This window comes from Curtobacterium sp. MCBD17_026, from assembly GCF_003234895.2.
In the GTDB taxonomy this organism is placed as follows: Bacteria; Actinomycetota; Actinomycetes; order Actinomycetales; family Microbacteriaceae; genus Curtobacterium; species Curtobacterium flaccumfaciens.
Genome location: NZ_CP126281.1, coordinates 1249175 through 1305907, shown reverse-complemented (window position 1 = coordinate 1305907; position 56733 = coordinate 1249175). Strand labels below are relative to the sequence as shown.

At 70.8% G+C, this 56733-nt stretch carries 51 protein-coding genes and 2 rRNA genes (2 of these 53 only partly in view); 17 read left to right on the top strand and 36 right to left on the bottom strand.

Annotation, left to right across the window (positions count from 1 at the left end):
• From DEI85_RS06220 to DEI85_RS06200, 5 genes are all read right to left on the bottom strand, one after another.
• A 23S ribosomal RNA gene (locus tag DEI85_RS06220) occupies nt 1-2049 on the bottom strand (it extends 1079 nt beyond the left edge of the window).
• A 431-nt stretch (nt 2050-2480) separates the two neighbouring features.
• Nucleotides 2481-4002, bottom strand: a 16S ribosomal RNA gene (locus tag DEI85_RS06215).
• Together the 16S and 23S rRNA genes form the textbook arrangement of a ribosomal RNA operon.
• Nucleotides 4003-4605: 603 nt before the next feature.
• A complete protein-coding gene (rlmN, locus tag DEI85_RS06210; protein WP_110862858.1) occupies nt 4606-5838 on the bottom strand; it encodes a dual-specificity RNA methyltransferase RlmN in 1233 nt (410 codons plus the stop codon).
• Between the two features lie 93 nt (nt 5839-5931).
• The gene (locus DEI85_RS06205) at nt 5932-6885 is read right to left on the bottom strand and encodes a C40 family peptidase (protein WP_110862857.1); all 954 of its coding nucleotides are present in this window, start codon (nt 6883-6885) and stop codon (nt 5932-5934) included.
• Between the two features lie 182 nt (nt 6886-7067).
• The gene (locus DEI85_RS06200; RefSeq protein WP_110862856.1) at nt 7068-7826 is read right to left on the bottom strand and encodes a pyridoxamine 5'-phosphate oxidase family protein; all 759 of its coding nucleotides are present in this window, start codon (nt 7824-7826) and stop codon (nt 7068-7070) included.
• A 21-nt stretch (nt 7827-7847) separates the two neighbouring features.
• Here DEI85_RS06200 and pdxR point away from each other — a divergent pair, with 21 nt between their 5' ends.
• Nucleotides 7848-9299, top strand: a complete 1452-nt coding sequence (pdxR, locus tag DEI85_RS06195) for a MocR-like pyridoxine biosynthesis transcription factor PdxR (RefSeq protein WP_146238635.1) — start codon at nt 7848-7850, stop codon at nt 9297-9299.
• A 9-nt stretch (nt 9300-9308) separates the two neighbouring features.
• On the opposite strand, the gene DEI85_RS06190 is transcribed toward pdxR, so the two are convergent.
• From DEI85_RS06190 to DEI85_RS06180, 3 genes are all read right to left on the bottom strand, one after another.
• Nucleotides 9309-9833, bottom strand: a complete 525-nt coding sequence (locus tag DEI85_RS06190) for a hypothetical protein (protein WP_110862854.1) — start codon at nt 9831-9833, stop codon at nt 9309-9311.
• Between the two features lie 76 nt (nt 9834-9909).
• Complete coding sequence (locus tag DEI85_RS06185) at nt 9910-10101, bottom strand: hypothetical protein (RefSeq protein ID WP_110862853.1); 192 nt, start codon at nt 10099-10101, stop codon at nt 9910-9912.
• A gap of 109 nt (nt 10102-10210) precedes the next feature.
• Nucleotides 10211-10972: an SDR family NAD(P)-dependent oxidoreductase gene (locus DEI85_RS06180; RefSeq protein ID WP_110862852.1), complete on the bottom strand. Its 762-nt coding sequence runs from the start codon at nt 10970-10972 to the stop codon at nt 10211-10213.
• Nucleotides 10973-11052: 80 nt separating this feature from the next.
• On the opposite strand from DEI85_RS06180, the gene DEI85_RS06175 reads away from it, so the two are divergent.
• Nucleotides 11053-12648, top strand: coding sequence for a D-apionate lactonase family protein (locus tag DEI85_RS06175; RefSeq protein ID WP_110862851.1), 1596 nt, complete (start codon nt 11053-11055; stop codon nt 12646-12648).
• Between the two features lie 32 nt (nt 12649-12680).
• Here the strand turns inward: DEI85_RS06175 and DEI85_RS06170 are convergent, their stop codons facing one another.
• Genes DEI85_RS06170 through DEI85_RS06145 form a run of 6 tightly spaced genes read right to left on the bottom strand, consistent with a single transcriptional unit; the run spans nt 12681 to nt 18929 of the window.
• Nucleotides 12681-13598, bottom strand: coding sequence for a phosphogluconate dehydrogenase C-terminal domain-containing protein (locus DEI85_RS06170; RefSeq protein WP_110862850.1), 918 nt, complete (start codon nt 13596-13598; stop codon nt 12681-12683).
• Nucleotides 13595-14440, bottom strand: coding sequence for a sugar phosphate isomerase/epimerase family protein (locus DEI85_RS06165; protein WP_111124421.1), 846 nt, complete (start codon nt 14438-14440; stop codon nt 13595-13597). Before DEI85_RS06165 ends, DEI85_RS06170 begins: the two co-directional genes overlap by 4 nt.
• The gene (locus tag DEI85_RS06160) at nt 14437-15258 is read right to left on the bottom strand and encodes a triose-phosphate isomerase family protein (protein ID WP_111124420.1); all 822 of its coding nucleotides are present in this window, start codon (nt 15256-15258) and stop codon (nt 14437-14439) included. The genes DEI85_RS06165 and DEI85_RS06160 overlap by 4 nt, the downstream gene beginning before the upstream one ends.
• Nucleotides 15258-15743, bottom strand: coding sequence for a ribose-5-phosphate isomerase (locus tag DEI85_RS06155; protein ID WP_111124419.1), 486 nt, complete (start codon nt 15741-15743; stop codon nt 15258-15260). Before DEI85_RS06155 ends, DEI85_RS06160 begins: the two co-directional genes overlap by 1 nt.
• Before the next feature lie 25 nt (nt 15744-15768).
• Nucleotides 15769-17514 carry a dihydroxyacetone kinase family protein gene (locus DEI85_RS06150; protein WP_111124418.1) on the bottom strand — a complete coding sequence of 582 codons (1746 nt, stop codon included), beginning with the start codon at nt 17512-17514 and terminating at the stop codon, nt 15769-15771.
• The gene (locus tag DEI85_RS06145) at nt 17511-18929 is read right to left on the bottom strand and encodes an MFS transporter (protein ID WP_111124417.1); all 1419 of its coding nucleotides are present in this window, start codon (nt 18927-18929) and stop codon (nt 17511-17513) included. Before DEI85_RS06145 ends, DEI85_RS06150 begins: the two co-directional genes overlap by 4 nt.
• 307 nt (nt 18930-19236) lie before the next feature.
• Here DEI85_RS06145 and DEI85_RS06140 point away from each other — a divergent pair, with 307 nt between their 5' ends.
• The 4 genes from DEI85_RS06140 to DEI85_RS06125 all read left to right on the top strand — a co-directional run bounded on the left by DEI85_RS06140 (nt 19237) and on the right by DEI85_RS06125 (nt 22120).
• Nucleotides 19237-19986 (top strand): FadR/GntR family transcriptional regulator, encoded by a 750-nt coding sequence (locus DEI85_RS06140; protein ID WP_111124416.1) that lies wholly within the window; start codon nt 19237-19239, stop codon nt 19984-19986.
• Between the two features lie 133 nt (nt 19987-20119).
• Nucleotides 20120-20818 carry a class I SAM-dependent methyltransferase gene (locus DEI85_RS06135; protein ID WP_111124415.1) on the top strand — a complete coding sequence of 233 codons (699 nt, stop codon included), beginning with the start codon at nt 20120-20122 and terminating at the stop codon, nt 20816-20818.
• Nucleotides 20819-20828: 10 nt separating this feature from the next.
• Nucleotides 20829-21638, top strand: a complete 810-nt coding sequence (locus tag DEI85_RS06130) for a DUF6807 domain-containing protein (protein ID WP_111124414.1) — start codon at nt 20829-20831, stop codon at nt 21636-21638.
• Complete coding sequence (locus DEI85_RS06125) at nt 21635-22120, top strand: tetratricopeptide repeat protein (RefSeq protein WP_110862841.1); 486 nt, start codon at nt 21635-21637, stop codon at nt 22118-22120. The genes DEI85_RS06130 and DEI85_RS06125 overlap by 4 nt, the downstream gene beginning before the upstream one ends.
• A 6-nt stretch (nt 22121-22126) precedes the next feature.
• On the opposite strand, the gene DEI85_RS06120 is transcribed toward DEI85_RS06125, so the two are convergent.
• Nucleotides 22127-23032 (bottom strand): AraC family transcriptional regulator, encoded by a 906-nt coding sequence (locus DEI85_RS06120; RefSeq protein WP_111124413.1) that lies wholly within the window; start codon nt 23030-23032, stop codon nt 22127-22129.
• A 110-nt stretch (nt 23033-23142) separates the two neighbouring features.
• On the opposite strand from DEI85_RS06120, the gene DEI85_RS06115 reads away from it, so the two are divergent.
• A complete protein-coding gene (locus DEI85_RS06115) occupies nt 23143-23940 on the top strand; it encodes an SDR family NAD(P)-dependent oxidoreductase (protein WP_111124412.1) in 798 nt (265 codons plus the stop codon).
• A gap of 363 nt (nt 23941-24303) precedes the next feature.
• Here the strand turns inward: DEI85_RS06115 and DEI85_RS06110 are convergent, their stop codons facing one another.
• Both DEI85_RS06110 and DEI85_RS06105 read right to left on the bottom strand, forming a co-directional pair.
• Nucleotides 24304-25716, bottom strand: coding sequence for a protein kinase domain-containing protein (locus tag DEI85_RS06110; protein WP_181436455.1), 1413 nt, complete (start codon nt 25714-25716; stop codon nt 24304-24306).
• A gap of 192 nt (nt 25717-25908) precedes the next feature.
• The gene (locus DEI85_RS06105) at nt 25909-27852 is read right to left on the bottom strand and encodes a glycoside hydrolase family 43 protein (RefSeq protein ID WP_111124411.1); all 1944 of its coding nucleotides are present in this window, start codon (nt 27850-27852) and stop codon (nt 25909-25911) included.
• A gap of 104 nt (nt 27853-27956) precedes the next feature.
• On the opposite strand from DEI85_RS06105, the gene DEI85_RS06100 reads away from it, so the two are divergent.
• On the top strand, nt 27957-28562 hold the full coding sequence (locus DEI85_RS06100) for a dihydrofolate reductase family protein (protein WP_110862837.1): 606 nt from the start codon (nt 27957-27959) through the stop codon (nt 28560-28562).
• Between the two features lie 12 nt (nt 28563-28574).
• Here DEI85_RS06100 and DEI85_RS06095 read toward each other — a convergent pair whose 3' ends face one another.
• From DEI85_RS06095 to DEI85_RS06085, 3 genes are all read right to left on the bottom strand, one after another.
• Nucleotides 28575-29069 (bottom strand): hypothetical protein, encoded by a 495-nt coding sequence (locus tag DEI85_RS06095; RefSeq protein WP_110862836.1) that lies wholly within the window; start codon nt 29067-29069, stop codon nt 28575-28577.
• Nucleotides 29070-29163: 94 nt separating this feature from the next.
• On the bottom strand, nt 29164-30027 hold the full coding sequence (locus tag DEI85_RS06090; RefSeq protein ID WP_110862835.1) for an ABC transporter permease: 864 nt from the start codon (nt 30025-30027) through the stop codon (nt 29164-29166).
• Nucleotides 30024-30956: an ABC transporter ATP-binding protein gene (locus tag DEI85_RS06085; RefSeq protein ID WP_071406056.1), complete on the bottom strand. Its 933-nt coding sequence runs from the start codon at nt 30954-30956 to the stop codon at nt 30024-30026. The genes DEI85_RS06090 and DEI85_RS06085 overlap by 4 nt, the downstream gene beginning before the upstream one ends.
• A gap of 269 nt (nt 30957-31225) precedes the next feature.
• Here DEI85_RS06085 and DEI85_RS06080 point away from each other — a divergent pair, with 269 nt between their 5' ends.
• Nucleotides 31226-31774 (top strand): ArsR/SmtB family transcription factor, encoded by a 549-nt coding sequence (locus tag DEI85_RS06080; protein WP_110862834.1) that lies wholly within the window; start codon nt 31226-31228, stop codon nt 31772-31774.
• The gene (locus DEI85_RS06075) at nt 31771-33000 is read left to right on the top strand and encodes an MFS transporter (protein ID WP_111124410.1); all 1230 of its coding nucleotides are present in this window, start codon (nt 31771-31773) and stop codon (nt 32998-33000) included. Before DEI85_RS06080 ends, DEI85_RS06075 begins: the two co-directional genes overlap by 4 nt.
• On the opposite strand, the gene DEI85_RS06070 is transcribed toward DEI85_RS06075, so the two are convergent.
• The 5 genes from DEI85_RS06070 to DEI85_RS06050 are packed head-to-tail and all read right to left on the bottom strand — an operon-like array spanning nt 33001 to nt 37484.
• Nucleotides 33001-33858, bottom strand: coding sequence for a hypothetical protein (locus tag DEI85_RS06070; protein WP_146249055.1), 858 nt, complete (start codon nt 33856-33858; stop codon nt 33001-33003).
• Nucleotides 33859-33885: 27 nt separating this feature from the next.
• Entirely contained in the window at nt 33886-35634 is a 1749-nt protein-coding gene (locus DEI85_RS06065) for an AMP-binding protein (protein ID WP_111124408.1), read from the bottom strand.
• Between the two features lie 19 nt (nt 35635-35653).
• Complete coding sequence (locus DEI85_RS06060) at nt 35654-36304, bottom strand: HAD family hydrolase (protein ID WP_110862831.1); 651 nt, start codon at nt 36302-36304, stop codon at nt 35654-35656.
• Nucleotides 36301-36972 carry an HAD-IA family hydrolase gene (locus DEI85_RS06055; RefSeq protein WP_110862830.1) on the bottom strand — a complete coding sequence of 224 codons (672 nt, stop codon included), beginning with the start codon at nt 36970-36972 and terminating at the stop codon, nt 36301-36303. Before DEI85_RS06055 ends, DEI85_RS06060 begins: the two co-directional genes overlap by 4 nt.
• Nucleotides 36969-37484, bottom strand: a complete 516-nt coding sequence (locus DEI85_RS06050; RefSeq protein ID WP_110862829.1) for a GNAT family N-acetyltransferase — start codon at nt 37482-37484, stop codon at nt 36969-36971. Before DEI85_RS06050 ends, DEI85_RS06055 begins: the two co-directional genes overlap by 4 nt.
• 198 nt (nt 37485-37682) lie before the next feature.
• Between DEI85_RS06050 and DEI85_RS06045 the strand changes: the two genes are divergently transcribed.
• Nucleotides 37683-38366 carry a hypothetical protein gene (locus DEI85_RS06045; protein WP_284183453.1) on the top strand — a complete coding sequence of 228 codons (684 nt, stop codon included), beginning with the start codon at nt 37683-37685 and terminating at the stop codon, nt 38364-38366.
• Nucleotides 38367-38865: 499 nt separating this feature from the next.
• Here the strand turns inward: DEI85_RS06045 and DEI85_RS06040 are convergent, their stop codons facing one another.
• The 4 genes from DEI85_RS06040 to DEI85_RS06025 form a co-directional block, all read right to left on the bottom strand.
• Nucleotides 38866-39087: a cold-shock protein gene (locus DEI85_RS06040; protein WP_309146757.1), complete on the bottom strand. Its 222-nt coding sequence runs from the start codon at nt 39085-39087 to the stop codon at nt 38866-38868.
• Between the two features lie 4 nt (nt 39088-39091).
• Nucleotides 39092-40201, bottom strand: a complete 1110-nt coding sequence (locus DEI85_RS06035) for a fatty acid desaturase family protein (RefSeq protein ID WP_110859361.1) — start codon at nt 40199-40201, stop codon at nt 39092-39094.
• A gap of 134 nt (nt 40202-40335) precedes the next feature.
• Nucleotides 40336-41379, bottom strand: a complete 1044-nt coding sequence (locus DEI85_RS06030; RefSeq protein ID WP_111123160.1) for a helix-turn-helix domain-containing protein — start codon at nt 41377-41379, stop codon at nt 40336-40338.
• A complete protein-coding gene (locus tag DEI85_RS06025) occupies nt 41373-41711 on the bottom strand; it encodes a hypothetical protein (protein WP_111123159.1) in 339 nt (112 codons plus the stop codon). The genes DEI85_RS06030 and DEI85_RS06025 overlap by 7 nt, the downstream gene beginning before the upstream one ends.
• A gap of 192 nt (nt 41712-41903) precedes the next feature.
• On the opposite strand from DEI85_RS06025, the gene DEI85_RS06020 reads away from it, so the two are divergent.
• The 4 genes from DEI85_RS06020 to DEI85_RS06005 all read left to right on the top strand — a co-directional run bounded on the left by DEI85_RS06020 (nt 41904) and on the right by DEI85_RS06005 (nt 45249).
• Complete coding sequence (locus tag DEI85_RS06020) at nt 41904-42692, top strand: helix-turn-helix transcriptional regulator (RefSeq protein WP_110859358.1); 789 nt, start codon at nt 41904-41906, stop codon at nt 42690-42692.
• Nucleotides 42685-43398 (top strand): GAF and ANTAR domain-containing protein, encoded by a 714-nt coding sequence (locus DEI85_RS06015; protein ID WP_110859357.1) that lies wholly within the window; start codon nt 42685-42687, stop codon nt 43396-43398. The genes DEI85_RS06020 and DEI85_RS06015 overlap by 8 nt, the downstream gene beginning before the upstream one ends.
• The gene (locus DEI85_RS06010; RefSeq protein WP_110859356.1) at nt 43395-44108 is read left to right on the top strand and encodes a GAF and ANTAR domain-containing protein; all 714 of its coding nucleotides are present in this window, start codon (nt 43395-43397) and stop codon (nt 44106-44108) included. Before DEI85_RS06015 ends, DEI85_RS06010 begins: the two co-directional genes overlap by 4 nt.
• Before the next feature lie 94 nt (nt 44109-44202).
• Entirely contained in the window at nt 44203-45249 is a 1047-nt protein-coding gene (locus tag DEI85_RS06005) for a LacI family DNA-binding transcriptional regulator (RefSeq protein ID WP_110859355.1), read from the top strand.
• A gap of 124 nt (nt 45250-45373) precedes the next feature.
• Here DEI85_RS06005 and DEI85_RS06000 read toward each other — a convergent pair whose 3' ends face one another.
• Genes DEI85_RS06000 through DEI85_RS05985 form a run of 4 tightly spaced genes read right to left on the bottom strand, consistent with a single transcriptional unit; the run spans nt 45374 to nt 51068 of the window.
• A complete protein-coding gene (locus DEI85_RS06000; RefSeq protein WP_111123158.1) occupies nt 45374-47845 on the bottom strand; it encodes a glycoside hydrolase family 31 protein in 2472 nt (823 codons plus the stop codon).
• A 10-nt stretch (nt 47846-47855) separates the two neighbouring features.
• On the bottom strand, nt 47856-48767 hold the full coding sequence (locus tag DEI85_RS05995; RefSeq protein WP_110859353.1) for a carbohydrate ABC transporter permease: 912 nt from the start codon (nt 48765-48767) through the stop codon (nt 47856-47858).
• A complete protein-coding gene (locus DEI85_RS05990; RefSeq protein WP_111123157.1) occupies nt 48764-49735 on the bottom strand; it encodes a carbohydrate ABC transporter permease in 972 nt (323 codons plus the stop codon). The genes DEI85_RS05995 and DEI85_RS05990 overlap by 4 nt, the downstream gene beginning before the upstream one ends.
• 25 nt (nt 49736-49760) lie before the next feature.
• The gene (locus DEI85_RS05985) at nt 49761-51068 is read right to left on the bottom strand and encodes an ABC transporter substrate-binding protein (protein ID WP_258376272.1); all 1308 of its coding nucleotides are present in this window, start codon (nt 51066-51068) and stop codon (nt 49761-49763) included.
• A gap of 290 nt (nt 51069-51358) precedes the next feature.
• Here DEI85_RS05985 and DEI85_RS05980 point away from each other — a divergent pair, with 290 nt between their 5' ends.
• Nucleotides 51359-53188, top strand: coding sequence for a BCCT family transporter (locus DEI85_RS05980; RefSeq protein ID WP_258376269.1), 1830 nt, complete (start codon nt 51359-51361; stop codon nt 53186-53188).
• 75 nt (nt 53189-53263) lie between these two features.
• On the opposite strand, the gene DEI85_RS05975 is transcribed toward DEI85_RS05980, so the two are convergent.
• The 3 genes from DEI85_RS05975 to DEI85_RS05965 are packed head-to-tail and all read right to left on the bottom strand — an operon-like array spanning nt 53264 to nt 56454.
• On the bottom strand, nt 53264-54418 hold the full coding sequence (locus DEI85_RS05975; protein WP_181436310.1) for a low temperature requirement protein A: 1155 nt from the start codon (nt 54416-54418) through the stop codon (nt 53264-53266).
• 10 nt (nt 54419-54428) lie between these two features.
• Nucleotides 54429-55112, bottom strand: a complete 684-nt coding sequence (locus tag DEI85_RS05970) for a response regulator transcription factor (RefSeq protein WP_111123154.1) — start codon at nt 55110-55112, stop codon at nt 54429-54431.
• 4 nt (nt 55113-55116) lie between these two features.
• Nucleotides 55117-56454, bottom strand: coding sequence for a sensor histidine kinase (locus DEI85_RS05965; RefSeq protein ID WP_181436309.1), 1338 nt, complete (start codon nt 56452-56454; stop codon nt 55117-55119).
• Between the two features lie 41 nt (nt 56455-56495).
• On the opposite strand from DEI85_RS05965, the gene DEI85_RS05960 reads away from it, so the two are divergent.
• Nucleotides 56496-56733, top strand: partial view of an NADPH-dependent F420 reductase gene (locus DEI85_RS05960; protein WP_258376268.1) — the 5' end (the start) only. It continues 521 nt past the right edge of the window; only the first 238 of its 759 coding nucleotides appear in the window; the start codon lies at nt 56496-56498; the stop codon falls past the right edge of the window.

The following is a 56733-nucleotide window of genomic DNA, read 5'->3' as shown; positions in this document are numbered from 1 at the left end:
AGTCCGTATACATCGTCTTGCGACTTCGCACGGACCTGTGTTTTTAGTAAACAGTCGCTTCCCACTGGTCTCTGCGGCCTTCAACGCTCACGGAGTAAATCCGGTCACGTGTCCGGCCCCCCTTCTCCCGAAGTTACGGGGGCATTTTGCCGAGTTCCTTAACCACGATTCTCTCGATCTCCTTGGTATTCTCTACCTGACCACCTGAGTCGGTTTCGGGTACGGGCGGCTGCAACCTCGCGTCGATGCTTTTCTCGGCAGCATAGGATCACTGATTTCCCCTTACGGGTACGCGTCGGATCTCAGGCACACAGACGACGGATTTGCCTATCGTCAGCCCTACATCCTTACACCAGGTTCACCTTACGGATACCATCGCCTGGCTCAGCTACCTTCCTGCGTCACACCTGTTCATACGCTAACCGCACCAGCATGGGGTCGAGCGTTAGACCGGCCACCATCACCCCGAAGGGATCCGGTTGTACCGGGTTAGGACTCTTAGCACCACTGGATTAGCTTGGGCGGTTGTTCGCCGGTACGGGAATATCAACCCGTTGTCCATCGACTACGCCTGTCGGCCTCGCCTTAGGTCCCGACTTACCCAGGGCGGATTAACCTGGCCCTGGAACCCTTGGTCTTTCGGAGGACGGGTTTCTCACCCGTCTTTCGCTACTCATGCCTGCATTCTCACTCGTGTAGCGTCCACGGCTGGATCACTCCGCCGCTTCACTCGCCACACGACGCTCTCCTACCACTCCGCACGACTGAACCACGAAGGCTTGTCTATAGTGCGAAATCTACAACTTCGGTGGTGTGCTTGAGCCCCGTTACATTGTCGGCGCGGAATCACTTGACCAGTGAGCTATTACGCACTCTTTCAAGGGTGGCTGCTTCTAAGCCAACCTCCTGGTTGTCTGTGCAACTCCACATCCTTTCCCACTTAGCACACGCTTAGGGACCTTAGTTGGTAGTCTGGGTTGTTTCCCTCTCGACGATGAAGCTTATCCCCCACCGTCTCACTGCTGCGCTCTCACTCACCGGCATTCGGAGTTTGGCTGACGTCAGTAACCTGTTGAGGCCCATCGGCCATCCAGTAGCTCTACCTCCGGCGAGAAACACGCAACGCTGCACCTAAATGCATTTCGGAGAGAACCAGCTATCACGAAGTTTGATTGGCCTTTCACCCCTATCCACAGCTCATCCCCTCCATTTTCAACTGAAGTGGGTTCGGTCCTCCACGACGTCTTACCGTCGCTTCAACCTGGCCATGGATAGATCACTTCGCTTCGGGTCTAGAACATGCGACTCAAACGCCCTATTCAGACTCGCTTTCGCTACGGCTGCCCCTCACGGGTTAACCTCGCCACATATCACTAACTCGCAGGCTCATTCTTCAAAAGGCACGCCGTCACCCCTACTAAGGAGGCTCCGACGGTTTGTAAGCAAACGGTTTCAGGTACTATTTCACTCCCCTCCCGGGGTACTTTTCACCTTTCCCTCACGGTACTTGTCCGCTATCGGTCATCTGGGAGTATTTAGGCTTATCAGGTGGTCCTGACAGATTCACACGGGATTTCTCGGGCCCCGTGCTACTTGGGATACACATCCGGCCATAACACCATTTCGTCTACGGGGCTGGCACCCACTACGGCCCGGCTTTCAAACCGGTTCGACTATGATGCGCTGTAACCGTCCCAGTCCGGCAGAACTGAGTGACGTGTCCCACAACCCCGACCATGCAACGCCCGCCGGCTATCACACATGATCGGTTTAGCCTCATCCGCTTTCGCTCGCCACTACTCACGGAATCACATGTTGTTTTCTCTTCCTGTGGGTACTGAGATGTTTCACTTCCCCACGTTCCCTCTACCCGCCCTATATATTCAGGCGGGAGTCACCAGGTCGCAAAACGCCTGGCGGGGTTTCCCCATTCGGAAATCCTCGGATCGAGGCTCGATTATCAGCTCCCCGAGGCTTATCGCAGATTTCTACGTCCTTCATCGGCTCCAGATGCCAAGGCATCCACCGTTTGCTCTTAGAAACTTGACCACAAAGATTAAAATTGCGATCCAACGTCACCACACCAACCCGAAGGCTGATCATGGATGACGCGAATCAAAGATGCTCGCGTCCACTGTGTAGTTCTCAACATACGATCGGCACCAGCACTCCCCCACCACAACGGTAGGTTCACCCTGGCCCGACGAAGGACCCGTAGGCCCAACCCCCACCAACACTCACGCGTCAGCAGGAAGCCTGGTCCCTCAGGACCCAACAACGTGCACCAGCCAGCAGCTCCACCTTCGACCCGTCCCAACCCTGCAAGCAGAGCGTACTGAGGTCGGAAGCATCACTCCCAACTGCACTGTCAATGTTCCACCCATGAGCTACCCGTCGGACACGTTCGGTCCGAATCAGGCGCCTGGACCAGCAACCAACCACCCATGATGGGCGACCAGCACTGACCAGATGCTCCTTAGAAAGGAGGTGATCCAGCCGCACCTTCCGGTACGGCTACCTTGTTACGACTTAGTCCTAATCACCGATCCCACCTTCGACGGCTCCTTCCACAAGGGTTAGGCCACCGGCTTCGGGTGTTACCGACTTTCATGACTTGACGGGCGGTGTGTACAAGGCCCGGGAACGTATTCACCGCAGCGTTGCTGATCTGCGATTACTAGCGACTCCGACTTCATGAGGTCGAGTTGCAGACCTCAATCCGAACTGAGACCGGCTTTTTGGGATTCGCTCCACCTTACGGTATCGCAGCCCTTTGTACCGGCCATTGTAGCATGCGTGAAGCCCAAGACATAAGGGGCATGATGATTTGACGTCATCCCCACCTTCCTCCGAGTTGACCCCGGCAGTCTCCTATGAGTCCCCGGCATAACCCGCTGGCAACATAGAACGAGGGTTGCGCTCGTTGCGGGACTTAACCCAACATCTCACGACACGAGCTGACGACAACCATGCACCACCTGTACACCGACCACAAGGGGGCGACCATCTCTGGCCGTTTCCGGTGTATGTCAAGCCTTGGTAAGGTTCTTCGCGTTGCATCGAATTAATCCGCATGCTCCGCCGCTTGTGCGGGCCCCCGTCAATTCCTTTGAGTTTTAGCCTTGCGGCCGTACTCCCCAGGCGGGGCGCTTAATGCGTTAGCTACGACACAGAAACCGTGGAAAGGTCCCTACATCTAGCGCCCAACGTTTACGGCATGGACTACCAGGGTATCTAATCCTGTTCGCTCCCCATGCTTTCGCTCCTCAGCGTCAGTTACGGCCCAGAGATCTGCCTTCGCCATCGGTGTTCCTCCTGATATCTGCGCATTCCACCGCTACACCAGGAATTCCAATCTCCCCTACCGCACTCTAGTCTGCCCGTACCCACTGCAAGCCCGAGGTTGAGCCTCGGGATTTCACAGCAGACGCGACAAACCGCCTACGAGCTCTTTACGCCCAATAATTCCGGACAACGCTTGCACCCTACGTATTACCGCGGCTGCTGGCACGTAGTTAGCCGGTGCTTTTTCTGCAGGTACCGTCACTTTCGCTTCTTCCCTACTAAAAGAGGTTTACAACCCGAAGGCCGTCATCCCTCACGCGGCGTTGCTGCATCAGGCTTTCGCCCATTGTGCAATATTCCCCACTGCTGCCTCCCGTAGGAGTCTGGGCCGTGTCTCAGTCCCAGTGTGGCCGGTCACCCTCTCAGGCCGGCTACCCGTCGTCGCCTTGGTGAGCCATTACCTCACCAACAAGCTGATAGGCCGCGAGTCCATCCCCAACCAAAAAATCTTTCCACCACCAGACCATGCGGCCAGTGATCATATCCAGTATTAGACGTCGTTTCCAACGCTTATCCCAGAGTCAGGGGCAGGTTACTCACGTGTTACTCACCCGTTCGCCACTAATCCACCCAGCAAGCTGGGCATCATCGTTCGACTTGCATGTGTTAAGCACGCCGCCAGCGTTCGTCCTGAGCCAGGATCAAACTCTCCGTAAAAAAATACAGACCCAACACCCGAAGGCATCAGACCGAGTTGATTCTGACTGTTGACTGTCTACTGACAATCTTCAATCCAAAAGGAATTGCTTCATGACCCGATCGGCAAACCGACCAGGCACGAGGTCAATCAATAAATTGGCATTGACAATGTGCACGCTGTTGAGTTCTCAAGGACCAGACGCACTCCCCGCTCGACCCGCAAAAGGTTCCGCCAGAGAGGCATTCGTCTTGTACAACATCCCGGGCACACAACCAGAGGTCGTGGTTCCGAGGAGTTGGTTGCCTGAGCGGGACCCCGTCCGGACTGCGCATCCAGGGCTTGCACCCTGTGACCGTCTCGGCCGTTCCGTTCTCCGCCTCAGCGGCAACGAGTGATTACTTTACACACGCCCCGGGGGCCCTGCCAACCGTCGTCCCTCCCGGGCGTGTCGCAGTCGGGTGAACGGCACGTGTCCCCCGGGTTTCCGGGGATCGACGGGGTGAGCGCGATCCCCGGGAACGACGGAAGGCACGGTGCGAACCCGCACCGTGCCTCCCGACTGAACGAACAGACGACCACCAGACCAACCGGACTGGACCGGTCCCGCTGATCCGACCGACCTACTCCGCCGCTGCCAACTGCCCGCACGCCCCGTCGATCTCCTTGCCGCGGGTGTCGCGCAGGGTCGTCGGGATGCCGGCGGCGTTGAGTCGGCGGACGAACTCGTCCTGCACGTGCACCTCGGACGAGGTCCACACGGAGCCCGGTGTCGGGTTGAGCGGGATCGGGTTGACGTGCACCCACCCCTTGCCGCGCTTGTTGAGCTTCTCGGCGAGCAGGTCGGCTCGCCAGGCGTGGTCGTTCATGTCCTTGATGAGCGCGTACTCGATCGAGACACGACGGCCCGTCTTGACGTAGTAGTTGTGGGCGGCGTCGATCGCCTCGTCGGCCTTCCAGCGCGAGTTGACCGGGATGAGCTCGTCGCGGAGCTCGTCGTCGGGGGCGTGCAGGGAGAGCGCGAAGGTGAGCGGGATCCCTTCGTCCGCGAGCTTGATCATCGCCGGCACCAGGCCGACGGTCGACACCGTGATGCCACGGGCACTCATGCCCAGACCGTTCGGCTGCGGTGCGACCATCAACCGCACGGCGTCCATCACCCGCTTGTAGTTCGCGAGCGGCTCCCCCATGCCCATGAACACGATGTTCGTCACGCGCTCGGCGTCGACGCGGTCCTGGCCGCCCTTGCGGGGATCGCCTCCGAGCTCACCGGCGGCGATCGCGGCGTTGGCCCGGACGATCTGCTCGATGATCTCGGCGGTGGACATGTTGCGGGTCAGCCCCGCCTGGCCGGTGGCGCAGAACGGGCAGTTCATGCCGCACCCGGCCTGGGACGAGACGCACAGGGTGATGCGGCCCGGGTAGCGCATGAGGACCGACTCGACCAGGGCGCCGTCGTGCAGCTTCCAGAGGAACTTGATCGTGTCGCCGTTGTCGGTCGCCAGCCGCCGGGTCTCGGTGAGGAGCGGCGGCAGCATCCCGGCGACGAGCTGCTCCCGCTGGGCGGCGGGCAGGTCGGTCATCTTCGCCGGGTCGGACGTGTAGTGCTGGAAGTAGTGGGTCGCGAGCTGCTTGGCGCGGAACCCGGGCAGGCCGAGTTCCTTCACGCGGGCCTCGCGTTCCTCGGCCGTCAGGTCGGCCAGGTGCACGGGCGGCTTGCCACGCTTCGGGGACGCGAACTGCAGGAGCGGGCGACCGTCGGTGTCGGTGGCCTGCTTCCAGCCCTCGGTGCGCGGGCGCACCTGCGGACGAGCAGACTGCTGCTGTTCGAACGGGGTGCGGGTGTCGGAAGCCATCACTCCAGGATACGGGAGGCCCGTGATCGGTGGGGACGCCCCGTCCGGGTGGTCCTGCTGGTCACCACCATGGCCACACCACAGCTGGTCGGGTCAGCCGCCGGCCGGCAGGACGCGCGCGAAGTGGTGCGCCGCCGAGTACATCGGGACGATGTCGACGACCTCGCCCGGGTGCGGTGCCTGCAGCACGAGCCCCTGGCCGAGGTACAGGCCGACGTGGTCCTCGTCGTCGTACACCACGAGATCGCCCGGCAACGCCTCGGACTCCGGGATCGTGGTGGCGACGGCGTCCTGCGTCGGCACGTAGTGCACGAGCTGGATCCCCACCGCCTGGTACGCGACCATCGTGAGCCCGGAGCAGTCGATGCCCTCGTGGCTCGCGCCGCCCTCGACGTACGGGTCCCCCATGTACTGCAGGGCGGTCTGCACGATCGTGGCCCGATCGCCCCCGGCCGAGAGTGCGGCGGACAACGCGGATTGCGCCTGCGCGGTCGTCACGCCGAAGCGGAGGTCGAGCGTCGGGTAGGACACGATCGTCGTCGTGGTGGTCATGCCGTCGGTGGAGACCACGGGGACCTGGACGTCGTGCGCCACCGTGAAGGTCTGGGCGTCCTGCGCCGTGGTCGTGCCGGAACGGGTGTCCGCAGGCAGGGTGTCGGCGTTCGCGGGCAGGGCGAGCGTCAGGCTCGAGGTCACCGCGATGGCGGGGGCGAGCAGGATCGCCGCGCGCTTCGCGTTCGCGGAACGGCGGATGTGCCGCGGGTCGACGGCGCGCTCGGCGCGCAGGGTGGCGGTCCGGCTCAGCACCGCGCTGCCGGCCGACGACGCGACGGAGGCGGGACGCGGCTGCATCCGCACGGTCAGGGCCGGCTTCGGGTGCTCGACGAAGGTGGAACGGGCGGCCGCGGGGCCGAGGGCCGAGCGGCGACCACGGGGACGGGACTGCTGCGTGTCCGGCGTCAGCGGCGCGGGGCCGACCGCGGGGTGCGCATGCGTTCGCGCGGGCTGACGGTCGTCGGCTGCTGCAGGCAGGGTGTGGCGTCCCATGTGTCCTTCCGGGTCGGGACCACTCGGCGGTCCGGAAAGTAACGTATTGGTCACGGCGGTGCTCGCGGCTGGGCAGCGCCGGAGTGTTCCTGCGGCTGGTCACAGGAACGAGCACCGCTCGCAGGCCACTCCGACGGCGCGCACGGGCGTTCCGGAGCCGGCCCGTAGCGGTGGACCCGGGCTCAGACCGGCGTGACCCGCATGACGGCGGCGATCCGGGCCTCCCGGTCGGCCGCCAGGCGGTCGAGGCGAGCCGACAGCGCGACGACCGATGCGTCCACCGGGCTGTCCCCCGAGATGTCCCCCGGGATCGGGACCCCGGCGCGGACCGCGAGTGGCAGGACGCCCGCCCAGACGGTGTGGTCCTCGCCGTCTGCCGGGTCCTCGCCGACACCGTGGGCTCGGACCTTGACGCTCGCGCGGTCGAGGGGCAGCTGGAGGACCTGGGTGGCGCGGACCTCCTTCGCGGTCATCTCGCGCACCTCGGCTCGGCGGCCCGGCATGAGGTGGTCGGCCACCTGCCAGAGGGCTTCGGTGCGGAGGTCGGTCGGCACCACGGTGGCGCGCCCGGCGATCATCGCGCTGCGGTAGTTCGCCGAGCTGTCGTTGGTCGAGCGTGCGAAGACGAGGCCGTCCAGGTGGGTGACGGTGGCGGCGACCGGGACGCCCTCGGCCCCGGCGTCGAGGAACAGACCGCCACCGGTCGAGCCGTGCAGCAGCAGGACGGGGCCGTCGCCGAGGTCCCCGACGGCGCAGAGGAACGGCAGGACGACGGGGTGGCCATCGCGGACGATGCCGACGTGGGCCAGGTGCGCCTCGGCGAGGATCGCGTGCAGGACCGCGGGGTCGTCGGACTGGCGGTCGCGCAGGCGGCGGACACGGAGCGAGGGGCCGTCGGCGGTCGGGTCCGTCGGGTTCGGCTGGGTGTTCGGGGTGGGCATGGGCTCACGCTAGGGTCACCAGTGGTCCGGCATGTGGACCAGATCGGGGCGATCACGGTGGACCAGTCGAGCAAGGTGTCCGGCGTGGTGGCACGGGTGCGCGGGATGGTGCACGACGGCACCCTGCGCGAAGGCGATCCGCTGCCGTCGACGCGGGCGCTCGCGGCGGAACTCGGGGTGGCCCGGGGCACCGTCGTCGCGGCGTACGAGCAGCTCGACGGCGAGGGGTACCTGCGGACGCGGCACGGTGCCCTCGCGCGGGTCGCGGCGGACCTGCACGGGCCGACGACGAGTGCGCCGTCGGCCGTCGGCACGGACACCGCCGGCTCTGGCGCGGTCAGCCTCGCGGCCGCTTCGCCGTCCGCTCCGCTCATCGACTGCCGTCCGGGCATCCCCGCCGTCACGGCCATCCCGCAGCGGGACTGGCAGGCAGCCTGGCGCGCAGCGGCGTCGGCCCCGCTCCGGAACGCGATCGCGGACCCGCTCGGCTCCCCCGACCTGCGGGCACAGGTCGTCGCCCAGCTCGGCCTGACCCGCGGGTTCACGGCGACGGTCGACCGGGTGCTCGTGACCGCGGGGACCTCGGAGGCGCTGTCGCTCGTCACCGAGGCGCTGCGGGGGCTGCTGGGTCGCGCTCCCGTCGTCGCCGTCGAGGACCCCGGCTACCGCACCGGACACCGTGCGATCACGAGCGCGGGCGGGTCCCTGGTGGGCGTCCCGGTCCGGGAGGACGGCCTCGACCTCGACGCGCTCGAGGCCGCCGGACCGGTCGACGCCGTCCTGGTCAGCCCGACGCACCAGTACCCGCTCGGGTCGGTGATGCCCGTCGCCCGGCGCCGGCGGCTGCTCACCTGGGCCGCCACCACCGGCACCGTGGTGGTGGAGGACGACTACGACTCGGAGTTCCGGCACCGCGGCGCGCCCGTGCCCGCGCTGGCCGCACTCGACGCGGAGGGCGTGGTGCTGCACGTCGGCGGCTTCTCGAAGACGCTCGACCCCCGGCTGCGCTGCGCGTACGTCGTGCTGCCGACGGTCGCGGCGACGGGTTCCCCGGTGACGGAGGCGGTGCTCGCCGCCCGTCGGGCACGTGGTGCGGTCGTCGCCGAGCCGGTGCAGGCCGCGCTCGTGCACATGCTGCGGACGGGTGCGCTGCGGCGGCACCTGGGTCGGGTGCGCCGCGACTACACGCACCGCCGGGCCCGGATCGCGGCTCGGCTCGGCGGCGTCGCCGGCCTGGAGGCCCGTGCTCTCAACGGCGGGCTGCACGCGGTGGTCACGTGGTCGGGTCCGACCACCGGGGCGCAGATCGCGCCTCGGCTGGCGGACGCCGGGGTGCTCGTCGCGACGCTCGAGGAGTACGGGCTCGCGCCGGGCAGCACGCCGCCGGGCATCGTGTTCGGCTACGGCGCCGTGACGCTGCCGGAGCTCGACCGCGCGCTCGACGCGCTGGTGGCAGCGGTCACGGGAAGCTGATCAGGGTCGTCAGCCGCCGTACTGGGCGGTGCCCACGACGTTCGACCCGGCCCCCCGGCACGCGGTGATCAGGGTTCGCCCGACGAGTTCCCACCCGGGAGTCATCTCGAGCGCCGGCCCGGACTCCGGTGCGGGGTGCGCGTCGAGGTACTCGTGCGCGTAGTCGATCGCGTCGTCGAGTTCCTCGTCGCTGCTCGACAGGTGCTCGTAGCCGAAGCGTTCGGCGGCGATCAGTGCCTGGTACTGCGCCTCGGAGAGATCGCCCTGGCTGTGCGCGACCGTCGCGTTCAGCGAGATCGTCGTCAGCGCGCTGATCTGGCCGCAGATCGCCGCAGCACTCCGGTCTTCTTCCATCGGGTCCGTCGCACCGCGCACGGGCTGGGCGTCCGAGGTCTCCGAGGTCGGCGTCGGGGTCGACGTCGACACCGCCGCGGTGCCCGCATCGGCCGAGCACCCGGCGAGCGAACCGGACACGAGGACCGCGCTCACGACGACCAGGGGCAGTGCGGACCGGAAGGAGACCATGAACGTCATCGTGGCAGCACCCTCGTGCTGCTCGCGTCGTCGTGTCCCGATCGAGACCTCGTCGAGACCGGATCGTGAGCTTGCGTCAGCGGGACTCAGCGGTGCCGTTCCCCCGTGCGTTCACGAGGTCGGCCAGGGACGGCTCACCGGCGTCGCCGGGCAGTGCGTGTCCGCGGCGGGCGGCCTTGCGGACCTGTCGGTAGGTGGTGAGGTGCAGGGGGTCCACACCGTCGGCGGACTCGTAGTTCGACGGGGCAGTGGTGGGCGATTCGGTCATCGCGACGGACGGTACGCGTGCCGGGAGCCGCGGAACCACCTGCTGCGTTCCGCGGCCAAATGTCGGGCGTGGGAGGGTCCGGCGGGGCGCACCGGGCCTCCGAGACGGGTCAGAGGCTCGTCATGCCGCCGTCGACGCGGAACTCCGCGCCGGTGGCGTAGGACGACTCCGCGCTGGCCAGGTAGACCATGATCCCGGTGACGTCGTCGGGGGTGCCCGGGCGGCCGAGGGGGGTGCGGGCGACGATCGCGGCTCGGGCCTCGGGGTCGCCGGAGATCGCCGAGACGAGGCCGGTCTCGGTGTAGCCAGGCACGACCGTGTTCACCCGGATGCCGTTCCCCGCGTAGGCCATCGCGGTCGCCCGGACGAGTGCGTGGATGCCGCCCTTGGTCGAGGAGTACGCCGCGAAGTCGGCGCCCTCACCGTTCAAGCCGGTTGGGGACCCGGTGGCGATGACCGACCCGCCGGTGCCGCTCGCGAGCATCGCCCGGACGGCGTGCTTGATCGTCAGGAACGTGCCGGTGAGGTTGACCGCGAGCGTGCGGTCCCAGGTCTCCAGCGACAGGTCCGCGACCTTCGCGTCGTGGCCGAACAGCTGCACCCCGGCGTTCGCGACCACGACGTCCGGGGTCGCACCACGGTCGGCCAGTTCGGCGAACCCCGCGGCCACGCTCGCCTCGTCGGCGATGTCCATCGTCAGGCCGATCGCGGTCGGACCGGCTGCGACGGCGGCACTGTTGGCCGCGTCGGCGTCCCGGTCGGCGTAGACGACCCTCGCCCCCTCGGCCACGAAGCGGTCGGCGATCGCGCGGCCGATGCCGGACCCCGCTCCCGTGACGAGTGCGGTCCGGCCGTCGAGTCGTGCGGTCATGTGGGACTCCGTCCTCGGAGCAGCGCTGCTCCGTCACCCCCATCATTGCCCAACCGGTTGACCGGTGCTAGGCATGCACCATGACTGCGACGTCGAACGACGAGATCGTGTCCGTCGGGCACTGGCGTCTGGCGCTGCGCGGAGCCGAACTCGCCGACGTCGCCTTCCGGGGCGTGCTCGTCCTGCGCGCCGTCCGGTTCGTCGTCCGCGACCACGACTGGCGCACCGCCGACGACACGGTGCTGACACGCGCGGTCGGTGGTGACGACAGGTGCATCCGCATCGAGACCAGCGCACGGTACGACGGCGTCGAGGTCGTCCGCACGGTCCTCGAGGTCACGCTCGACGACGACACCCTTCGGGTCTCCGCGCTCGGGACGGTCACGCGGGCCTTCCGCCGCAATCGCCTCGGGCTCGTCGTCCTGCACCCGCCGACCCTGGCGGGGCAGCCGCTCACGGTGCGGCATCCGTCCGGTGTCAGCACCGCGACGGCGTTCCCGTTCTGGATCGCGCCGCACCAGCCTGCCGTCGACGTCGCCGGGCTCGACTGGGCGGCGGGCCCGGTCGCGCTGGCGCTCGACCTGACCGGCGACGTGTTCGAGACCGAGGACCAGCGGAACTGGACCGACGCCTCGTTCAAGACGTACTCGACGCCGCTCGCCGAGCGGTTCCCGATCGCGATCACGCCTGGGAGGACGGTCCGGCAGGGGCTCACCCTGCGTGCGACGACGGTCGGTTCAGCAGGTGGTCCGGGCACCCGGTCGGGAGGCGCGGCCTCCCCCGCCCCGGACCTCGCAGCGCTCGACGGGCCGGGTCCCGGTGCCGTGGTCACGCCGCCGCCGACGCTCCAGCTGCTCGCGGGTTCGGCGCCGGTCGCTGCGCGCCCGGACGACGCCGACCTGCTCCGCGGGTTCCCAATCCTGGTCGAGCCGACCCTCGGGGCCCCGAACGTCGAGGCGGTGCTCGCCTCGGCCCGACGGGACGCGGGTGGCGCTCCCCTGGACGTCCGGTTCGTCACCGACGACCCGGTGCCGCTGCGCGCGGCGATCGACGCGGTGCTCGAGGGCGGGCCGGTGGCTCGCGTCGGCGCGTTCGACCCGGTGTCGCACGTGACGACGCCGGCGCTGCAGCGGGCGCTGCGCGAAGCGGTGGCAGCGGTCGGCACCCTGGAGGTCGTCGCCGGTACCCGTGCCCACTTCACCGAGCTGAACCGCTCGATCGCGGTGTTCTCGGGCTGGGACGGCCCCCTGACCTGCAGCGTGACGCCGCAGATGCACGACCGGTCGCCCGATCAGGTGACCGAGTCGATCCGGATGCAGCGCTGGGTGGTGCGCAGTGCCTCCAGGCTGGCCGCCGGCAGGGCGCTGCACGTCGGGCCGGTGACGCTGCGGCCACGGTGGAACGCGGTGGCGACGGCGCCGACCCGGGTCGTGACGGACGCGACCGTCGAGCACGGGTACGGGCCGGAGACCGTTCCGGACGCGACCGACCCGGCGCAGCACACGCCGGCCGCCGAGCGGTGGTTCGCCGACTCGGTGCGGGCGCTGACGGTGCCGGGCGTGGCCTCGATCACGCTGGCCGAGGCGTGGGGGCCGCGCGGGTTCGTGGCGGCCGACGGCACGGGGAACGCCCCGCCGGAAGGGGGTCGGCGGGGCGTTCCGGTCCGGGCGCGCTGACGGGTCGGCGCGGTGGGCGGTGGCGGTGCGGCTCAGCGCCGGACGGCGTCGATCTTGAGCATCTTCGCGATGACCGAGTCGAGCTCGCTGTCGTCGAAGACCTGCTTCCAGTCCTCCTTGATGAGCTTCTCGCGGCCGTAGCCCATCGCGATGTGGCAGGCATCGGAGAACGGGTTCGAGCCGCGCAGGCCGTTCGTCAGCGCGATCCAGGTGTGGCCGTAGAGCATGGCGCGGGCGGCCTCGCGGGGCACGCCGACACCGGTGACGGTCTCCTCGAGGGCGTCGTTGAGGAAGTCGCCGATCATGCAGGCGATCGTCTCGACCAGGGTCGGCTCGAGCACGGCCAGCTGCTTCACCGTGACCCAGTGCACCTGGATGACCGGGGCGTACATCGTGGTGATGACGGCCTCGGCGACGGCCTTGGCGCGGTCGCCCTCGTCGCCGAGCGACTCCGAGGCGTCGAAGGCCGCGATGACCTCCTGCGGGGCGGCGATGCCACCGAAGGTGTCGTCCCACTCGGCCTTGGTGGTGCGCTCGAGGAACACCGACGGGTGGCACGGGTGCGCCACGGCGTAGTGGATGTCCTCGCGCTTCGCCAGCAGACCGGCGTAGGCGGCCGCGGGGTCGAGCGTCAGGATCGACGCGCCGGGCTTCATGACGGGGACGAGCTGCTCCGAGATGGTGCCGAGCAGGACGTCCGGGACGGCGAGGACGACGACGTCGGCGGCCTTCGCGGCGTCGAGGCTGTCGGTGATCTCGCGGCCGAGGGCCCGGATGCGCTCCTGGCCGGCGGGCGAGGCCTCGCTGTAGAGGGTGGTGTACTCGCTCTTCGCGAAGTTGTTCGAGACGCGGGTGCCCATCTTGCCGCCGGCACCGATCACGGCGACGGTGACGTCGGCCGTGCCGGATCCGGCAGCGACGGTGTGGGGGGTGGTGACGGTGTCGGTCATGATTCCTTGCTCCTGATGTACTCGATGGTGTGTTCGGTCCACGCCGCTTCGATGCGGGTGGTGGTCTGTGCGGGGGTCTCCCCCGGCAGCGGTTCGGCGCCCGCGTGCTCGTCCTGCCACGGCAGCCAGAACTCGATGACGCGGTTGATCCCCCGGGTGTCGGGCTCGAGCGCGGCGCGGACGGCGTCGTGGTCGAGGATCCCGGTGCCGATCGGGACGCCGGTGTACTGGAAACCGACCCAGCCCGGTGAACGGGTGAAGGCGGAGTCCTTGACGTGCCAGTTCACGACGTGCGGGGCGGTCATCGCCACGACGTCCCTCGGGTGTTCGAGCCGGGCGACGGTGTTCGCCGGGTCGAGGCAGATGCCGAGGCTGTCGGAGCCGATCGCCCGGACGACGGCGACGAGGTCGGCGGTGGCGACGACCTCGTAGGTCTCCAGCGCGAGGGTCACGCCCGCGCGCTCGTAGGCGGGGAGCGCCTGCCGCAGACGTCGTTCGGTCTCGGCCGCGTCGGGCTGGTCGTCGCCGCTCGTCCACATGCTCCGCACGAGGGTCGCGCCGAGCTGCTGCGCGACGTGCAGGTACCGAGCGAGGTGCTCCGGCCGGGTGCCGCGGGTTCCGACCTCGAGCGTGAGACCGAGGTCGGCCGCCAGGGACCGGATCGAGGCCAGGCGCTCGTCGGTCGCGGTGTCGAGCGGCAGATGGTCGCAGATCTGGAACAGGTCGACGCCGTCGTGCGACGCGGCGTCGCGCAGGGCGTCGTCGAGGGACATCGGCGACGGGACGCGGTCGGACATGCGCCAGGAGTAGGCGTAGGTGGAGAGGCCGAGCAGGGAGGTCATGCCCGTGCTCCGTTCTGCATCGCGGCCAGCGCCTCGGCTTCGTCGAGGATCGTGCGGATCGCCTCGGGGTCGTGGGCGAAACGGCCGAGGAACAGGCCGCCGATGCGTCCGGCACCGCGGGTCAGCAGGCCCGGACCGGCACTGCCGCCGTAGATCGCGACGGAACCGGCGAGCTCCGGCCGGGTCGCCAGGTGCTGCTCGATGCCGGCCAGGACCGCGACGATGTGCTCGTCGGGCGCGGGCTGCGGGGCACCGATCGCCCACACCGGCTCGTAGGCGGCGATGAGCGGCCCGGCGAGGCCGTCGGCGGTCGCCGTCGCGGTGAAGCGGTCGAGCTGGGCGGTGACCTCGGCGATCGCGGCCGCGGGGTCGCCGTCGGCGGTGCGCTCGGTCTCGCCGATGCAGACGAGGGGGCGGAGGCCGTTGCGGAAGGCGGCGTGCACCTTGCCGGCGATGTCCTGGTCGGACTCGTGGAACAGGGAGCGGCGCTCGGCGTGCGCGATCTCGACCAGGTCGACGCCGATCTCGGCGAGTTCGGCGCCGGACACCTCACCGGTGAACGCGCCCTCGTCGGCCCAGGCGAGGTCCTGGGCGCCGAGCAGCACCGGGACGCCCGACTCGGTCAGGATCGCCCGGACGGGGACGAGCGACGGGAACGTCGGCACGACGAAGAGCTCGACCGCGCCGGACCGCACCGCCGGGTGGCTCCGGGCGATGTCGGCCACGGCGGCCGCCCACGCGAGCGTCCGGGCGTGCGAGAAGTACATCTTGAGCGACACCCCGATCGTCACGGGGGCGGTCGCCGTGGTCGCGGGCATCAGGCGTCGGTCCCGACCGGGGCAGAACCGTCGTAGGCGCAGATCGCGTCGACCTTCTCGGCACTCGCGCTCGTCTGGTCGAAGGTGTAGCCGAGCCACTCCTTCGCCATCCGGCGCGCGACCTCGACCCCGACGACGCGCTGACCCATGCAGAGGACCTGGGCGTCGTTCGACAGGATCGAGCGCTCGACCGAGAACGAGTCGTGCGCGGTCACGGCGCGGATGCCGGGGACCTTGTTCGCCGCGATCGCGACACCGAGCCCGGTGCCGCAGATCAGGATGGCGCGGTCGGCCTCGCCGTTCGCCACCAGACGAGCGGCGTCGACGGCGACGTGCGGGTAGGCGGTGTGGCCGTCGGCCTCCACGCCCACGTCGACGACGGAGGCCACGCGGGGGTCCTTCGCCAGGTCGGCCTTGATGGCCTCCTTGTAGTCGAAGCCGGCGTCGTCCGAACCGACGACGATGCGGAACTGCTGCTCACTCATGCGGGTGTGCCTTTCGGGGTGGGGGTCAGGCGGGGACGTCGATGGTCGCCAGGACCGCGGCGGTGATGAGGGCGAAGGAGATCGCGCCGGCGTCCGGGGTACCGACGGCGTCCTCGCCGTGGGTGCGGGCACGTCCCATCCGGGGCAACAGGTCCGCCGTGGCGTCCGCCGCGGTCTGTGCTGCGGCCGAGGCGGCCGACCAGGCGTCGACGATCCCGTCGCCCGCGGCGACCCGGGCCGAGAAGACCTGGTCGAACGGTACGAGTGCGTCGACCATCGTCTTGTCGCCGGGGACGGCCCCGAATGCCAGGACGGCTTCGGCGGCGGCGTGCACCGCGCTCTGGACGGTCGCGGGTGTCGAATGGGACTCGTCCCCGAGGACGCGACCCAGGGCCTCCAGGGCGGCGCCCCAGATCGCACCGGACGTCCCACCGGCCTTGTCGGACCAGGCATCTCCGGCGATCGCGAGGACCGAACCGGCGCCGGCGCCACGGGCCGCGGCGTCCTGTGCCGCACGGTCGGCGGCGGTGGAGCCGCGCTGCATGCCGATGCCGTGGTCGCCGTCACCGGCGACGGCGTCGATGCGGCCGAGCTCGTCGGCGTGGTCGTCGATGGTGGCGCGGATCGCGGCGATCGCCCTCGCGACGCGGGCGGCCGAGGCCTGGGACTCCTCGCTGCCCGGCGTCACGGGCACGACCACGCCGGCTTCGAGCACCTCGACCGGCACCGGCTGCTGCGGGACGGCGCCGCCCTTGCGGTACCCGGGGGCGTCGGCGGGGGCGGCCCAGAGCTGCTCGAGTTCGTCGTCGAGCCAGAACAGGGTCAGCGAGACGCCCGCCATGTCGAAGCTCGTGACGAGTTCGCCGACCTCGGGCTCCACGATGACGATGCCGGCGTCGGTGAGCTTCCGCTGGACGGCGCCGAAGACGACGAAGAGCTCCTCGTACTTGACCGAGCCGAGGCCGTTGAGGATCGGGACGACGCGGGGGGTGGCATCCTTCGTGGTGCCGTGTGTTGTGGTGCCGGTGCCGTCGGGTCGCTCGGTGAGCAGCTTGTCGACGAGCAGGTCGGCCAGGCCGTCCGCGGTGGGGACGTCGGCCTCGGCGATGCCGCGTTCGCCGTGGATGCCCATGCCGATGGCCATGCGCCCCGCGGGGACGGTGAAGAGCGGCTCGTCGGCGCCGGGCAGGGAGCAACCCGAGAACGCGACCCCGAAGCTGCGGGTGCGGTCGTTGGCCCGGGCCGCGATCGCGGTGACCGCGTCGAGGTCGTCGCCGCGTTCCGCGGCCGCGCCGGCCACCTTGAACACGCAGAGGTCCCCCGCGATGCCCCGGCGCTTGTGTGCCTGGTCGGCGGGCGCGGACGCGACGTCGTCGGTCACGCGGACCGTGCGGACGTCGATGCCCTGTGCCTCGAGTGCCCGTGCCGCGGCGTCGAAGTTGAGGACGTCACCCGCGTAGTTGCCGTAGCTCAGCAGCACGCCACCGCCGTGCTCGGACGCCTTCGCGACCGCGGTGACCTGCTGGGCACTCGGGCTGGCGAACAGGTTGCCCATCGCGGCACCGGCCGCCAGGCCGTGCCCGACGAGGCCGCCGAAGGCCGGGTAGTGGCCGGAGCCACCGCCGACGACGAGCGCGACGGTGCCCTCGGGGCTGGTGGTGGAGCGGGCGACACCGCCGTGCACCCTGCGGACCCGGGCGCGGTTGGCGGCGACGAAGCCGTCCACCATCTCGTCGGCGAAGTCCGCCGGGTCGTTGAACAGGCGGGTCATGCGCCGGCCTCCTTCGCGATGGCGGTCGGTCCGTCCGTGGCGGCGACCGCGGTGTCGGCTCCGGACGTCGCGGCGGCCGCTTCGTTGCGCTTCGTGTTCCGGCCGAGCACGAACATGAGCACGCTCGACAGCACCATGAAGAACCCGACGATGAACATCGGCACCTGGTACCCGCCGGTCCACTCGCTGACCGCACCGGTGATGTACGGGGCGGCGAACCCGCCGAGGTTGCCGACGGTGTTGATGAGGGCGACCCCCGCGGCCGCGGCGGCACCGGTCAGGAACTGCGTCGGGACCGTCCAGAAGTTCGGCAGGGCCGCGAAGATCGCACACGCGGTGATCGCGATGACGGCGACGGTCGCGGCCGAGCTGTTCATGTAGAGCGCGACCGGGATGCTCAGGCCACCGACAAGGGCCGGGACGGCGATGTGCCAGACCCGGACGCCACGACGGAAGGCGTCACGGGACCAGAAGTACAGGACCACCGCGGCCGGCACGTACGGGATGGCCGTGATGAGGCCCTTCTGGAACAGGTCGAACGTGGTGCCGAACTGCTCCTGGAAGCCGTCGATGATCGTCGGCAGGAAGAAGCTGAGCGCGTAGAGGCCGTAGATGAAGCCGAAGTACACCGCGGCGAGCATCCAGACGCGGCCGGAGCCGAAGGCCGCACGCAGGCCGCCCTTGCCGTGACCGTCGCCGCCGCCCTTCGCCGCGCTCTCGGCAGCGAGCGTCGTCTCCAGCCAGACCTTCTCGTCCTCGTCGAGCCACTTCGCCTGCGACGGCTTGTCCTTGAGCACGAAGAGGCACAGGACGCCGACGATGATCGCCGGGATCGAGACGCACAGGAACATGAAGCGCCATCCGGCCAGGCCGCCGAGGATCCCGTCGTGGGTCATCAGCCAGCCGGCGAGCGGGGAACCGATGACGCTCGTGAGCGGCTGCGCCAGGTAGAACAGCGCGAGCATCTTGCCGCGGTGACGAGCCGGGACCCAGGTCGACAGGAACAGGATCGCGCCGGGGAAGAAGCCGGCCTCGGCGATGCCGAGCAGGAAGCGCAGGCCGACGAGCTGCGGGTAGTTCTGCACCCACGTGAAGAGCAGGGACACGATGCCCCACGTGATCATGATGCGGGCGAGCCAGATCCGAGCGCCGAACCTGTGCAGCGCCAGGTTGGACGGCACCTCGAGCACGAGGTAGCCGATGAAGAACACACCGGACGCGAACCCGAACTGGGCGGCGGTCAGGCCGAGGTCGGCCTCCATGCCGTTGGGGGCGGCGAAGGAGATCGCGGTGCGGTCGAGGAAGTTGATGAAGAACATCAGTGCCACGAACGGCACGATGCGGATCGCGATCTTGCGGATGGCCGTCTTCTCGACGACCGAGGTGGGGATGCCTCGCGTGGCGGGGATGTCCACGATGACTCCTGCTCGGTGGGGGTGGTACGACTCCCGTCCTGGCGGCTGCGCCGGGATGGTCCTGGCGGCTGCGCCGGGATGGTCCTGGCGGCTGGGCCGGGACGGTCCTGGCGGCTGCGCCGGGACGCTCCGTGCTGCTGCGAGGATCGAGAGCGGGCGCATCGGTGCGCCTGGTCCAGTCTGCGTCGCGGTCGGTCAACTTGTCAACCGGTTGACCATTTCACGCGCGCTGCTGCTTCCTCCGCGACGCCGGTCGCCTCGGCGCCGCTCCTGCCGCAACCGGTTGACCGACCGGTACGCTCACTGCATGCCCGCGTTCAGCCCGGACGACCCCCTCAACATCCGACTCGAACTCGAGTCCGTGCCCGTCGGGTCCCCCGCCTCGGTGGTCGCCCGACAGCTCGTCTCGCTGCTCACCGCCGGCGAGCTGGCCCCCGGTTCACGGCTGCCCTCGGAGCGGATCCTGTCCGAGCGGCTCGGCGTCGGACGCTCGGCCGTCCGTGAGGCCCTCGCCGCCCTCGAGATCCTGGGCATCGTGCAGATCCGCCCCGGCTCGGGCACCTACCTGCGAGGAGGCACCTCGGACCTGCTCCCGACGACCCTGTCGTGGGGGCTCATGCTGGCGTCGAACCGCACCCGCGAGCTGCTCGAGATCCGGTCCTCGCTGGAGCGCACGGCCGCGATCCTCGCCGCGCAGCGCGCCACCGACGAGCAGATCACCGAGCTCGGCGAGTACCTGGTCCGGCAGGAGGAGACCCTCGACGACCCGCAGACCTTCATCGACGCCGACGTCCGGTTCCACGTCCTGCTGGCGCGGGCCTCGGGCAACGACGTGCTCGCCGACCTGCTGCAGAGCCTGCGCTCGATGCTGAGCGTCTGGGTCGCGCGGCGCGTGCAGACCCGGCAGGCGACCGAGGCCGCGTTCCACGAGCACCGCGCCGTCTTCGAGGCCTTGCGCGCCCGCGACGTGTCCGCCGTGCAGCGCGCGATGGACGCGCACATGGCCACGGCGAGCGCCCGCATCGAGCACGCCGAGCCACTGCCCGCCGACGAGTAGCGGGCGGCGCGGCGCGGCGCGCGCACGATCGGGGCGGACGGGAGGCCCGGGTCGCGCCCGCCCCGCAGGTTCGGTGTTGCCGGGTCGGCAACACCGCTTGGGTCCGGCCCGGCCGGTGCGCTGGAGTAGGTGCATGCACACCCACCACGACGGCTCCGCCGCCGGATCTGCCACCGATGCCATCGAGGCCACCGAGGCCACCGCCGCACCGTCCGCTCGGGAATGGTGGGAGGCCCGCTACGCCGAGCGCGACGGCATCTGGTCCGGCCGGGTGAACGCCGTGCTCGCCTCGGTGACGTGGGGGCTGCCGGTGGGGCGAGCGCTCGACCTCGGCTGCGGCGAGGGCGGCGACGTGGTGTGGCTCGCCGAGCAGGGGTGGGACGTGACGGGCATCGACCTGTCCGTGACGGCGCTCCAGCGTGGTTCGCGCGCTGCCGTCGCCGCAGGGGCGGAGGACCGGACGGCGTTCGTCGCCGCGGACCTCGACCGGTGGGACACCGCCGCACGGTTCGACCTGGTGACGGCGTCGTTCCTGCAGTCGTGGCCGGTGGAGATCCCCCGAGCCGACATCCTGCGTCGGGCCGCCGGCTTCGTCGACGCCGGTGGGCACCTGCTCGTCACTGCACACGCCGCTCCCCCGCACGACGACCTGCCGCCCGAGCTGCGGGAGTACCGGTTCCCCTCGCCGGCCGACGACCTCGCCGCCCTGCAGCTCGACGACCGGTGGGACGTCCTGGTCGCCGAGGTCCGGCCGCGCACCGCGACGACGCCTGACGGGGACCCGCACGAGGTCCTCGACAGCGTCGTGCTCGCCCGACTGACGCGCGGGTAGCGTCGGTGGTGTGAGCACCGACGACGGCATCCGCGCACTCGTGGTGCACGATGTCGAGGTCGCCGTCGAACGCAACGGCGCCGGCACGATCGCCACGTCGTCCCCTCGGCCGTACCTGCACCCGGTCCGGACCCTCGGTGGCACCGTCGTCAGCGCGCACCACCCCGGCGACCACGACTGGCACTGCGGCGTCGGCGTCGCGATCCCCGACGTCGACGGCGTGAACTGCTGGGGCGGCCGGACCTACGTCCAGGGGCTCGGCTACGTGTGGCGCGACGACCACGGCTCGGTGGAGGTCGTGCACGCCGAGCAGCACGACACGACGTCCACCGAGGAACTCGTCTGGCGGGGCCCGAACCGCACGGTGGTCCTGCGCGAGGACCGCACCCTGCGCTGGCGCGCGGTCGAATCCGGGTGGGAGCTGTCCTGGTCGTCGTCGTTCCGCGCCCCCGGTGACTCCGCCGTGCACCTCGGTGGGCCGGGCAGCAACGGCCGGACCGGAGCGGGCTACGGCGGCTTCTTCTGGCGGTTCCCCGAGTGCACGGGGGTCGTCGTCCGGACCGCCGACGCCGAGGGCGAGACCGCCGCGCACGGCTCGATCGCACCCTGGATCACCTGGTCGGCGGTGTTCGACGGCGGGCCGGCGACGATCCGGATCGAGGCCGTCGACCACCACGACCCCTGGTTCGTCCGCGCCGAGGATTACCCCGCGATCGGCTCGGCCCTGGCGTGGGACACCCCCGCCGTCGTGCAGCCCGGCGCACCGCTGGTCCGCTCGTTCCGCGCGACGATCAGCGACGGCGGTACGCTCGCCGGATGAGCACCGGGGACTGGGAGTCACGCGTCGCGGCGCTGTGGGACGACGACACGATCGACGACCAGCAGCGGATCGAGCGGATGCGCGACCTCGCCGCCGACGCTCCGCATCCCGCACTCGGCGCGTTCGAGCTCGGCGGCGCCTTCGACTCGGGCGGACACGAGGGCGATGCCGACGTGCAGTACGCCGCCGCGACCGCAGCCGGCCTGGACTCCGTCGACCCGGACCGCGCCGCCAGGATGGTCGTCCAGCACGCCTCGACGCTGCGGAACCTCGGCCGGATCGACGCGGCCATCGCGATGCTCCGCGACGCGCCGGGACACCCCGCCACCGGAGCGGCACCGAGGGTGTTCCTCGCGCTCGCACTGCACAGCGCGGGCCGCTCCGCCGAGGCACTGCGCGTCGCGATCGAGGCCGTCGAGCCGACGCTCCCCCGGTACCACCGGTCCGTCCGTGCCTACGCGGCGGCCCTCACCGAGGACTGACGCGCCTCAGGCGATCGCGACCTCACCCCGCGCGAGCAGTTCACGGGCCCGACCGGCGTCGGCAGCCGGTGGCCGGCCGTGCAGGGCGCGGTAGTCGCGCGAGAAGTGCGAGGCGCTCCGGTACCCCACCGCCGCCGCAGCCTGGGCGGCGGTGTCACCGAGCACGATCATCCGCCGCCGGGCCTCTCCGAGCCGCAGCCGCCGCAGGTACTGCACAGGGCTCATGCCGGTGACCTGCCGGAAGCGTGCGAACAGTGTCGACTCGCTCGTCCGGACCGCCGCGGCCAGGCCCGCCACCGACCACGGGTCCGCCAACCGGTCGGTGAGCAGGGCGGTGGCCGCTGCGACGAAGTCGCCGTCCCGGTTGCCGATCGCGGCCAGGATGCGCGGTGCCTGGTCCGTCTGCAGCAGGCGGAGCACGACCTCGCGGGTGACGAGCGGGGCGAGGACGGCCATGTCCTCCGGAGCATCGAGCAGTCCGACGAGTCGGGAGAACGCGTCCGCCAGGGCCGGGGTCCAGCTGCCGAGTCGGGCTGGCGGCGCCTCGTCCTGGTGGGGGCGGGACATCGCCCTCGCGACCTCGGCCACCACCGCGGGGTAGAGCTGCCAGACGACCGCGACGAACCCCGCGGGCGGTTCGACCTCGACCACCCCGGCGATCACCGGCAGGTCGACGGGCGTGATGATGAAGCGGTCGCGACCCCAGAGCTGGTCGTCGTCGCCGACGATCGAGCGCTTCCGTCCGGCGAGGACCATCGACACCGACGGCGCGTAGCGCTGGTACCCGAGGTCGGTCGGACGGTCGACCCTCGCCAGGCGCAGTCCAAGCCGTGCGGCGCGCTCCGTGTCGTCGAGGTGGGCGAGGACGCTCTGCAGGGCACGGTCCAGCCGGTCCGAGGTGACGTCGTCCATGTGCCCATTCTGTCGAGCCATCCGACGCGAGGGGTGCCCGTGCAGGATCCGGCAAGCACTCCGGAGTCCTGGGCAATCACCGCCGGGTCCGTCGGACCGAGCATCGGAGCATGCAGACCAACGAAGCACTCCTCGACTCTCTGACCACGGACGCCCGACTGGCCGGCCGCACCGCGCTGGTGACCGGCGCCTCGAGCGGCATCGGCGAAGCCGTCGCCCGTGTCCTCGCCGCTTCGGGCGCCAACGTCGGCGTCGCTGGCCGGGACCCGGGGCGCACCCAGGCCGTCGTGGACACCATCATCGCGGCTGGTGGAAGCGCGGTCGCCGTCGTCGGCGACCTGGGCGCCCGCCCCGATGTCGTCCGCGACTTCGCCGCCCGCGCCACCGAGGCCCTCGGCGGCCGGGTCGACGTCCTCGTCAACAACGCCGGCGTCTACCCGGTCGGACCGACCGCACTACTCCCTGACGAGGACGCCGAGGCGCTCTGGGCCACGAACGTCCGCGCGCCGCACGTGCTGGTCGGAGCGCTGGCTCCTGCGATGGTCGAGCGCGGCTCGGGCATCATCGTGAACATCGGCTCGTGGATGTCCCGCGTCGGCGTCCCGTTCACGGCGCTCTACCCGGCGACGAAGGCCGCCGTCGAGCAGCTGACCCGTGCCTGGGCAGCCGAGTTCGGACCGCACGGCGTCCGGGTGTCGACCGTGTCGCCCGGGGCCACCGTGACGCCGGGGAACGCCGACTCGCACGACGTCCTCGCGCAGATGACGGCGGGCACCCCTGCCGGAGCACCCGTCCGCCCCGTCGACGTCGCGTTCGCCGTGCGCTGGGTGGCCTCCGACGAGGCGAGCTTCGTGCACGGCGGCACGATCGACGTGGACGGCGGCCTCGCCGCGACCCGCCTCGGCTGAGCCCGCCCCGTACGAGCGGGCGAAACACCCGGGTCGGCACGCGGAGGCACCCCGGCATTCCGCCCGCTCGGCACCGCCAGCCCACGCGAGCAAACCCCCACCACCACGAACGGGCGAAACACCCGCGTCGGCACGCGGAGGCACCCCGGCATTCCGCCCGCTCGGTAGGGGTCGGTCAGTCGGGCACCGGATCCCCGAGCGGTCACGACACACCGCTGGCAGGTGGTCGAGTGGCCAGGGACCGTCGCGCGGGAGCGCGCCAGGCGACCGGTCGTGACCGCTCGGCGGACGGCGTGCGCGCGGCGGTGGTCGCGACCACCGCACGGACGGGAGGCGCGGTGCGGGCTGGCACCGGGCCTCCCGTCAGGCGGTGTGGTCGCCGACCACCCGCGGGACCGGCAGCGAGTCGCTGGTCGTGCGGAGGGACTCCTGGCGGATCTCGAGCTGCGTGACGGCGAGCGCCGCCAGGTCGCGGAGGTTGGCGAGGTCGTCCTCGGTCGCCTGCCGCGGGCGGGTGTCGAGCACGGCGAGGGTCCCGATCGGCGCGCCGTCGTGCTTGACGAGCGGGACGCTGACGTAGAAGCGGATGCCGAGCGGGCCGGTGACCAGGGGGCTGTTGCGCATCTCGGGGTGCGCGGAGCCGTCCGGGATCACGACGGGGACGGGCACCGGCGCGAAGCCGTTGCGGAAGCTGATGCTCCGCGCCGCCTCGTCGACACCCTCGGCGATGTACGACTGGGACCACTCGCGGTCCTCGTCGAGCACCTCGACCAGGGCGATCGGGGCGTCGAAGAGCCGGGCCGCCATCGCCGTGGTGCGCTGCAGCGACTCGTCGGGCAGGGTGTCGAGGGTCGCCGGGCGGTCGGTCTCGGGGCGGGTCGGCACGGGGGCCGTCTCGTCCGTCGGCTCGACGACGTGGTCGGCCGTGGCGGTCTCGGCGATCACGACGTCGCGGAGCATCATGACCAGCTCGGCCCCGAGGGGGCGGGCCGCGGGGTCCTGCGCGGTCATCGCACTGAGCAGGTGCTTCCAGTGCTCGGGCAGGGGCTCGGGCACCACGGGGTCGCGGGAGAGCCGGGCGACGGCGGACTCGACGAGCGAGCCCGGGAACTCGCGGCGGCGGGTGAAGCACTGCAGCAGCACGAGGCCGAGCGAGTAGACGTCGCTCGGCGGGCCCACCTCGCCCCCGCGCGCCTGCTCCGGGCTGAGGTACGCGGCGGTGCCGGTGGTCACGCCGTCGGCGGTCAGGCGTTCGACGCCGGCGGCGAGCGCGATGCCGAAGTCGGTCAGGCGAGCGCGGGCGCGGTCGGAACCGTTGCCGTAGTCGACGAGCAGGATGTTCGACGGCTTGATGTCGCGGTGCACGACGCCGTGAGCGTGGATGTAGTCGAGGGCCTCGGCCATGTCGTAGCCGATCTCGGCGATGTGCCGGGAGGCGAGCGGGCCGACGGCGAGGCGCTCCTCGAGGTCCTGCCCCACAACGAGCGACATCACGATGTAGCGCTGCTGCGTGCCGTCCTGCCCGGTGACGACACCGGCGTCGAGCAGGCTGACGAGGTTGTGGTGCTCGAGCGACGCCAGCACGCCGAGTTCGGCCTCTTGCCGGGCGATGTCGACGATGCCCGCGTGGAAGAGCTTGATCGCGACCGGGCGGTGCAGGCTCTCGTCCACACCCCGGTAGACGACGGACATGCCGCCCTGGCCGATCGCCTGCTCCAAGCGGTACCGACCGTCGAGCAGCGGCGCGCTCGCGTCGTGTTCCTCCGTCGGGATCATCCAACCCTCGTTCTCGGCTCCGGCACCAACGATGCATCTTCGCATCCCGACGGGTATCTCGTTCACCGGCGACGTTCTCCGGCTGAACGCGCGCCGTGCGGCGTGCAAGACACCGGTGTTCGCAGGTCGAACACGCGCGGACCGCGGTTCGACCTGCGAACACCGGTGTCTTCAGCGCAGCCACGCGCGCCCTCAGCGACGCGTCGCGACCGTGCTCACGCGGAGGTCCTCGAAGGTGCTGGTGAAGCCGGAGCCTCCGAGTGAGATGAGCCCGACGCGGGGCGTACCGCCGAGGTCCGCCGTCCAGGTCCCGCCTCGGACGAAGTGCCGCCCGTCCAGACTGGTGTACGCCGTGTACCGGTCCTCACCCCGGACCTCGCGGTGGACGATCCGGAGCGTGGTGGTGTCCCCGACCGGACCGACGACCATGTTCCCGTAGCTCGGCGCTCCGGCCGGTTGCCCGGACACCTGCTTGCCGAACTCGGTCTGGCGCGTGTTGAAGATCGAGTTCGAGGTGAGCCGGACGTAGTTGCCGTCGTCGCCCCAGACGATCAGGCCGCCCTGCACGTAGTTCAGGCCGTCGCCGGTCGTCGGGGTGTCCACACCGACCGTGGTCTGGAGCACGTAGTCCCCACGGGGCGCCGGTTCGGACAGCACCGATGCGAGCGGCGTCGCAGGCGGGTGGATGTCGGCGTCCTGCGTCTGCCAGCGGAACGTGCCGTCGGCGACGGTCCACGTGGACGGGGCCGGCTCACGCGTCCAGGCGAGCCGGGCAGGCAGCGCTCCGGGCTCCGCTCCCGGCTGCGCGGCACCGTCGAACGAGGTCGACAGCGCGCGGATCGTCCGACCGGGCACGTCGACCGGGGCGGTGGACGCCCGGTACGTCGGTCGTTGGCCCGGCTGCGCCACCGGCCCCGGCTGCACCGTGTCGGACGGGCCGGCACCACCGCGGACGACCGGCCAGCCGCCCTGCCAGTCGAGCGGGTCGATCAGCGCCGGCCGCTTCGTGTAGGTCGGCTGCCCCGCGTAGTACGGGTCGTTGCGGTCGGCCGCGTGGTAGATGATCCAGTCCTGGCCGGCGAAGTCGGTGACCACGGTGTTGTGGCCGGTCCCGACCCACCGGTTGCCGTTCTGCGCGAGCAGGGGCGTGCCACCGACCCGGGTGCTCGTGATCGCCACACCGTCGCGGTCCGTGAACGGTCCGAGCGGGCTGCGTGACCGGGCGACGAAGACGCCGTAGCCGGTCAGGGCGCCGTTGCAGCAGTTCGTGGCGGAGCCCATGAAGTACCACCAGCCGCCGTGCCGCATCAGGTACGCGCCTTCGTAGCGGTTGTCGATGGCGATCTGCCGCTCGGTCGACGGGTCGGAGCGCAGGCCGTCCGCGCTGAGCCGCCGGACGTTCACGCCGCCGAAGTAGCTGCCGAAGTACAGGTAGGTCGTGCCGCCGTCCGTGATGACCTCGGGGTCGAACGCCCACCGCGCTCCGTCCCCGTTCGGTGCGGTCTGCGGTGCCACGACGGGGCCGCCGGAGTCCTTCCACGGACCCGTCGGGCTCGAGCTCGTCGCCACCCCGACCGCGGAGCCGCCGCCGGTCGGCCCCGTCGCCGACGGGGTGTCCGAAGCCGCGTAGTACAGGTACCAGGTGCCCGCCCGGCCACGGTCGCCGGCGCGGTACACGACGTCCGGCGCCCAGATCCCGTTCGCGTCGCCCACCCAGTCGGGCTTCGTCGGGAACGCGTCGTTCACGTACGTCCAGTGGGTCAGGTCGGTCGACCGGTAGGTGGGCACCGCGTGCTGCACGAGGGACCCGTCCGGGTTCTGCTCCGTCGCGGTGAGCGCGTCGGTGGTGCAGTACAGGTACCAGTTGCGGTCGCGTCCGGCTCCGTGGATCACGGTCGGGTCCGCGCAGCTCGCCGCCGTCTGCCCGTCGGGCAGGCTGAGCGCGACCGGGTTCTGGTGGCTGGGCGCGGCACGGCCCTGCCGGCTGGCGGCACTCGACGCCACGGTCGTGGTGGTGGTCGCCCGGGTGGTTCCGCCCGGCACCGCGGACGCATCCGCTGGTCCGGCCTGGAGGCCCGTGGTCGCGACGCCGAGGAACGTCACGACGGCGAGGAGTGCGGTGGACGATCGGCGCATGCCTGACCTGCTCTCGTCGTTGAGGGAGGTACTGCTGGAGGGACTGCGGGTGTCGACGGGCGACGTCCGCGAGCGTACGCTCGGCTCGACGAAGGAGTCATGCCATGCCCGCGAGGTTCGTCTACTGGATCAACGCCTCGGTCGACGGTTTCGTCGAACGCGCACCCGGCGAGCACGACGGCCTGGAAGGACCCGACTGGATGCGGATCGACGAGCCGCTGCACCGCGAGTTCAACGCCCGGGCGGCGGCCATGACCCTGTCCGTCGAGGGACGGGTCGTGCGCGACATGATGGACCCGTTCTGGCCCGACGCCCGGCACGACGAGTCGATGCCGCAGTACCTGCGCGAGTACGGCGAGATCTGGACCGCGCAGCCGAAGGTCCTGGTGTCCCGCACCCGGACCACCGCCGACCACGACACCCGGGTCATCGGTGGCGACGGCGACGCGATCGCCGAGCTGGCCGCGATCCGCGCCGCCGGCGAAGGCGACATCGGTGTGGGTGGGCCGAGCATCGCGAGTCAACTGCTCGATGCCGGGCTGCTCGACGAGGTCATGCTCTTCACGCACCCGTCGGTGCTCGGTGCCGGCCGGCCGCTGTTCGATCCGCCGCTCTCGGGGCACCGGCCGCTCGTGCAGCTCGACCTGCTCGAGCAGCAGCGGTACGACAACGGCGTCACCCTGCACCGGTACGACGTCCGGCGGTCCTGAGCGCTCGCTCGGTCAGTCCTCGGCGGGCTCTGCGCCGATCACGCGGACGTTCCAGGCGCTGTCCCGGTCGCTGTCGAACCCGTTGAAGGAGATGCTGTCGACGTCGGCACGCCAGGTTCGCCGCAGGTCGATGCGTTGCTCTCCGTCGCCGCAGGGCATCGACTCGGTGATGTGGTTCCGCGACGTGCTCCCGGAGACGACCATGACGGAACCGCTCATGTGCCCGTCACCGAAGCACGAGAACTCGAGGTGGTCGACCGTTTCCGGGTGCGCGAACGTGATCGTGATGCCACGGTCGATCTCGTCGTCATTCCCCGTCGCGCTCTGCCCGGCGGATTCCGGGGCGTACATCGCACCGAGGTCCCGGTCCGAGTCCGAGTCGGTGGCCATCTGCCGCTTCTCCCAGGCGTGCAGCGCAGCCTCGTCGACGGGCGGCGGCCCGGCGCAGCCGGCCAGCAGGAACACGCCCGCGATCGCGGGCAGGAGCAGGGCGGGAACGGAACGCACGCTGTGAGCCTACTGACGCTGTGGACCCGCACCGCGAACGACGGGAGGCGCGGCGCCGGCTGGCACCGCGCCTCCCGGCCGTGGGGTGGTCGCGTCAGACGTCGCGACGGCGCGCGAGCGTCAGGGCGAGGCCACCGATGACCAGGACCTCGGCGGCGAGGACGCCGAAGCCACCCCAGCCGTTCAGCACGACTCCGCCGTCGTCGGCGGGGCTCGCGCCGTCGTACGAGTAGGCGTAGAGCTGGCCACCGGCCATGTCCGGCAGGAACGCCGCGATGTTCGTCGGCCACTCGACGTTCATCAGCCCGGCCATCAGGTTCAGCACCACCGGCAGGACCAGCAGGATGCCGAGCGTGATCGCGATGCCACCGGCGCTCGACCGGACGAGCAGGCCGATGCCGTAGGCGAGCAGTGCCAGCAGGGTCAGGAAGACCGACGAGCCGAGGATCGGCAGGAACACCGACGGGTCACCGATCTCCGGCTCGACACCGTTGCCCGCCAGCAGCGGGAGCGAGATGAGGACGCCGATCCAGGTGGCGACGGCGCTGACCACGAACGTCGTGACGGCGAGGACGGTGGCCTTCGCCAGGATCACGCCGGTGCGACGCGGGTCGGCCGTGAAGGTCGAGCGGACCTGGCCCGTGCCGTACTCACCGGTGATGATGAGGACGCCGAGCACACCGACGACGAGCGACGAGAGCAGGACGCCGACGGTGTTGGCGTTCACGACGGTGCCGTTGGCGATGTCCGTCGGCAGGTCCTGGCCGCCGCTGTTCGTGTTCGCTCCGACGAGCGCAGCCATGCCGATGGTGACGACGACCAGGATCGCGTAGCACCAGAACGTGGACCGGATGCTGCGGAGCTTGATCCACTCGCTCCGCACCAGGTGCGGGAAGGACAGTTTGGTGGAGCCGTGCATCCGGGTCGACGGCGTGGTGGGCGAGGTGGTGGCGCTCATCGGGTGCCCTCCGATCGGTACTCGACGTCGTCGCGGGTGAGGGCCATGTAGGCCTCTTCCAGGCTCGCGCCGGTCGGGGTGAGTTCGTGCAGGGGGACGCCGGCCTGCGCGGCGATGTTGCCGACCGTCGGCGCGTCGGGGCCGACGACGAGGAACGAGCCGTCCTCGCGCTGGGTGACCGCGGCGTTCGGGCCGATCGCGTTGAACAAGCCGTTCGGGTCCGGGGTGCGGACGATGACGCGGCTGACGGCGGCATCGGTGCCGGCAGCGGCGCCACCACCGGCGACGAACTCGGCGATCGGGGCGTCGGCGAGGACCTTGCCCCGGCCGAGCACGACCACGCGGTCGGCGGTCTGTGCCATCTCGCTCATCAGGTGGCTGGAGAGGAACACCGTGCGGCCGTCGGCGGCCATCCGGCGGGCGAGCTGTCGTACCCACACGACGCCGTCGGGGTCGAGGCCGTTCACCGGCTCGTCGAGGATCAGGGTCTTCGGGTCACCGAGCAGTGCGGCAGCGATTCCCAGGCGCTGCCCCATGCCGAGCGAGAACCCGCCGACGCGCTTCTTCGCGACGGAGTCGAGGCCGGTCATGTCGATGACCTCGTGCACGCGGGACTTCGGGATGCCGTGGGTCGCCGCGAGGGAGAGCAGGTGGTTGTAGGCGCTGCGCCCCGAGTGGACGGCCTTCGCCTCGAGCAGGGCGCCGACCTGCCGGAGCGGGTCGCGGAAGCTCGTGTAGGGCTGGCCGTTCACGGTGGCGCTGCCCGACGTGGGCCGGTCGAGCCCCATGATCATGCGCATCGTGGTGGACTTCCCGGCGCCGTTGGGCCCGAGGAAGCCGGTCACACTGCCGGGACGCACCACGAAGGAGACGTCGTCCACGGCGGTCTTCGGACCGTACTGTTTGGTGAGATGGCTGACTTCGATCACGGCCTCGACGCTACGGGAGGGGCCGTCGGCGCCGCGTCCGCCGTTGGGGGGAGATGCGTGCTCCCACAGGGTGACGCGGGGCTGACGCGGACGCGGGCGGGTCGCGCTGGTTTTCGCGCGTCGCGCGCGGGCTTTCGCGCTGGGCGACAGTTCACGCGCGCGGCGGGCCGTGAACTGTCGCTGGACGCGAAAGGTCGGCGCGCAGATCGGTCCGGACAACCCCCAAAGGCCCGTTTGACGGTACCTCCCGGTCAGGAGAGCATTGCCGCATGTCCAGCCTCCAGTCCCTCCGGGCGACCGCCCACCCGATCCGGCTCCGCCTGCTGTCGCTGGTGACGAGCACCGCGATGAGCGCCGCCGAGGCCGCACGGGAGCTCGGTCTCTCACAGGCCACCGCGAGTTACCACCTGCGCGTGCTCGAACGGGCCGGACTGGTCGCCGTCGTCGAAGTCCTCCGACTCCGGGGCGGTGAGGCGAAGCGGTACCGGCACGAGTCGTCGGCACGACCGTTCGACCCCGACGGCCGATCCGGCGATGGTGGCGACGACGGTGGCGCGGACGACGTCTCGGTCGAGGACCAGCTCGTGTACGTCGAGGCCCAGGTCGAGGAACTCCGTCGACGGGTGCGACAGCGGACCACGGGGCCCGGCGTTTCCACCGACGCCGAACTGTGGGTCGGCCCCGAGACGTGGCGCCGGGTGGTGCACCACGTCGGCCAGGCATCCGCCCTGCTCCACGCAGCGGCGCAGCGCCCCCGCACTCCGGGCACCGTTCCGGTGTCGATGACCGTCTCGATGTTCCCGATGCGGCGGCCGTGAACACGCCGACCACGGGCGTCCTCGGCCACGCACCGTTCCGTTGGCTGCTCGCCGCCCGCACGGTGAGCATCCTCGGCAACGCCGTCGCCCCGATCGCGCTGGCGTTCGCCGTCCTCGACCTCAGCGGCTCGCCCGTCGACCTCGGCCTCGTCGTGGCAGCACGCTCGGTCGCGAACGTCGCCGTCCTGCTGTTCGGCGGGGTCATCGCCGACCGTCTCCCCCGTGACGTCGTGCTCGTCGTCACGTCGCTCGGTGCTGCTCTGACGCAGGGCGCTGTCGCCGTGCTGGTCCTGACGGGCACCGCCACCGTCCCGCTCCTCGTCGTCCTGAGCATCCTGAACGGTGCGGTCGCCGCGGTCAGCCTGCCGACGACCGCTGCCATGGTCCCCGAGACCGTGCCCGAGGCGCTGCTCCGCCCCGCGAACGCCGTGATCCGGTTGAGCATCAACGCCGGCACCATCGTCGGGGCCTCCGCCGGCGCCGGCATGGTGGCGCTCGTCGGCGCCGGGTGGGGTTTGGCGGTGGACGCCGCCGGCTTCGCCGTCGCTGCAGCCCTGTACGCACGGATCCGACTGCCGCGTCGCCCGTCCGTCGCACCGGCCGACCGTCCGTCGGTGATCGCGGACATCCGGGAGGGATGGGTCGAGTTCTCGGGACGACGCTGGGTCTGGACCGTGGTCGCCCAGTTCGCGGTGCTCAATGCCGCCTTCGTCGGCGCGACGACCGTGCTGGGTCCGGTGGTCGCGGACACTTCGTTCGGCAGGGCGGGTTGGGGGCTCGTCGTCGCGGCGCAGACCGTCGGTCTGGCGCTCGGAGCGCTGATCGCGCTGCGGTGGCGGCCACGGCACGCCCTCGGCATCGGCGTCGCCCTGATGGCCGTGACCGCCCTCCCCGTCCTGGCGCTCGCTGTCGCACCGGCCCTGCCGACCCTGCTCGTCGCGTTCGCCCTGGGCGGGGTGGCCATCGAACTGTTCGCGATCGCCTGGGACCACGCGCTGCAGTCGAACGTCCCCCGGGCCGTGCTGTCGCGGGTCTACTCGTACGACATGGTCGGGTCGTTCGTCGCCGTCCCGCTCGGCGAGGCCCTGGTGGGACCGCTGGCGCACGCGGTCGGGACGCCCACGACCCTGATCGGTTGTGCCGTCGTCATCGTCGTCGCCACCGTGGTCGCCGCGTCCACGCAGAGTGTCCGGCGTGTGAGCACCGAGGTGACCCTGCCGGTCTGATCAGCCCGGGGAGGCGTCCGCGGTGACCTCGTACGCCTCGAACCGGGCGTCGGCGAGGACCGCGTCGACGAGCGACCGTGACCCGGCGACGATCGTCGAGTCCCAGTCGATCTCGGTGGCGAGCACCCACTCGCGCCCCTCGGGCCAGAGCATCTGCGGGGTGTGCCCGAAGTCGACGTACGTGCCGACGCGGGCGTCGTCCGTCCAGGACGGGTCGCTGAGCTGCGGCAGGGACATGGAGAGCAGGAAGCACTCGCGGGCCGGCCACAGGAAGCGCGGACTCGCAAGCGACTCCCGGAGCGCAGCCTGCTCCCGCCGGTGCTGCGCCTGCATCCGGGCCATGTGCTCCTGCATCTCGGCGCGCTCGGCTGCCGTCGGTTCGCCCTCGCCCTGCCACCCGAAGCCCATCGTCGAGCTCCCGTTCAGGTCGCCCCACCCGTCCCAGATCGCCCCGACCAGGTCGTCCGGGGTCGACGTCGCCTCGGCGAGGAGCCCGGTGAGCGCGGCGAGTTGCGTCGGCTCGTACCAGCCCGTTTCGGGCGGATGGACGATCCAGCCGTCCTCGAAGGACAGGTCCGACTCGTCGTCCCGACCGCTGAGCGTCTGCCACGACACGAGGGGGTCGATCGTCCGACGGGTGCGCTCGGCGACGTCGGCCCAGCGCCACTCGGCCGACTCGAGGACCGGGTGCTCGTCGTACTCGTCCACGGTCGTGCGGTCTTCGCGATCCGCTCGGAGCGGGTGCAGGATCCGGACGTACGCTTCGAAGCCGGTGCCCGCGACGCCGCCGAAGGTGGCGAACGCGCCGGCCCGGGCCAGCAACCAGTCGCCGCGGGAGACGTCCTTGATCAATTCCACAGGCCGAGCCTAGGGTGCCCGTGCGGGTCAGCTCGCCTGCGGGCGGGGAACGCGGAGGCCGGGGAACTCGTCGTCCCGCCACTCCCCCTCGGCGCGCGTGCCGTTGCTCACCGACTGCTCCTCGCGCTCCCGCAGCTCCACGCGGCGGATCTTACCCGAGATGGTCTTCGGGAGCGCGGCGAACTCGACCCGGCGGACGCGCGCGTAGGCGGGGAGCGCCGTGCGCGCGTACTCCAGGACCTGCCTGGCGGTGTCGGCCGACGCCTCCCATCCGGTGGCCAACGTGACGTACGCCTTGACGACGTTGAGACGGGCGTCGTCAGGGGCCGGGACGACCGCGCTCTCGGCCACGGCCGGGTGCTCCAGCAGCGCACTCTCCACCTCGAACGGCGACACCTTGTAGTCGGAGGACTTGAACACGTCGTCGGTGCGGCCGATGAAGGTCAGCTCGCCGTCGGCGTCGCGGACGGCGATGTCGCCGGTGTGGAAGAAGCCGTCGCGCATCGACGAGGCCGTGCGGTCGGGGTCGCCGAGGTACTCGGCCATCAGGTTGACGGGCCGCTCGGTGAGGTCGAGGCAGACCTCGCCCTCGTCGCCCGGTTCACCGGACACGGGGTCGAGCAGCGTCACGGTCACGCCGGGGAGCGGCTTGCCCATCGCGCCGGGCGTCACGGCGGCACCCGGGGCGTTGCCGATGATCGCGGTGGTCTCGGTCTGCCCGTAGCCGTCGCGGATGGTCAGCCCCCACGCCGTGGCGACACGGTCGATGACCTCGGGGTTGAGCGGCTCGCCGGCCGAGATGAGCTCGCGGAGCGCCCGTGGCCGCGCACCGAGGTCGGACTGCAGCATCATCCGCCACGCGGTCGGCGGCGCGCAGAACGTGTTGACCTCGGCCCGCTCGAGCTGCGCGAGGAGTGCAGCGGGGTCGAAGCGCGCCGTGTTGTGGATGAACACGGTGGCCTCGGCGATCCACGGCGCGAAGAAGCAGCTCCAGGCGTGCTTGCCCCATCCGGGCGAGCTGATCGTCAGGTGCACGTCACCGGGCCGGACGCCGAGCCAGTACATCGTGCTGAGGTGCCCGACCGGGTACGACGTCTGGGTGTGCACGACCATCTTCGGCTTCGACGTCGTGCCGGACGTGAAGTAGACCAGGCACGGGTCGGTCGTGCGGGTGACGACGTCGGGACGGACCTCGTCGGTGGGAGCGGGGTCGCCCAGGTCGCTCGGGTACTCCGTCCACCCGTCAGCGGGACCGCCGATGACGATCCGCGTGAAGGACCCGCGGACGTCGTCGTACTTGTGCGTCTCGCCCCGGTTCGTGACGACGTGCGCCACCGAGCCCCGGTCGACGCGGTCCTGCAGGTCGGCGGTGTCGAGCATCGTCGACGTCGGCAGGATGACCGCACCGAGCTTGATCACGGCGAGCATCGTCTCCCAGAGCTCGAGCTGGTTGCCGAGCATGACGAGGACGTGGTCGCCCTGCTGCACGCCGAATCCGTGCAGGCGCGCGGCGAGCCGATCGGACCGTGCGGCCATCTCCCCGTAGCTCAGCCGCTGCTCACGACCGTCCTCCTCGACGATCCAGAGCGCGGTGCGGCTGTTGTCGGTCGCGATGACGTCGAACCAGTCGGTCGCCCAGTTGAACGTGTCGCCGACGTCCGGCCAGCGGAACCCGGCGCGTGCCGCTTCGGGAGAATCCGCGGCGAGGAGCTGGTCGCGGGCGGCACGGTACGCGGCGGTCGGGTTCACATCAGGCACGGACCGATCATGCCGCATCCCGCTCGGAGCCGATCGATCAGGCGAGTTCCCGGAGCCAGCGGTCGAGCCAGGGAATGATGCGCGAGAGGTCGTCCGCGTCTATCGCGTCACTCGCGGCCGCACGGGCCGCCGGACCCGCGTTGAGCGCCAACGCACTGGGGAGCGCCTGGAAGAGCGGGATGTCCGAGCGGCTGTCGCCGATGGCGCAGCAGTGTCCGAGCGGCACACCGAGGTCGCGAGCGAGCGCGAGCGCCCGGTCCCGCTTGTCGAACTCGTCGAAGTGCTCGGCGACGGTGCCGTCGTGGGCGCCACCGTGCTCCCCCACGCGTGGCCCGCCGTTCGGGACGAACCCGAACCGCCGCGCGAGGGAACGGGTCACGGGCTGCCACGCGAGCGACGCGAGCACGGGTTCGACGTCGTGGGCACGGCACCACGCGACGACGGTCTCGGTTCCGGGTAGCACCGGGAGGTCGTCGAGCCACCGGTCGATCGTCGCCGTGGTCGTGCCGCGCCACCCGAGTGCGTCGACCTCACTGACCTGCTGGTTGGTGAGATCGCCGTCGGCGTAGCGGAGTTCGGCGTCGTCGAGCGCGTCCTGGTGCCCGAACCGGGCGGCCAGGAAGCTGCTGCTGGAGCCGGGGCCGACGAGGGTTCCGTCGACGTCGAAGAACACGATGCCGACGGTCACTGCCGACCGCTCCCCCGCACGACCGCATCGAGCACCCGGATCGTCTCGTCGGTGTCGACGTGCAGGTGCGCCCCGATGCCGAGCGCACGTGCGGCCTCGATGTTCTCGGGCACGTCGTCCACGAAGAACACCTCGTCCGGATCCGCCCCGAGGCGCTCGAGGGTGATCCGGAACGCCTCGGCATCGGGCTTGTTCACACCGATCTCGTGGGAGTAGCAGATCGGGTCGAACACCGCCGAGAACCGGAAGCGCCGCTCTTCTTCCTCTCGGGCGCCGTCGCCCGAGTTCGACAGGATCGCGAGGCCGATCGTGCCCCGGAGTCCGGCGAGGAAGTCGTACAACGGCTGGTTCAGGGTTCCGCAGTAAGCGTCCCAGAAGTCGGCCCGTATGACGGCGAGCTGGTCGGCCGACAACCCGAGCGCCGAGCCGATCGCGCCCCAGTACCGGTCGACGACGCCGGTCTGACGGGAGGCATCGGGCAGGTCGGCCGCGACGAGGCGATCGGAGAAGTCGTCCGTCGTCATCCCGAGACGCTCGGCCCACCGCGCCCGGAAGCGTCCGGGCCAGGCGGCGTCGTCGACGAGTTCGAGCACGCCACCGACATCGAGCAGCAGCCACCGCACGACGGGCCCGGCAGCCCCGGCAGCTCCGTCCGTCCCGCCGCTCACAGCGATCCCCGTAGCTGCCGGATCATCTCGACCTCGAGTTCGCTCGGATCGAGCACGTACGCCTCGGTCGCACCCGTGGGCTCGTAGCCACGCCGGGCGTAGAAGGCCTGCGCACGGGTGTTCGCCTGGTGCACGTGCAGCCGCAGAGCCGATCCGTGCGCTGCCGCCCAGGCCTCGATCTCGTCGAGCAATCCATCGGCGACACCGGCGGCACGCCCTCGGTGCGACGGTGCGACGTAGACGCCGACCAGGAGCGGCCCGACCCGGGGGCCGGGTACGAACACCCCCATCGTCCCGAGCCACCGGCCGTCGGCGCCGATCGCGGCGAGGGTCGTCCCGCCGACGTCGTGCTCACGGCGGCCGCGTCGACGCCAGTCACGCTCCTGCATCCGCTCCGCGTCGGCGAGCCGCTCCCCGTACGCCTTCGGCGTGTCCCGGAGCATCTCCAGCCGCAGTGCCCGGACGGACTCCCAGTCGTCCTCCGTCGTCGGTCGGATCGTCGTTCCCCGCATGACCCGAGCCTAGGGGTGGCAGGCCCGGAGAACTCGTCCCAATCCGACTGGCGGACGACGCCGAATCACCTGCAACGACCGGGAAACACCCGGAGCGCTCACCAGCCGCACATCGCTGGTTCTCCACCCCACCGAGGGTGTGTTCGGCGCGCACGCAGCAGCCGCGCCGAGCGCGACAACAGCAAAGGACTGATCACGATGCGTAAGAGCCTCAAGACCTCCATCACCCTCGCCACGACCGGTGCCCTCGTCCTCGGCGGTGCCGCGTTCGGGATCTCCTCCGCACAGGCCGCCACCCCGAACGTGCACACGGTGTCCTCGTCGTCCGAGTCGAAGATCCCCGCACCCGTCGCCTCGGTCCCCGAGGTCCTCGGCGGCTCCACCGCCGTGAAGCTCGACTCCGGCTTCACCGACGCCCTCACCGCCCTGAAGCTCACCCCCGGCGTCTCCGGCGACGCGACCCTCGCCGACGGGTCGGTGTCGTTCCCGATCACCGCCGGGTCGGTCACCTACTGGTCCCCGGACGGCAACTACCGCCCCTACGTGCAGGGCCTGCTGAACCACGACGACTCGGGTCTGACCCTGAAGGCCGGCGACACCACCGTCACGCTGGAGAACTTCGTCGTGAACCCGGGCTCGTCCAAGCTCTACGGCGACGTCCTGGTCAACGGCAAGGTCGCCGCGGCCGACGCGTTCCTGTTCGAGCTGCACGGCGGCTCGCTCAAGCCCCTCCAGCTCGAGGGCGACAACGCCATCCTGACCGGCACCACCGTCCACGTCAGCGAAGACGCCGCCGGCCTGCTGAACAAGACCTTCGGCACCGACGCCGTCAAGCGCGGCCTCCTCGTCGGCACCGCCACCATCACCGCCCAGATCAAGTAACACCTGCCGCACCACCACAGTCGGCCCGGACCCCGCAGCAGCGCGGTCCGGGCCGTCGTGCGTCGTGCGCCGAGCAGAACCGGGCGTACCTGGCGGAACCGGGCATACCTGGCGGAACCGGGCGTACCTGGCGGAACCGGGCATACCGGGTGGAACCGGGCGTACCTGGTGGAACCGGGCGTACCTGGTGGGTTGTTTCGACCAGGTACGCCCCTTCTTGCGAACCAACGCGCGCGCGATGGGAAAGAACGCGCGCGATGGGAAAGAACGGGCGCACAGACGGACGGGAGGCCCGGTGCCAGCTGGCACCGGGCCTCCCGTCCGTCGTGTCCGCGCGCCGGGCCGGCGGCCCCCTGCCGGGACTCGGCCCCGCGGACAGGTTGCGGGTACCGGGACCCGCAGCCTGTCCGCGGGGCCGAGACTCGGGCTGCCGCGGCCATGCGCGCAACGAGCGACGCCCCGACCGGACCGGTCGGGGCGTCGCTCGTGGTGGTGCCGATCAGCGGATGATCGAGATGTTGTCCGCCTGCGGACCCTTCTTGCCCGGCCCGATCTCGTACTGCACGTGGTCGTCCTGGGCGAGCGGCCGGGAGCCGGTCGCCGCGACGATGCTGGAGAAGTGCGCGAACAGGTCCTGGGACCCGTCGTCGGGGTGGATGAAGCCGTACCCCTTGCTGTGGTCGAACCACTTGACGGTGCCCGTCGGCATGGCGGTCAGCACGGTGTCAGTGGATGCGCAGCTGCGCGACCATCGGGCACGCGAAGGGGTCGCGGGCGGCGAGGCCGACGCGATTGAGGTACCGGACGACGATGCCGTAGGACCGCAGCAGCGTGGTCTCGGTGTAGGGCACGTCGAGGGTGTCGCAGTGGTCACGGACGAGCAGGCGGGCCTGCTTCAGTGCCGGGCGCGGCATCGACGGGAACAGGTGGTGCTCGACCTGGTAGTTCAGGCCGCCCATCAGGAACGACACCCACCAGCCGCCACGGATGTTGCGCGAGGTGCGCACCTGGCGGGAGAAGAAGTCGACCTTCGCGTCGTGCGCGATGGTCGGCATGCCCTTGTGGTTCGGGGCGAACGAGGCGCCCATCATCACGCCGAACACGGCGAGCTGCACCCCGAGGAACGCACACGCCATCCCGAACGGCAGGAACCAGAACACGACGGTCAGGTAGATCGCGAAACGCGCCACGAGCAGGGCACCCTCGATGAGGCGGTGCTTCTTGTCGGCCTTGGTGCCGTTGCCGGTGACGATCGACATCACCGCGTAGCGGTGCAGGTTCAGGCCCTCGAGCGTCAGGAGGGGGAAGAACAGCCACCCCTGGAAGCGCATGAAGGTCTTCATCGCGCCGCCCTTGACGGCCGCGGCGTCCTCCGGCAGGAACCGGATGCCGTCGGGCGCGATGTCGGGGTCCTTGCCGACGGTGTTCGGGTTGCCGTGGTGGCGGGTGTGCTTGTTCATCCACCACGAGTAGCTGAGCCCCACGAGGAACGTGCCGAGCCAGCGGCCCGCGCGGTCGTTCCACTTCTGGGACTCGAACACCTGACGGTGCGCGGCCTCGTGCGACAGGAACGCGAACTGCGTGAACAGCACGCCCAGCGCGCCGGCCACGATCAGCTGGAACCACGAGTCACCGAGGAACGCGAACGCGACCCAGGTGAGGGCAAGACTGCCGACGAGTGCGCCGAACAGTGCCCAGTAGAAACCGGTACGACGGCGGAGCAGGCCGTTCTCCTTCACCTGCGCCAGCAGCGCGGAGTAGGTCGAGGTGCCCTTGCGGGCACCCGTAGCGGGACGAGTGCGGGTGTAACCCTGAGCGAGCGGAGTGGTGGTCATGTGGACCGCCTTCCGGTACGGATCGGTCCTTCAACCGGTTCGAGGGAGTTCACGCGAGTGCGCTTGTGGCGACCCTAGGGGCCGAACTTGCGTGTTCACCGTGGTGTCCGGAACACGTCGCGCGACACACCGGTTCAGCCCGCGTGGCGCTCCGGACCGTCTGCGCACGACCCGGACGATGCACGCAACGTCTGCCCCGGGTACTCCCGGAACCGACGGAAGTACGTCCCCGAGAACCGCCCGAGGTGCCGGAAGCCCCAGGCCATCGCGGCCTCGCTCACGCTGGTCTCGTGCCGGCTGCTGGACTCGAGGACCGCGTGCACCCGGTCGAGCCGCATCCGCAGCAGGAACGTCATCGGCGAGACGCCGTGCTCCCGCATGAAGGACGTCTGCAGGGTCCGCGGGCTCACACCCACGGCGTCGCAGATGTCGGTGAGGCACAAGGGCCGGTCGCAATGGCCCTCGAGGTAGGCCTCGGCGAGTTCGACCGTCGACGGCATCACCGCACGGCGGAGCACCGCGGGCGTCAGCACCCCGAAGGCTCGGAGCACGGCCTCGACCAGCGCGACCTGCGCACCGGTCCGGGCACCCGGGGTGAACCCGTCGCGCGTCGCGGTGACGGCCACCTGCTCGACGCACCGGCGCAGGTGTTCGAGCGCCGCGATGGCGGGCTCGGCTCCCCGGGTCGGCAGTCCCGGCGCTGCTGCTCCCAGCGACGAGCCCACCTGGTCGAGGAGCGACCGGTCGATGCTCACGAGCTGCAGCGTGCCCTTCGGGGCACGCACCGAGAACTCCCCGGACGTCGGCATCAGGACGGGCGTGCCGGGCCTGGTCTCGAGGACGACCCCGCCGTCGACGGCGACGCGGACACCGCCGGTGCTCGACCACCCGACGACGATGCGGTCGTTGGGTTGGAAGATCCCGGAGAAACCGGAGGTCGCCGACACCGTGACGAGGCTCACACAGCCGTCCCGTCGGGTCCGGTAGCGGAACCGGAACGGCAGCCGGAAGGCGTCGTCCTCGAGGTCGAAGCGCACGTCACGGCCGTGCCCGGCCTGGGCGAGCACGCGTGCCGCGAAGGCCCGGTCGGTACCGGAGCGTTCGGTGCGACGTCGGTGAGCGTCGATCCGCGCGGTGACGGTCCGGGCCGTGTCGGTCCCGTGGACCGCGGTCAGCACGGTGCCTCGTCGAGGTGCTGTCCGCAGTGGTGCTCGAACCAGGCGCGGGCGTCCTGCAGGGTGGCCCGTCGGTCGTGCTCGTGCAGCGCCGCCATGAGCGTGCAGTCGAAGCCGTCGACCGTGCGCTCGATGAACCCGAGGAGCATGTCCGGGTCACCCCAGGCGGCAGCTGCGTCGACGACGCGCCAGCACCCGGAGTCGACCGGCTGCACCCGGATGTCGGTCGGGTCCGTGGCGGCGAGCGCCCGGATCCGGTCGGTGTGGACGACCTGCTGCCAGACGACGGCATCGGTCATCCTGGTCGTGGTCGTGAAGCCCTGTCGGTGTCCCATCGCGCCTCCCTGTCGGTTCGATGTGGCGCACCGCCAGAACAGCGGCACACGAGACAGTTTCAGTATCGACAGGACACTTCCCGCAATGTCAGGGGTTGACTTCGGGCCGTACAGGGCTGATCATGCACGGCCTCGCTCGGCCTCGATCGGGCCCTGGGAGCGCACCATCGACGGTTCCCGTACGGTCGGCTCATGACCGACGGGAGCAGTGCGACCCAGGACGTCCCGCCCCGGCTCTCCCGTGCGGTACGTGACGCCCTCCGGTTCGTCCACGAGCACGCGGCGACCCACATCACGGTCGCGGACGTCGCTGCGGCCGTGCAGTTGTCGCCGCGGAGCCTGCAGAAACGGTTCCAGGCCGAGATCGGGCAGACCCCGGGGACGTTCCTCCGGGCGGTCCGGCTCGAGGGGGTGCGGCGTGATCTGCAGGCGGCTTCCGGCGCACCCGACCGGCAGACCATCGCCGAGATCGCCGAGCGCTGGCAGTTCAGCAACGCGGGCCGGATGGCCGCGGCCTTCCGTGCGGCCTACGGGATCGCTCCCTCGTCGGCGTTGCGCTCCTTCGTTCCGGAGGAGGACGAGGACGGCGCACCGAGCCTGTCGGACCGGAACCAGCGGCGCTTCCGCCTGGTGCTCGATTGCGAGGTCGACGTCGACGACCCGAAGGCCGTGCTCACCGGGGCCCTGCAGCGAGCGGGGTCCGGCCCGTGGCGCGACTACCGGCCCGACGGCGGGAGCGAGGACCTGATGGCGTTCCTGCTCGGCAACGCGGTGCGGGCGGTCGTGCGCGAGACGTCCGGCGTGAGCCTGGTCGCCCTGGACGCGATGCTCCGGGTGCAGGACGAGCAGGGGTCGTACCCGCCGGTCGAACTGCCGGCCTGGCGCGCAGGACCGCCGTCCAGCGCGCCTGCGCCGTCCGGATCGTCCGGAACGGGACAGCGCGTAGGATCGGATCACGGCAGGGAAGGCGACCATGGATGACGCATTCGAGCGTGCACTCCGTGCGCTCCGGTCGGCGGACATCGCCGACGACGAACTCAGTCGGCCGATCGCGCTCGCGCTGCCGATGGGCGGCGTCGCGATCTCGACGTTCGGTGAACTCTGCCCCAGCGAGACCGTCTCGGCGACGGACCAGGTCGCCGTCCGCGTCGACGAGATCCAGTTCGACCTGTCCGAGGGCCCGTGCTGGGCCGCCCTGGCGAAGGACGCCCCGGTCCTGGAGACCGACGTCGTCCGTCATCCGAACGCCGCGTGGCCCGCCTTCAACGAGGCCGTCCGGAGCGAACCGGTCGGTGCGGTCTTCGCGTTCCCGGTCGCGTTCGGCCCGTTCCCGCTCGGCGCGGTCGACGTGTACGTGCCGCGGCCCGCCACGATCGAGGACGACACGGTGCGGCAGGCCATGACCCTCGCCTCGGCCGTCAGCCGCCGGGTCCTCCGCAGAGCCCTCCGCTCGATCGCGGACGAGGACGACGCCCTGCTCGACCGGAGTCCCTCGTCGCGTCGCGTGGTGCACCAGGCCACCGGGGTCGTGCTCGCGCAGCTCGACATCAGCCCCGAGGACGCCTACCTGCTGCTGCAGGGCCACGCGTTCGCCCGTCGGAGGACGATGCGGCGGGTGGCGGAGCAGATCCTGGACGGCACGGTCCGGTTCGAGAAACGAGGCGACCTGATCGAGGAGGTCCAGTGACGACGGCAGGCAGAGAAGCACAGATCCTCGAGACGTTCACATCGCTCGCCGACACCCTGGTGGATGCGTACGACGTCCTGGAGCTCCTGCAGACCCTGGTCGAGACCTGCGCCGACGTGCTCGGCATCGACGCCGCGGGCATCCTGCTGGCGAACGACGACCAGGAGCTCGAGGTCGTGGCTTCGACGTCCGAGGCCACCCGGCTCGTCGAGGTCCTGCAGCTCGACGCCGAGGCCGGCCCCTGCATGACCTCGTTCGCGACCGGACGGGCCGTGACGTGTCCGGACATCGAGTCGGCACCGGCGGAGTGGGCGATGTTCCGCACGGGTGCGCTCGCGCTCGGGTTCCGGTCGGTGCACGCCGTCCCGCTGCGGCTGGGGAGCAACGTCATCGGCACGCTCAACCTGTTCGGTGTCGGCCCCGGTTCCCTCGGGGAGACGGACCTGCGCGTCGCCCGGGCCCTGGCCGACGTGGCGACGATCGGCATCCTGCACGAACGGTCCCTGCGCGAGCACGAGGTCGTCCGCGCACAGTTGCAGCGCACGATCGGCTCGCGTGAGGTGATCGAGCAGGCCAAGGGTGTCGTGTCGTACCTGCGGGGCGTCTCGATCGAGGACGCCTTCGCCGTGATCCGGGGGTACGCGCTCGAGCACCACGAAGCACTCTCCGAGGTCGCCCGCGCGATCGTGCAGCGCCGACTCGTCCCCTGACGAGCAGGCCGGAGCGCGCCTGAGCACGCCCCGTCGACACCGCTGGCCCGGTCGGTCCGCCGGACCCCGACCCTCCGCCCGCTACGGTGAGCGGATGGGCAAGGTCACGCTGCAGGACGTCGCCGCGCACGCCGGTGTCTCGATGAAGACCGTGTCCAACGTCGTCCGCGGCTACCAGCACGTCAGCGACCCCATGCGCAGCCGGGTACAGGCCGCCATCGACGAGCTCGGCTACCGGCCGAACGTGTCGGGCCGGTCACTCGCGACCGGGCGGTCGAACATGCTCGCCTTCGCGTTCCCCGACCTGCGTCGCCCCTACTTCGCGGAGCTCGCCCACGTCTTCTCGCGGGTCTGCGCCGACCGCGGCTACCAGCTCCTGCTCGAGGAGACCGCCGGCGACCCGGACGGCGAGCGCTCCGCCGTGCGGGGGCGTGAGGCCGGCGTGGTCGACGGGGTCGTGATCCACCCCCAGGTGCTCACGCCCGAGACGATCGACCGGATCCGCGGGGACACCGCCGTGGTGTTCCTCGGCGAGGACGTCCGGCCGCCGCACGCCGACCAGGTCGTCATCGACAACGCCGGCGCCGCCGCCGAGGCCGTCGCGCACCTCGTCGCGCTCGGTTGTCGCCGCATCGGGTTCTTCGGGCACGAGACCGGGCCGTCCTCGCGCACGTCCGGCCTGCGCCTGGACGGCTACCGCGCCGGACTCGTCGCCGCGGGCCTGCCGCTCGACGACGCGCTGCTGGTCCCCCGCGAGGTCGGCGACGCCGCCGGTGCCGAAGTCGCCTTCGGTGCGGCGCTCGACGCCGGCCTGCAGGTCGACGGGCTGCTCTGCCGCGACGACCTGGCGGCGCTCGGGGCGCTCCGGGCGATGCGCCTGCGCGGCCTGGACGCGCCCCGTGACGTCGCGGTCGTCGGCTGGGACGCGGTCGGCCTCGGGTCGAGCCTGGTGCCGAGTCTGACCTCCGTCGCACCCGACACGGTCGCCCTCGCCGGCACTGCCCTCGACCTGTTGGTCGAGCGGATGGACGGCTCCGAGGTGCCCGGTCGGCTCGTCACGGTCGGCCACCGCCTGCTCGTCGGCGAGAGCGCGCCGTACGCGGACGGCACGTCCGACCGGGCGGCGCACCAGGGCGCCTGACGACGGACAGGAGGCCCGGCGCGCGCCCGGCCACGAGCCTCCAGTCCGCAGTGTGGCCGGTCCCAGGGCACGTGGCGGGCCCGGCCACGGGCCTCCCCTCCGCCTCGTCCCACGTCGCCTGCCGTCAGCGGCCTGCGGGAGTCGACTCCCCCGGGTGCACGCTGCCGAGCAGCTCGACGACGACGTCCCGCAGGGCGTTCGGCAGGCCCACGGTGCCGAGCTCGACGATGCGCTCCGCACGCGGCAGGTCCTTCGCCACGACCTCCCACGCCTCGAGCTTCTCCGGGTTGCCGGCCTGCGCGCCCTCGAGGACCCGCCGGACGGCGTCCCGCGCGTCGACACCGACGACCGGTGCGCCGACCAGCGTGACCGAGCCACCCGACGCGGAGTCGACCGACAAGTCGACCGAGAACCGGTCGGCCGAACGCGCCGACGGCTCCTGGCCGTCGGCAGGTGCGGCGAGGAACGTGATCCGCCACTCGCGGTGGGCGGGGACGACGTCGAGGGCTCCGGTGGTGGCGTGCACCCGGAACTCGGCGTGCTCGGGGTCCCAGCTGAGACGTGTCCGGGCGGTGCGGCTGCCCTCGCCCTCGTGGTCCTCGACCATGGTGAAGGCACCCGGGGCACCTGGGGCGACGAGGACCTCGAACGCCGTCGGGTTGACGGTGGCGTCGAGCTGGTCGGCCGCGGCGAGCGGCAGGATCCCGCCGGCGCGCAGCAGGACCGGCACCGTGTCGAGCGTGCGGTGCAGGTCGACGAACCGGTCGCCCGCGTACACCGTGCCGGTGAAGACGTCGGTCCAGGTGCCCGGCGGCAACCAGGCCCGGGCGACCCCGTGCCGGCTGACCGGGTCGCGGGGTGCGACGATCGGGGCGACGAGCAGCTCCGAGCCGAACGCGTAGGTGTTCGGCACCCGGTACGCCTCGTCGCGGCGCGGCTCCAGGTGGTAGAGCGGCCGGACCAGCGCGGTTCCCTCGGCGGTGCCGTGGTTCATCGTGTGCAGGTACGGCACCAGGCGGTGGCGGAAGCGGAGCGCCTCGCCCATCGCTGCGCGCGCCTCGGCCGGGAACACCCACGGCTCCTTGCGGATGAACGGGTTGTTCGCCGAGTGCAGACGCATGATCGGCGAGAACACCCCGAACTGCACCCAGCGGGTGGCGAGCTCGTCGTCGCGGACGCCGCGGGTGTGGCCGCCGATGTCGTGGCTCCACCAGGGGTAGCCGATGTTCGCGGCGGTGGCGGTGAACTCGGGCTGGAACGCCAGGGACGCCCACGACACGACGGCATCGCCGGAGAACCCGACGGCGTAGCGGTGGCTGCCCGGGCCGGCGTAGCGCGAGAAGGTCATGCCGTCGACCGGGGCTGCAGCTTCGTCTGCGTCTGCGCCTGCGCCTGACGCGGTGTGTCGCGCCGAGTCGAGCAGGTGGAAGTGGTTGAGCAGCCACAGCGGGTCGACCCCGGGCAGCCCGGTCTCGCGGCCCTGCTGCCAGTCGATCCACCAGAAGTCGACGCCCTGCTCCTCGAGCGGGCGGTGCAGCTGTTCGAAGTACGCCTGCAGGAACCGGCGGTCCGTCGGGTCGAACGGGATCGGCTGCTCGGTCTCCGGGTCGACCCCCATCGCGCGCGCCACCGCGGGGTAGGCGTCCTCGAACGCCCGCACGCCGTCGGCCGGGTGCAGGTTCAGCGTCGTGCGCATCCCCCGGCGGTGCAGTTCGGCGAGGAACGCCCGCGGGTCCGGGAACAGCGACGGCTCCCACGAGTACCCCGTCCAGCCGTTGCCGAAGCGCGGCGGGACCGAGTCCACCCGGTGCCAGTCCATGTCGATGACGGCGACCGAGAACGGCAGGTGTTCGTCGGCGAAGCGGTCCAGCAGCTCGAGGTACGAGGTGTCGCTGTACGGGTGGTACCGGCTCCACCAGTTGCCGAGTGCCCACCGCGGCATCCGCGACGGCGGCCCGGAGACCGCGTGGTAGGTGCGCAGCGCGGCGTCGTAGTCGCGGCCGTACGCGAAGACCGTGACGTCGCGGCGCCCGGGGACCCGCGTGCCGATCCAGCCGTCGTCGGCGAACAGGAACGACTCGCTGTCGTCGAGCGCGGTGATGCCGTCGCGGGCCAGGATCCCCGGTTCGAGCGGCATCCGGCCGTCGACGTCGTCGAGGGTGCGGCCGGTGCCGCCGAGGTCGCGCGGCTCCTGCCCCCAGCGCCAGCGGTTGGCGTCCGGGCCGGTGGTCTCGACGACCAGGCCGCTCGGGCTGAACGGGCGGCCGTCGTAGCGCAGTCGGGCGCGGTCGGTGGTGACGACGACGCCGGCGGCGGTGCCGGTGCCGTCGGCGGCGGCCGTCCGCTCCACGGTGAACGCCGGCACGGGCAGGCGGCGGCGCATCGCGAAGGTCGATGCCCGGTCCTCGAACCCGCCGTCGTCGCTCCACTCGATGCGGAACGCCCCGGCGTCGAGCACGGTGATGCGCCAGTGGTCGCCGGTGACGACGGCTGCGGGGTCGGCGACCGGGTCCGAACCGGGGAACGGACGGATGGTGGGAAGGACGGCGCTGGTGGTGCCGGTGGTGGTGGTGCTGGTGCCGGTGGTGCTGCTCACGTGGTGCCTCTCAGCTCTTGACCGCGCCCTGCGTCACGCCGCTGATGACCCAGCGCTGCGCGAACAGGTAGACGATGATCGTGGGCGCCATCGCCATCAGGTACGAGGCGAAGGCGACGTTGTAGTTGGTGCCGAACTGACTCTGGAAGATGTTCTGCACCACGGGCAGGGTCTGCAACCCCGGATCCGCCGTGATGAGCGACGGCATCATGAAGTCGTTCCACGATGCCAGGAACGCGAAGATGCCGACCGTCGCGTTCATCGGGCCGAGGAGCGGCAGGATGATCCGCCAGAAGATCTGCCACGTGGATGCCCCGTCGATGCGAGCGCTCTCCTCCAGCTCCACGGGGATCGACCGCAGGTACGCCGAGTAGAGCAGCACGCTGAACGACAGTTGGAACATGGCGTGCAGGATCCCGACGCCGATCGGGTTGTCGAGGCCGATCTCGGCGGTCAGCTTGATCTGCGGCAGCGCCACCACCGGGAACGGCAGGAACATCGCCGCGAGCAGGTAGACGAACGAGTAGCGGAAGAACCGCTTGTGCCAGTTCCGGACGATCGCGTACGAGGCGAACGAGCTGAGCAGCAGCGTGGCGACGACGGTGAGCGCCGCGACGCCGAGGGACACCGAGAAGGACACCGGGAACCGGGTCAGCTGCCACGCCTCGGCGAAGGAGCCCGGGTTGAACGGGAACGGCAGCGAGAGCGCGTTGCCGTCGACGGACTGCTCGGTCGTCTTGAACGCCATCGAGAGCGTCACGTACAGCGGGATGAGCACGGTCAGCGACGCGAGGCCGAGGACCACGGTCAGGGTCCAGTTCGTACCGCCCAGTCGTCGGCGGTGGCCGCGGCCGGAACGACCGGCGCCGCCGGTGGTCACGGCGCGGGTGTCGGTCGGGGGTCGTGTGTCGATGGCGGTCATGCGAGTCGCAGGTTCCTTCCGCGGGTCGCCGCGAGCTGCAGCACGGAGATGAGGACGGTGATGATGAAGAACACGGTCGCGTTCGCCATCTGGTAGGCGTAGTCGCCGCCGGTGAAGCCGCCGAAGATGGTCATCGCGACGCTGCTCGTCGCGCTGCCGGGGCCGCCGTTGGTCAGACCGACGATCACGTCGTAGGCGCCGAGGTAGCCCTTCACGCCGAGCACGGTGTTGATGACGATGAAGCCACCGAGCAGCGGGAGCGTGATCGAGCGCAGCTGCTTCCAGCCGGTCGCGCCGTCGAGCGCACTGGCCTCGTACAGCTCCTCGGGGATGGATGTGAGACCCGCCGTGTAGATGAGGAGCGCGCCGGGCACGGTCTGCCAGGCGGACACGATCACGATCGCGAGCCAGGCGAGGTTCGGGTCGCCGAGGATGCTCTGCTCGAGCGGGCCGAAACCGACGCTCGTGGCCAGGGCCGGCACGGTGTTCGAGAACAGGAAGTTGAACACGTAGGCGACGATGATCCCGGAGATCACCATCGGGATGACGAACACCGACCGCAACCCGGCGGCGAACCGGATCTTCTTCGCCAGGGCGATCGCCAGGGACAGCGCGACGACCTGCGTGACGACGACGGTGACCGCCGCGAAGCCGAGCGTGAAGCCGTACGACGCCAGGATCGCCGGGTCGGAGACGAGCGCCTTGTAGTTCTCGATGCCGATGAAGTCCCACTGCCCGAACCCGAGGTAGTCGGTGAAGCTGTAGAACACGCCGACGCAGGCGGGGGCGACGACGAACGCCGTGAACAGCACGAGGGCCGGCACGAGGAACAGGTAGTACATGCCCTCGGTGCGGCTGAGTGAACCGACACCGCGCGCGCCCACACGTCGGTGCGTGCGGGCGGCGTCGGTCGCCGGTCCGGAGGTCTCCGGGTCGGTGTCGCGGGAGAGCGGGGTCTGCATGGTCATGGTGGCTCCTGTGTCCTGGTCCGGCTCAGACCGTCGCGGAACGGCCGGCGAGCCGCCGCCAGTCCGAGTCGAGCCGCTGCAGCATCGAGGTGAAGTCCCCGCTCCGGATCGCCGACTGCAGGTAGTTGCCGAGCGGGATCGACGTGGGGATGAAGGTGCCGGCGCCCTGGTAGAACGCCGCGTCGTCGACGTACTGCTGCAGGCCGGCGAGGCGCTCGTCCTGCTGCGGCGGTGCGTCGATGCGGGGCGAGTACGCCAGGTTGTCGCGGTTGTAGGCGTCGATGACCTCGGGCTGCATGAGGAACTCGACGAGCTCCTTCGCCTGCTCCGGGTGCTCGGACGCCGTGGGGATCCAGAGCCCGAGGTCGATGTTGACCCGGGCCTTGCGGTCGGCCGGGTCGTTCGACACCGGCAGGGCGAAGGTGCCGACGGGCAACTTCTCGTCGATGAGCGCGATCTGCCCGAGCGCCCACGGGCCCTGCAGGTACATCGCGGCCTCGCCCTTGCCGAACGCCAGGTTGCCGTCGGCGTAGGCCCGGGTGGCGTGGTCGCGGTTGAAGAACGACGAGATGGTCTTCGCGCGCTCCATCGGCACCGCGAAGTCCTTCTCGAACGACACCTCGGAGTCGGGACCGACGTCGGCGCCGAGGGCCTTCATCCTGCGGAAGAACGAGCCGGTGTCGACGAGGCTGCCCACCGAGTAGTCGAACAGGCCCTGCCAGAGCGTCCAGGTGTCCCGGTCGGTGGCGTAGATCGGCGTGATGCCGGCCTTCTGCAGCGTCCGGCAGACCTCGACGAACTCGTCCCACGTCGTCGGGACCGGCAGGTCGTGCTCGGCGAAGATCCGCTTGTTGTAGATCACCCCGGCCGCCGCGAGCGAGTACGGCAGCACGCTCGTGCGGTCCTCGAACTTCGCGTACTGGTTCGTCAGGGTGTCGATGTCCGGTCGGACCCGCGCTGCCGACGGCAGGTCGCTGAGGTCGCTGAGCACGCCGCGCGAGATGTACCGGGCGAGCTCGAGGTTGTCGTTGAAGCACCCGACGTCGGCCGGTTCGCCGCGCACGAACTGCGGGGCGATGGCCGCCGTGCTGTCGTGCACGACCGACATGCCGGCGTGCTCCCCCTCGAACTTCCGCAGCAGCTTGTCGAAGTAGGCGATGACCTCCTGCTTCTGCTCGTAGAAGCGGAGCGTCGTGGCACCACCGGCGGCACGCCCCGGGGTCGCGCACCCGGCGAGCGCCATCGTGCCGAGTGCGATGCCACCGGCCGCGCCCGCGAGGAACCCCCGCCGGCTCACCGCGGCCTGGAGTGTTGCGGTCCTGCTTCCCACCATCGGGTCTCTCCCTCGTTGCGCATCGTCGCGCAGGCTCCTGTTTACAGCGCTGTAAAGCGCACGTCAACGTTGTAATCGCATGTGGCAGTGGTCGGTGCGCCCCACGGACGGGAGGCACAGTGCCATCCCGCCCCGCGCCTCCCGTCCGCCGAAGCGCGCGTCCACGGCCGCGAGTCGCCGCCTGGTCCACGAGCACGCGGCGCGCTGGGACGGAGACGGCGCGGAGCGCATCGTCGGCCAGGACACGCCTGGTCGAACGTACAGGAACGCGAGCGGGCACCATGGACTGCATGGCAAGCACCACTCCTCCCCTGCCCGGACCCGTGACCACGACACCGCAGTTGCGGCGGTGGGTGTTCTGGCCCGCCGCCGTCATCGTGCTGGGGTTCGTGGCCTTCACCCTGATCTCACCCTCCACCGCCGAGGCGCTGTTCCTCGGTCTGCAGGACGGCATCGTCAAGAACTTCAGCTGGTACTACGTGCTGATCGCCGCGTTCTTCGTCGGCTTCTCGCTGTTCGTCGGCTTCAGCCGCTTCGGTGACATCAAGCTCGGCAAGGACCAGGACGAGCCCGAGTTCTCGACCGGTTCGTGGTTCGCACTGCTCTTCGCCGCCGGCATGGGCATCGGCCTCGTCTTCTACGGCGTCTCCGAGCCCCTCAGCCACTTCGCCTCCCCGCGCCCCGGCGTCACCGGCAACGAGAAGGAGCTCGCGCAGCAGGCCCTCACGCAGACGTTCCTGCACTGGGGCCTGCACGCGTGGGCGATCTACGTCGTCCTCGGCCTCGCCCTGGCGTACGCGATCCACCGCCGGGGTCGCCCGGTGTCGATCCGCTGGGCCCTCGAACCGCTGCTGGGCAACCGCGTGCGCGGCGGCTGGGGCAACCTGATCGACGTGGTCGCCCTGGTCGGCACGCTGTTCGGCGTCGCGACCTCGCTCGGCCTCGGGGTCATCCAGATCGGCGCCGGCCTCGAGAGCGCGGGCATCGCCGACAGCAGCATCGTCAGCCAGATCGCCATCATCGCGGTGATCACCGCCGTCACGATCGTCTCGCTCGTCACCGGCGTGACCAAGGGCATGAAGATCCTGTCGAACTTCAACCTGCTGCTCGCCGCCGCACTGCTGCTGTTCGTGCTCATCGTCGGGCCGACGCAGTTCCTGCTCCGCGACTTCGTGCAGTCGATCGGCTCCTACCTGCAGAACATCGTCGGCCTGTCGTTCAACGTCACCGCGCAGCAGGGCGCCGAGGGCGAGGCCTGGCAGGGCGCCTGGACCACCTTCTACTGGGGCTGGTGGATGTCGTGGGCGCCCTTCGTCGGTGTCTTCATCGCCCGCATCTCCAAGGGCCGCACCGTCCGCCAGTTCGTGTTCGGCGTCCTCCTGGTGCCGACTGCGCTCACGTTCCTGTGGTTCGCCGTCCTCGGCGGCACCGCGATCCACCGCCAGACCGACGGCTCGGGGGGCCTGATCGGCTCGGACGGCTCGGTCGACATCGAGGGGTCGCTGTTCGCGGTCCTCGGCGACCTGCCCGCCGGCATGGTCCTGACCTACGGCGCGATCCTGCTCATCGGCGTGTTCTTCGTGACCTCGTCGGACTCCGGTTCGCTCGTGATGGCGATGATCGCGTCGGGCGGTGACATCGAGCCGAAGAACTGGCTGCGGGTCTTCTTCGCCGGTGTCGCTGCACTGCTCGCCGTCGCCCTGCTGCTCAGCGGTGGACTGAACGCCCTGAAGACCGCGGCGATCACGACCGCGTTGCCGTTCAGCGTCGTCCTGATCCTGACCTGCTGGTCGACGATCATCGCCTTCACGCGCGAGCGCCGCGCCTACGACAAGGCCGAGCGCGAGGTCCTGCTCGAGCACGTCGGCGCCTACTACGGCCTCGAGGTCGAGGCGCCGACCGAGCGTCCGGCACGGTCCGGCCTCGGCCGTCCGTGGGCCGCGGTGAAGAACCGCGTGCGCGGCGGCCGCGGAACCGCGTCCTCGGCGGTGGAGGCCGGTGCGCTCGAGGACTTCCCGGTGCGGCCGTCGTCGGTCTCGGCCGACCCGGCGGTCGACCCGAGCCTCGACGCGCGTCCGACGTCGGCCGACACGTCGGCGACGGAGCACCCCGAGCGCTGACGGGTGGTCGACGCGACCACCTGACGGACGGGAGGCACGGTGCCAGCCGGCGCCGTGCCTCCCGTCCGTCGTCCGTCAGGTGTCGGTCCGTGCGGACGCGACCTCGAGGGTCACGACGACCGCCGCCACGGCGAGCGCCGTGACCGGCAACGACACCGCCGGCACCGCGATCGACGCGAGGACCACGAGCACCAGGGCCACCACGACGGCGTTGGCCCGTGCCGACAGCGACGGCCGGATCGCGAGCGACCAGATCGACAGCACGAACACCGCGACCGGTACCGCGACGGTCGCGGCGACCGAGGCGGAGGACAGCTCGACGTGTCCGGCGTCGGCGCTGACCGCGACCTCGATGCCGGCCGGCAGGGCGCCGGCGGCGGCGAAGACGAAGTAGTGGCCGTAGCCGAACACGAGCGCGGTGGGCAGCGAGCGGATGTGCGCGTGCTGCTCGCGTGAGAAGTAGATCCACCACATGCCGACGGTGATCACCAGCCCGCAGCCCGCGAGCGCCAGCAGGGCTCCGAGGTGTTCGGTGTGCGAGAGGGCGTCGATCACCGCGCCGGCCGAGGCCACCAGCCCCTCGCCCAGGACGATGAGGGTGAACAGGGAGAACCGCTCGGCCAGGTGCCGGGTGTGCCACGGGGCCGTCCCCGTCGAGGTCTGCGCCCAGATCGGCACGGACAGCTCGGCGAGCACGAGGAACGGTGCCGCGTACCCCCAGAAGTCGTCGGGCAGGGCCAGGGAGAGCACCCAGAGCAGCTGCACGACCGTGATGCCGACGGCGTGCAGAGTGGCGGTCCGGCGGTAGCGGGTGGAGGATGCGGCGGCGCGGATCCACTGCCCGACCAGGGCCAGCCGCATGACGACGTACCCGATGATGCCGATCGTGAAGTCGTTCTCGACCATGGCCGCGTGCACCCCGGCGGCGAGGACGAGCACCCCGGCCATCTGCACGAAGGTCATCACCCGGTAGAGCCAGTCGTCGGTGTCGAACGACGTGGCGAACCACGTGAAGTTCATCCAGGCCCACCAGATCGAGAAGAACACCAGCCCGTAGGACAGGACGGCGGAGGTGACGTGTCCCTCGACCTCGATCTCGTGCAGGTTCGTCGCGGCGAAGCCGACCGCGACGACGAACACCAGGTCGAACAGGAGCTCCAGGGGGCTCGCGGCCCGGTGTCGTTGGTCGGGGTCGCGCGGCACCATCCGGCGCAGTCCGATGGTCGTCATCTCCGGCTCCTCAGCGCTGTTCGGAGCGCTGTTCGCGCAGGTAGGTGAGCACCGCACGGACACGACGGTTGGCGTCGTCCGGTGTCAGGTCGAGCTTCGTGAACACGTTGCCGACGTGCTTGGCGACGGCGGCGTCCGACAGGTGGAGCGCCGCGGCGATGTCGGCGTTCGAGGCGCCCTCGGCCATGTGCGTCAGCACGGTCCGTTCGCGGTCGGTCAGGCGGGACAGCGGGCTGGGTGCGGCGCGGCCCCCGGTGAGGTGCCGGACCACTTCGGGGTCGACCACGACGCCACCGTCCGCCACGGTCTCGAGCGACCGGAGGAACGTCGGCACCTTGCCGACGCGGTCCTTCAGCAGGTAGCCGACACCGCCGTCGCCGTCGTCGAGCAGGTCCTGCACGGAGGCGGCCTCCACGTACTGGGACAGCACCACCACGGGCAGCCCGACGTGCTCCCGGCGCAGGGCGATCGCGGCACGCAGCCCGTCGTCGGTGCCGTCGGGGGGCATCCGGACGTCGGTGAGCACGAGGTCGGGGGCCTCCCCCGCCGCGACGAGGGCGGTCACGCCGGACACCAGGCCGACGGCGTCCTCGGCCGTCCCGACGACGGCGTGCCCGAAGCGTTCGAGCAGGCTGACCAGGCCGGCACGCAGGAGGACGGAGTCCTCGGCCACGAAGATCTTCACGAGCGTCATTGGATCACGAGTCGGTGCGGTCACGCTCGCGCAGGGGCACGGCCGCATCGCGCAGGGGCACGGCCACGTCGCGCGGCGGCACCGCCTCGGCGTGCAGCGGCACCGTGAACCGGAGCGCCGTCGGGCCGCCCGCCGGGCTGTCGACCACGAGCGTCCCGCCGAGCACCGCCGCACGTTCACGCAGACCGTCGAGCCCACCGCCGGGCGTGGGTACCGCACCGCCCGTCCCGTCGTCCACCACCTCGAGCCGGAACCATCCGTCCGCTGCCCCGGCGGTCACCGACACCGCATGGGCGGCACCGTGCCGGACGGCGTTCGTGAGCGCCTCGCTCACGACGAAGTACGCCGCCGTCTCGGTCCGCGCCGGCAGCCGCTCCGGCAGGCGGACGTCGACGCGGACGGGCAGCGGCGAGCGCGCGGCCAGCTCGTCGACCGCGGCACCGAACCCGTGGTCGACGAGCACCCGGGGATGGATGCCGCGCACGCTGTCCCGCAGCGCCCGGACGGCGTCGTCGACGTTGTCGGTGATCCGGTCGGCCGTGGTGCGCAGTGCGTCGAGGTCGGGTCGGTCCCGCTCCGCGGCCGCTGCGACGGCCGCGTCGAGTTCGACGACGAGCAGGCCGACGTTCATCGCGAGCACCGTGAGCTGCTGCTGGGCGCCGTCGTGCAGGTCGCGTTCGATGCGCCGGCGTTCGGCGTCGAACCCGTCGAGCAACGCCTGCCGGGAGTACGTGAGCTCCTCGACGCGCTGCTCGAGCACCTCGGCCCGGCCGGAGAGCAGCGTGCGGGCGATCGACACCTCGGCGAGCGCCAGGGCGGCGAACCCGTAGAGCGCGACGACGAGCACCGCCATCGACCCGGCCAGCACGACCGGTGCGGCGAGGTGCAGCCCGGCGACCGCGTTCCCGATGACGTCGTCGGGCCGGGGTGCGCCGCCGATCGACGCGCGTACGGCGAGCACGAGGGCGACCAGCGTCAGCACCAGGAGCGCGAACCCGGCGGCGGCGAAGGCGGCGAACACGACCAGGTGCCCGAGTTCGCGCCAGACCACCTGGTCGCGGAGTCGTTCGCGGATCCCGCCCGGGCGGTTCCGGCGGACAGCACGGGGGTCGGCGATGCGCGGCTCGCCGATCACGACCGGGTGCCACCGCTCGAAGCGGGCGATCAACACGGCCCAGAAGGGGGCGACGAACCAGGTGGCCACCACCGGCGCCGCGAGGACGAGCCCGAGTGCGGCGGTCAGGGCGACGAACAGCACCGACCGCCACGGGGTCGACGAGAGGAGGAACCGCCACGGCGCGATGCGCCAGTGCGGCTGGTCGGGGCGGGTCGCGCTCGGCACGTGCCCACGGTAGGGGCCCGCGCGGCTCGGCACCACCGGCCGTGCCGAGACCCGGCGCGGATACGTCGAGTGACGGATGCCGCCGTCGGCGTCGACGAGCGACCGTTGCTCGGAACCCATCCGGATCGAGGAACAGGAAGCACATGACCACCACCCCCATCGAGACCCTCGGCATCATCGGCGCCGGCAACGTCGGCGCGCAGATCGCCCGCCGCGCGATCGCCGTCGGGCTCGACGTCGTCCTCGCGAACTCCCGCGGGCCCGAGACGCTCGAGTCGC

Excerpts from the sequence above, each read along its gene's own strand:
- DEI85_RS06050 (WP_110862829.1), bottom strand. The coding sequence starts at position 37,484 with ATGCGGGGAACGACGATCCGACCGACGACGGAGGACGACTGGGAGTCC.
- DEI85_RS06115 (WP_111124412.1), top strand. The coding sequence starts at position 23,143 with ATGCAGACCAACGAAGCACTCCTCGACTCTCTGACCACGGACGCCCGA.
- DEI85_RS06165 (WP_111124421.1), bottom strand. The coding sequence starts at position 14,440 with ATGACCTCCCTGCTCGGCCTCTCCACCTACGCCTACTCCTGGCGCATG.
- DEI85_RS06045 (WP_284183453.1), top strand. The coding sequence starts at position 37,683 with ATGCGTAAGAGCCTCAAGACCTCCATCACCCTCGCCACGACCGGTGCC.
- DEI85_RS06080 (WP_110862834.1), top strand. The coding sequence starts at position 31,226 with ATGTCCAGCCTCCAGTCCCTCCGGGCGACCGCCCACCCGATCCGGCTC.
- DEI85_RS06190 (WP_110862854.1), bottom strand. The coding sequence starts at position 9,833 with ATGACGTTCATGGTCTCCTTCCGGTCCGCACTGCCCCTGGTCGTCGTG.
- DEI85_RS06105 (WP_111124411.1), bottom strand. The coding sequence starts at position 27,852 with ATGCGCCGATCGTCCACCGCACTCCTCGCCGTCGTGACGTTCCTCGGC.
- DEI85_RS05970 (WP_111123154.1), bottom strand. The coding sequence starts at position 55,112 with ATGACGCTCGTGAAGATCTTCGTGGCCGAGGACTCCGTCCTCCTGCGT.
- DEI85_RS06200 (WP_110862856.1), bottom strand. The coding sequence starts at position 7,826 with ATGCCCACCCCGAACACCCAGCCGAACCCGACGGACCCGACCGCCGAC.
- DEI85_RS06170 (WP_110862850.1), bottom strand. The coding sequence starts at position 13,598 with ATGACCGACACCGTCACCACCCCCCACACCGTCGCTGCCGGATCCGGC.
- DEI85_RS06110 (WP_181436455.1), bottom strand. The coding sequence starts at position 25,716 with ATGATCCCGACGGAGGAACACGACGCGAGCGCGCCGCTGCTCGACGGT.
- DEI85_RS06150 (WP_111124418.1), bottom strand. The coding sequence starts at position 17,514 with ATGACCCGCCTGTTCAACGACCCGGCGGACTTCGCCGACGAGATGGTG.
- DEI85_RS06120 (WP_111124413.1), bottom strand. The coding sequence starts at position 23,032 with ATGGACGACGTCACCTCGGACCGGCTGGACCGTGCCCTGCAGAGCGTC.
- DEI85_RS05975 (WP_181436310.1), bottom strand. The coding sequence starts at position 54,418 with ATGACGACCATCGGACTGCGCCGGATGGTGCCGCGCGACCCCGACCAA.
- DEI85_RS06015 (WP_110859357.1), top strand. The coding sequence starts at position 42,685 with ATGGATGACGCATTCGAGCGTGCACTCCGTGCGCTCCGGTCGGCGGAC.
- DEI85_RS06205 (WP_110862857.1), bottom strand. The coding sequence starts at position 6,885 with ATGGGACGCCACACCCTGCCTGCAGCAGCCGACGACCGTCAGCCCGCG.
- DEI85_RS05990 (WP_111123157.1), bottom strand. The coding sequence starts at position 49,735 with ATGACCATGCAGACCCCGCTCTCCCGCGACACCGACCCGGAGACCTCC.
- DEI85_RS06155 (WP_111124419.1), bottom strand. The coding sequence starts at position 15,743 with ATGAGTGAGCAGCAGTTCCGCATCGTCGTCGGTTCGGACGACGCCGGC.
- DEI85_RS06035 (WP_110859361.1), bottom strand. The coding sequence starts at position 40,201 with ATGACCACCACTCCGCTCGCTCAGGGTTACACCCGCACTCGTCCCGCT.
- DEI85_RS06140 (WP_111124416.1), top strand. The coding sequence starts at position 19,237 with ATGCCCGCGTTCAGCCCGGACGACCCCCTCAACATCCGACTCGAACTC.
- DEI85_RS06135 (WP_111124415.1), top strand. The coding sequence starts at position 20,120 with ATGCACACCCACCACGACGGCTCCGCCGCCGGATCTGCCACCGATGCC.
- DEI85_RS06185 (WP_110862853.1), bottom strand. The coding sequence starts at position 10,101 with ATGACCGAATCGCCCACCACTGCCCCGTCGAACTACGAGTCCGCCGAC.
- DEI85_RS06005 (WP_110859355.1), top strand. The coding sequence starts at position 44,203 with ATGGGCAAGGTCACGCTGCAGGACGTCGCCGCGCACGCCGGTGTCTCG.
- DEI85_RS06175 (WP_110862851.1), top strand. The coding sequence starts at position 11,053 with ATGACTGCGACGTCGAACGACGAGATCGTGTCCGTCGGGCACTGGCGT.
- DEI85_RS06020 (WP_110859358.1), top strand. The coding sequence starts at position 41,904 with ATGACCGACGGGAGCAGTGCGACCCAGGACGTCCCGCCCCGGCTCTCC.
- rlmN (WP_110862858.1), bottom strand. The coding sequence starts at position 5,838 with ATGGCTTCCGACACCCGCACCCCGTTCGAACAGCAGCAGTCTGCTCGT.
- DEI85_RS05980 (WP_258376269.1), top strand. The coding sequence starts at position 51,359 with ATGGCAAGCACCACTCCTCCCCTGCCCGGACCCGTGACCACGACACCG.
- DEI85_RS06180 (WP_110862852.1), bottom strand. The coding sequence starts at position 10,972 with ATGACCGCACGACTCGACGGCCGGACCGCACTCGTCACGGGAGCGGGG.
- DEI85_RS05995 (WP_110859353.1), bottom strand. The coding sequence starts at position 48,767 with ATGACCGCCATCGACACACGACCCCCGACCGACACCCGCGCCGTGACC.
- DEI85_RS06025 (WP_111123159.1), bottom strand. The coding sequence starts at position 41,711 with ATGGGACACCGACAGGGCTTCACGACCACGACCAGGATGACCGATGCC.
- DEI85_RS06160 (WP_111124420.1), bottom strand. The coding sequence starts at position 15,258 with ATGCCCGCGACCACGGCGACCGCCCCCGTGACGATCGGGGTGTCGCTC.
- DEI85_RS05985 (WP_258376272.1), bottom strand. The coding sequence starts at position 51,068 with ATGGTGGGAAGCAGGACCGCAACACTCCAGGCCGCGGTGAGCCGGCGG.
- DEI85_RS06090 (WP_110862835.1), bottom strand. The coding sequence starts at position 30,027 with ATGAGCGCCACCACCTCGCCCACCACGCCGTCGACCCGGATGCACGGC.
- DEI85_RS06125 (WP_110862841.1), top strand. The coding sequence starts at position 21,635 with ATGAGCACCGGGGACTGGGAGTCACGCGTCGCGGCGCTGTGGGACGAC.
- DEI85_RS06100 (WP_110862837.1), top strand. The coding sequence starts at position 27,957 with ATGCCCGCGAGGTTCGTCTACTGGATCAACGCCTCGGTCGACGGTTTC.
- DEI85_RS06065 (WP_111124408.1), bottom strand. The coding sequence starts at position 35,634 with ATGCGGCATGATCGGTCCGTGCCTGATGTGAACCCGACCGCCGCGTAC.